Annotated in this window: 43 protein-coding genes; 19 read left to right on the top strand and 24 right to left on the bottom strand. The window is 73.3% G+C overall.

All coding sequences use genetic code 11. The annotated features are described in order from the left end of the window. Positions 1-341: 341 nt before the first annotated feature. Positions 342-2,108, bottom strand: a complete 1,767-nt coding sequence (locus tag WDV86_RS08705) for an ATP-binding protein (RefSeq protein WP_339567227.1) — start codon at positions 2,106-2,108, stop codon at positions 342-344. Between the two features lie 131 nt (positions 2,109-2,239). Continuing rightward, a complete protein-coding gene (locus tag WDV86_RS08700) occupies positions 2,240-8,242 on the bottom strand; it encodes a DUF3320 domain-containing protein (protein WP_339567226.1) in 6,003 nt (2,000 codons plus the stop codon). 162 nt (positions 8,243-8,404) lie between these two features. On the opposite strand from WDV86_RS08700, the gene WDV86_RS08695 reads away from it, so the two are divergent. Next, on the top strand, positions 8,405-9,067 hold the full coding sequence (locus WDV86_RS08695; protein ID WP_339567225.1) for a DUF6308 family protein: 663 nt from the start codon (positions 8,405-8,407) through the stop codon (positions 9,065-9,067). 35 nt (positions 9,068-9,102) lie between these two features. Here WDV86_RS08695 and WDV86_RS08690 read toward each other — a convergent pair whose 3' ends face one another. Continuing rightward, entirely contained in the window at positions 9,103-9,822 is a 720-nt protein-coding gene (locus WDV86_RS08690) for a hypothetical protein (RefSeq protein ID WP_339567224.1), read from the bottom strand. A 390-nt stretch (positions 9,823-10,212) separates the two neighbouring features. Between WDV86_RS08690 and WDV86_RS08685 the strand changes: the two genes are divergently transcribed. The 3 genes from WDV86_RS08685 (at position 10,213) to WDV86_RS08675 (ending at position 14,059) form a co-directional block, all read left to right on the top strand. Continuing rightward, positions 10,213-11,070 carry a nucleotidyl transferase AbiEii/AbiGii toxin family protein gene (locus WDV86_RS08685; protein ID WP_339567223.1) on the top strand — a complete coding sequence of 286 codons (858 nt, stop codon included), beginning with the start codon at positions 10,213-10,215 and terminating at the stop codon, positions 11,068-11,070. 227 nt (positions 11,071-11,297) lie between these two features. Further along, entirely contained in the window at positions 11,298-13,691 is a 2,394-nt protein-coding gene (locus WDV86_RS08680) for an AAA family ATPase (protein ID WP_339567222.1), read from the top strand. Continuing rightward, complete coding sequence (locus WDV86_RS08675; protein WP_339567221.1) at positions 13,688-14,059, top strand: hypothetical protein; 372 nt, start codon at positions 13,688-13,690, stop codon at positions 14,057-14,059. Before WDV86_RS08680 ends, WDV86_RS08675 begins: the two co-directional genes overlap by 4 nt. 24 nt (positions 14,060-14,083) lie before the next feature. Here the strand turns inward: WDV86_RS08675 and WDV86_RS08670 are convergent, their stop codons facing one another. The 4 genes from WDV86_RS08670 to WDV86_RS08655 form a co-directional block, all read right to left on the bottom strand. Next, a complete protein-coding gene (locus WDV86_RS08670) occupies positions 14,084-17,233 on the bottom strand; it encodes a type I restriction endonuclease subunit R (RefSeq protein WP_339567220.1) in 3,150 nt (1,049 codons plus the stop codon). Then, a complete protein-coding gene (locus WDV86_RS08665; protein ID WP_339567219.1) occupies positions 17,233-18,234 on the bottom strand; it encodes a restriction endonuclease subunit S in 1,002 nt (333 codons plus the stop codon). Before WDV86_RS08665 ends, WDV86_RS08670 begins: the two co-directional genes overlap by 1 nt. A 200-nt stretch (positions 18,235-18,434) precedes the next feature. Further along, positions 18,435-20,468, bottom strand: coding sequence for a type I restriction-modification system subunit M (locus WDV86_RS08660; RefSeq protein WP_339567218.1), 2,034 nt, complete (start codon positions 20,466-20,468; stop codon positions 18,435-18,437). Between the two features lie 252 nt (positions 20,469-20,720). Next, the gene (locus WDV86_RS08655) at positions 20,721-21,530 is read right to left on the bottom strand and encodes a DUF3800 domain-containing protein (RefSeq protein ID WP_339567217.1); all 810 of its coding nucleotides are present in this window, start codon (positions 21,528-21,530) and stop codon (positions 20,721-20,723) included. Positions 21,531-21,797: 267 nt separating this feature from the next. On the opposite strand from WDV86_RS08655, the gene WDV86_RS08650 reads away from it, so the two are divergent. Further along, entirely contained in the window at positions 21,798-22,493 is a 696-nt protein-coding gene (locus WDV86_RS08650) for a DUF433 domain-containing protein (protein ID WP_339567216.1), read from the top strand. 4 nt (positions 22,494-22,497) lie between these two features. Beyond that, entirely contained in the window at positions 22,498-22,914 is a 417-nt protein-coding gene (locus WDV86_RS08645; protein WP_339567215.1) for a PIN-like domain-containing protein, read from the top strand. 149 nt (positions 22,915-23,063) lie between these two features. Here the strand turns inward: WDV86_RS08645 and WDV86_RS08640 are convergent, their stop codons facing one another. Then, positions 23,064-24,737, bottom strand: a complete 1,674-nt coding sequence (locus WDV86_RS08640) for a hypothetical protein (RefSeq protein ID WP_339567214.1) — start codon at positions 24,735-24,737, stop codon at positions 23,064-23,066. Positions 24,738-24,996: 259 nt separating this feature from the next. Here WDV86_RS08640 and WDV86_RS08635 point away from each other — a divergent pair, with 259 nt between their 5' ends. Next, a complete protein-coding gene (locus tag WDV86_RS08635; protein WP_339567213.1) occupies positions 24,997-26,175 on the top strand; it encodes a Fic family protein in 1,179 nt (392 codons plus the stop codon). Positions 26,176-26,219: 44 nt separating this feature from the next. On the opposite strand, the gene WDV86_RS08630 is transcribed toward WDV86_RS08635, so the two are convergent. From WDV86_RS08630 to WDV86_RS08615, 4 genes are read right to left on the bottom strand one after another with little or no spacing between them, the layout of a single operon-like run. Then, positions 26,220-26,714 carry a hypothetical protein gene (locus WDV86_RS08630; RefSeq protein WP_339567212.1) on the bottom strand — a complete coding sequence of 165 codons (495 nt, stop codon included), beginning with the start codon at positions 26,712-26,714 and terminating at the stop codon, positions 26,220-26,222. Then, positions 26,711-27,562 (bottom strand): DUF3100 domain-containing protein, encoded by an 852-nt coding sequence (locus WDV86_RS08625; RefSeq protein ID WP_339567211.1) that lies wholly within the window; start codon positions 27,560-27,562, stop codon positions 26,711-26,713. Before WDV86_RS08625 ends, WDV86_RS08630 begins: the two co-directional genes overlap by 4 nt. A gap of 45 nt (positions 27,563-27,607) precedes the next feature. Continuing rightward, entirely contained in the window at positions 27,608-29,203 is a 1,596-nt protein-coding gene (locus tag WDV86_RS08620) for an aldehyde dehydrogenase family protein (protein WP_339567210.1), read from the bottom strand. Further along, positions 29,200-30,183 (bottom strand): NAD(P)-dependent oxidoreductase, encoded by a 984-nt coding sequence (locus tag WDV86_RS08615; protein ID WP_339567209.1) that lies wholly within the window; start codon positions 30,181-30,183, stop codon positions 29,200-29,202. The genes WDV86_RS08620 and WDV86_RS08615 overlap by 4 nt, the downstream gene beginning before the upstream one ends. A 231-nt stretch (positions 30,184-30,414) precedes the next feature. On the opposite strand from WDV86_RS08615, the gene WDV86_RS08610 reads away from it, so the two are divergent. Continuing rightward, on the top strand, positions 30,415-31,284 hold the full coding sequence (locus tag WDV86_RS08610; RefSeq protein ID WP_339567208.1) for a MurR/RpiR family transcriptional regulator: 870 nt from the start codon (positions 30,415-30,417) through the stop codon (positions 31,282-31,284). 204 nt (positions 31,285-31,488) lie between these two features. Here the strand turns inward: WDV86_RS08610 and WDV86_RS08605 are convergent, their stop codons facing one another. Together WDV86_RS08605 and WDV86_RS08600 are read right to left on the bottom strand one after the other, a co-directional pair. Beyond that, entirely contained in the window at positions 31,489-32,109 is a 621-nt protein-coding gene (locus tag WDV86_RS08605) for a DUF7002 family protein (RefSeq protein ID WP_339567207.1), read from the bottom strand. A gap of 275 nt (positions 32,110-32,384) precedes the next feature. Continuing rightward, a complete protein-coding gene (locus WDV86_RS08600) occupies positions 32,385-32,732 on the bottom strand; it encodes a hypothetical protein (RefSeq protein ID WP_339567206.1) in 348 nt (115 codons plus the stop codon). Between the two features lie 162 nt (positions 32,733-32,894). On the opposite strand from WDV86_RS08600, the gene WDV86_RS08595 reads away from it, so the two are divergent. Beyond that, positions 32,895-33,713 carry a hypothetical protein gene (locus tag WDV86_RS08595; protein WP_339567205.1) on the top strand — a complete coding sequence of 273 codons (819 nt, stop codon included), beginning with the start codon at positions 32,895-32,897 and terminating at the stop codon, positions 33,711-33,713. 224 nt (positions 33,714-33,937) lie between these two features. Beyond that, positions 33,938-35,620 carry a GGDEF domain-containing protein gene (locus WDV86_RS08590; protein ID WP_339567204.1) on the top strand — a complete coding sequence of 561 codons (1,683 nt, stop codon included), beginning with the start codon at positions 33,938-33,940 and terminating at the stop codon, positions 35,618-35,620. A gap of 34 nt (positions 35,621-35,654) precedes the next feature. Here the strand turns inward: WDV86_RS08590 and WDV86_RS08585 are convergent, their stop codons facing one another. Then, the gene (locus tag WDV86_RS08585) at positions 35,655-35,921 is read right to left on the bottom strand and encodes a hypothetical protein (protein WP_339567203.1); all 267 of its coding nucleotides are present in this window, start codon (positions 35,919-35,921) and stop codon (positions 35,655-35,657) included. Between the two features lie 26 nt (positions 35,922-35,947). Here WDV86_RS08585 and WDV86_RS08580 point away from each other — a divergent pair, with 26 nt between their 5' ends. From WDV86_RS08580 to WDV86_RS08550, 7 genes are all read left to right on the top strand, one after another. Beyond that, positions 35,948-36,484 carry a CGNR zinc finger domain-containing protein gene (locus WDV86_RS08580; RefSeq protein ID WP_339567202.1) on the top strand — a complete coding sequence of 179 codons (537 nt, stop codon included), beginning with the start codon at positions 35,948-35,950 and terminating at the stop codon, positions 36,482-36,484. A 161-nt stretch (positions 36,485-36,645) separates the two neighbouring features. Continuing rightward, entirely contained in the window at positions 36,646-37,404 is a 759-nt protein-coding gene (locus tag WDV86_RS08575) for a response regulator transcription factor (protein ID WP_339567201.1), read from the top strand. Then, positions 37,398-38,582, top strand: a complete 1,185-nt coding sequence (locus tag WDV86_RS08570; RefSeq protein ID WP_339567200.1) for an ATP-binding protein — start codon at positions 37,398-37,400, stop codon at positions 38,580-38,582. The genes WDV86_RS08575 and WDV86_RS08570 overlap by 7 nt, the downstream gene beginning before the upstream one ends. Continuing rightward, positions 38,564-39,709: a hypothetical protein gene (locus WDV86_RS08565; protein WP_339567199.1), complete on the top strand. Its 1,146-nt coding sequence runs from the start codon at positions 38,564-38,566 to the stop codon at positions 39,707-39,709. The genes WDV86_RS08570 and WDV86_RS08565 overlap by 19 nt, the downstream gene beginning before the upstream one ends. A 466-nt stretch (positions 39,710-40,175) precedes the next feature. Continuing rightward, positions 40,176-42,032 carry a glycosyltransferase family 2 protein gene (locus tag WDV86_RS08560; RefSeq protein WP_339567198.1) on the top strand — a complete coding sequence of 619 codons (1,857 nt, stop codon included), beginning with the start codon at positions 40,176-40,178 and terminating at the stop codon, positions 42,030-42,032. Positions 42,033-42,208: 176 nt separating this feature from the next. Next, complete coding sequence (locus tag WDV86_RS08555) at positions 42,209-44,812, top strand: galactose oxidase early set domain-containing protein (RefSeq protein ID WP_339567197.1); 2,604 nt, start codon at positions 42,209-42,211, stop codon at positions 44,810-44,812. A gap of 165 nt (positions 44,813-44,977) precedes the next feature. Then, a complete protein-coding gene (locus WDV86_RS08550) occupies positions 44,978-46,249 on the top strand; it encodes a glycoside hydrolase family 26 protein (protein WP_339567196.1) in 1,272 nt (423 codons plus the stop codon). A gap of 10 nt (positions 46,250-46,259) precedes the next feature. Here WDV86_RS08550 and WDV86_RS08545 read toward each other — a convergent pair whose 3' ends face one another. From WDV86_RS08545 to WDV86_RS08535, 3 genes are all read right to left on the bottom strand, one after another. Then, the gene (locus tag WDV86_RS08545; protein ID WP_339567195.1) at positions 46,260-47,270 is read right to left on the bottom strand and encodes an ArsA family ATPase; all 1,011 of its coding nucleotides are present in this window, start codon (positions 47,268-47,270) and stop codon (positions 46,260-46,262) included. Next, the gene (locus WDV86_RS08540; protein ID WP_445263000.1) at positions 47,261-47,488 is read right to left on the bottom strand and encodes a cory-CC-star protein; all 228 of its coding nucleotides are present in this window, start codon (positions 47,486-47,488) and stop codon (positions 47,261-47,263) included. Before WDV86_RS08540 ends, WDV86_RS08545 begins: the two co-directional genes overlap by 10 nt. 68 nt (positions 47,489-47,556) lie before the next feature. Then, positions 47,557-49,296: a carbon starvation CstA family protein gene (locus WDV86_RS08535; RefSeq protein WP_339567193.1), complete on the bottom strand. Its 1,740-nt coding sequence runs from the start codon at positions 49,294-49,296 to the stop codon at positions 47,557-47,559. A 251-nt stretch (positions 49,297-49,547) separates the two neighbouring features. Here WDV86_RS08535 and WDV86_RS08530 point away from each other — a divergent pair, with 251 nt between their 5' ends. Further along, on the top strand, positions 49,548-50,462 hold the full coding sequence (locus WDV86_RS08530) for a hypothetical protein (RefSeq protein ID WP_339567192.1): 915 nt from the start codon (positions 49,548-49,550) through the stop codon (positions 50,460-50,462). Positions 50,463-50,484: 22 nt separating this feature from the next. Here the strand turns inward: WDV86_RS08530 and WDV86_RS08525 are convergent, their stop codons facing one another. Together WDV86_RS08525 and WDV86_RS08520 are read right to left on the bottom strand one after the other, a co-directional pair. Then, positions 50,485-51,321, bottom strand: coding sequence for a bacteriorhodopsin (locus tag WDV86_RS08525; protein WP_339567191.1), 837 nt, complete (start codon positions 51,319-51,321; stop codon positions 50,485-50,487). A gap of 161 nt (positions 51,322-51,482) precedes the next feature. Then, complete coding sequence (locus tag WDV86_RS08520) at positions 51,483-52,718, bottom strand: hypothetical protein (protein ID WP_339567190.1); 1,236 nt, start codon at positions 52,716-52,718, stop codon at positions 51,483-51,485. Positions 52,719-53,066: 348 nt separating this feature from the next. On the opposite strand from WDV86_RS08520, the gene WDV86_RS08515 reads away from it, so the two are divergent. After that, positions 53,067-53,453: a DUF4190 domain-containing protein gene (locus WDV86_RS08515; RefSeq protein ID WP_339567189.1), complete on the top strand. Its 387-nt coding sequence runs from the start codon at positions 53,067-53,069 to the stop codon at positions 53,451-53,453. 11 nt (positions 53,454-53,464) lie between these two features. Here the strand turns inward: WDV86_RS08515 and WDV86_RS08510 are convergent, their stop codons facing one another. From WDV86_RS08510 to WDV86_RS08495, 4 genes are all read right to left on the bottom strand, one after another. Next, positions 53,465-54,382 (bottom strand): sugar phosphate isomerase/epimerase family protein, encoded by a 918-nt coding sequence (locus tag WDV86_RS08510; RefSeq protein WP_445262999.1) that lies wholly within the window; start codon positions 54,380-54,382, stop codon positions 53,465-53,467. A gap of 124 nt (positions 54,383-54,506) precedes the next feature. Then, on the bottom strand, positions 54,507-56,015 hold the full coding sequence (locus WDV86_RS08505; protein ID WP_339567187.1) for a tripartite tricarboxylate transporter permease: 1,509 nt from the start codon (positions 56,013-56,015) through the stop codon (positions 54,507-54,509). A 9-nt stretch (positions 56,016-56,024) separates the two neighbouring features. After that, positions 56,025-56,651: a tripartite tricarboxylate transporter TctB family protein gene (locus WDV86_RS08500; protein ID WP_339567186.1), complete on the bottom strand. Its 627-nt coding sequence runs from the start codon at positions 56,649-56,651 to the stop codon at positions 56,025-56,027. Continuing rightward, the gene (locus WDV86_RS08495) at positions 56,648-57,622 is read right to left on the bottom strand and encodes a tripartite tricarboxylate transporter substrate binding protein (RefSeq protein ID WP_339567185.1); all 975 of its coding nucleotides are present in this window, start codon (positions 57,620-57,622) and stop codon (positions 56,648-56,650) included. Before WDV86_RS08495 ends, WDV86_RS08500 begins: the two co-directional genes overlap by 4 nt. Between the last annotated feature and the right edge of the window lie 49 nt (positions 57,623-57,671).

Genomic DNA, 57,671 nt, shown 5'->3' with positions numbered 1-57,671 from the left:
CAGGAAGGCTCCCTCGACCAAACCTCATCGACAGCATGCAGTACCGGCGGCGGCCGATCACGGAAGCGCTCCGGCTGGCTCGAGCGTGGCGGGCGTGACGCCGGCCACGAGCCGACTGTGGCGATGTGGCCGGGGCTGCTGCGTCATCGGCCGGTCGTCCTCCAGCGGCGTGACTGGATGACCCCGAGCCGTGCGCTCGGGGTCATCCAAAGCACTGACCGCCTGCCGGACGGTCTCAAGCCTCGCCCGACGGATGGAAGGGGGTAGCCGGCCGGGGGCGCCCCCGCCATCGACGCGTCGCGGCGCGCAGCCCGATGGACCGGTCGACGTCGCTCGGACGGTCACTCGGGTTGAGCCAGCAGCTGCTCGGTCGGGCGGTAGAAGAAGCCACGTCCAGTCCCGGACGACCGGCTCGGCTCGAGCAGGCGGTCGTCTCGGAGGCCTTGGAGCAGGCGGTTCATCGCCGGAGGACTGACGCCCAGGATGCTGGCGAGCTCGGTCGAGCTGATCCGCCCGCGCCTCCTGGCCCAGGTCGACGCGACGGCCGTGCGGTCGACCGCAGGGCGAGGGCGTCCCACGGCGGAGTCCTCGGAGTGCAGTGCGGCCAGCGCGGTGGACGTCAGGGTCCATGCGGGTGCCTGGGCCTGCGGGACCCCGGCCACGGGCTCGACCAGCGGGGCCCCGTCCACGGTCACCCGCGCGAAGGCGTGGATCGTCTCGGCCGTCTCCGCCGCGTTCAGCTGGAGCACAGGCGCGGCAGTGGTGACGTCGAACCACGACGACGACAGGACCTCGCGCAGCAGGAGCAGCACCGTGAGGCTCCCGCGCATCTCGTCCGGCTGGAGGCGGCTGACGAAGCGGATCCACGCCTCGTCCAAGCTGTCACCGAGGAGGGCCGTGCGGACGTGCGGGCCCGGTAGCTCCTCGATCGACGGTGGGCGGTAGCCGATGGCGATCATGTCCCGGACCATCCGGTCGACCCCGACGCCCTCGCGCTCGGCGATCCGCAGTGCGGCGAAGAGCTCCGCCAACGCTCTGTTCCGCGGCTGGGACGGGTGGGTGATGATGTTGGCAGGGCTCACGCCGCCGATGAAGCCGCCCGGCGAGGTTACGGTGAGGCTTCGGCCGACGTGCTCGACGGTCGTCGGCCCCGGGCTGGCCCACTCGCGGTGCACCACGCCGTTGACGACAGCCTCGCGAATGACGGCGACCGGCAGCTCCTGGAGCCGGCCGATGACGAAGCCCCGGCGGACGTGCCGCTCCTCGTTGAAGGCGTCGACCGCCGACTCGACGGAGTCGATCTCCTCGAGCAGAGACAGCCCCTGCTGCCGGACGCGACGCCGGCTGTCACCCGCGGGCACGGTCCGACGGACGTAGTCGAGCGCCGGATCGCCACGACCGACGAAGGCGAGCGCACCCGCGTTCGAGAGGTAGCCCTCGCCATCGACGACGTTGAGACGGCGCAGCATCTCCGGGTCGGTGGCCCGGGCGAGGTCAGCGGCCGCGTCCTCACCCGATGCCCGGAGATGGCGGCGGGCGATCTCGAGGGCCTGGGGGTGGGCTTCCCCGGCGTCGACGTGGGAGGACAGCGACGACCAGTCGTAACTCTCGCGGACCATCCGGCGCGCGTGCCACGTCGTCGCGTCGATCTCGACGCACCGGTCGTCGACACGCCACCTGAGGCGTCGCTTCCAGGGGATCGGCTCGAGTGACTGCGGTGAGCGCACGACGAGGAGACGTTCCCCGGCGACGCGGACGTCGCGGACGTCCGCCGTCAGCTTCCTGTCCGTGAGGTCGTAGATCCGGGAGCGGAGCCACTGCGCGTCGAGCGACGTGCCGAGCAGGGCGCCGTCGTCCGCGACCCCGACGACGAGCACACCGCCTCCGTCGGAGTTGGCCATGCACGCCGCCTCGCCGGCGAGGGCATCGGCCGCTGCCTCGTTGCGCTCGGTGGCGGGCTGGAGGTTGCCCCTCCGGTCGCGGCGCCCGGCCTCTTCCTTGAGGTCGATGAAGGAGGTCTCGCGGATGGCTTCGCGTCCCTGCCCGGCCTCCAGCGCCGCCAGCACGCGCGCGAGCTCGTCGCCGACGGGGTCGCTCGCCCAAACCATGCAGGTCCTCCTCCGACGGGCCGAGGTGTGTAGTTTCCCTAGCAGAAACTACACACATGACGTGTCCCGCCTGGCGCGCGACGGGTTTGAGCGGCGCAGGGATCCATGCGCCCCGGCCCTCCGCCCCTCGGTCAGTCCGCCGTCAGCACTCCTCCCACCGCGCGCAGGCGGTCCGCGCTCAGCGCGACCTCCAGCGCCTGCGCCATCCGCTCCCGCAGCCCCGCGGTGAGCCGCCGTCCGCCGAAGACGGCGAGCGCCTCGCGCAGCAGCTCCTCCTCGGCCATGCCGCCGGCCGACCGGCACACGGCGGCCATCGCGTTGGCGACCTCGCGCAGGGGCACCTGCTCGACGGGGCGGTCGACGCCGGCGGGCGTCGGGCGGTAGCCGGTCCACGTCGCCGGGTCGAGCGTCGCGGGCCAGACGACCGGCTCGAGGTCGTCGACGACCAGCTCTGCCGGCAGGCACGTCAGCACGGCGGCCTTGCGGCTCTCGCTGACCCGGCCGAGGCCGAAGGCGCCGGCCACGAGCCGCGCGAGCCGCTCGGACGGCACCGGCCCCTCGGCGTCGACGACCTCCTGCAGGGCGAAGCGGACCTGCGCGGCGGCCTTCCGCCGGGGCAGGGCGTCGAGGGTGGGGACGTCCCCCAGCGACCGCGCGGCCCACGGGCGGAAGGCCGGCGCACCACTCGCGGAGCCGGTGTCGGCCGGCAGGTGCCGCGGGTCGTCGAAGAGGCTGCCCGTCGCGTCCGCGAAGACGTCGCCCCACGCGTGCCCGAGGCTGCTGGTCGGTGCCGCGGAGCGCACCGAGAGGCCACGCGCGTCGTCGGCTCCCGCCACCGCTTGGGGCGCAGGCACGTCGGGGCTCGTCCCGTCCGCGTCGACGGACCCAGGCGCCTCGGCCGGCTCGCCGACCGCGGCCCGGCCCCCTCCGACCGACGCCGGGCGCGCCTCGTCGACCGCCGCGGCCAGCCGGTCGAGCACTGCGCCCGCGTCCTCGAGCCAGGCGGGCAGCCAGACCCGCTCGACCGCAGGCCACCTCAGCAGCCGCCCGAGCACGTCCCGCGGAAGGCCGTCCCGGTCGCCGGTCGTGCGGCGTGCGGCCCACCCGGTGCCGTCGAGCAGAACTGCCATGAGCGGGACGTCGGGGGCGGCGGCACGGGCGACGCTGAGGTCCACCGTGAAGCTGGAGAGGCCGACGTCGGTGCGCACGACGTAGCCGCGCTCCCGCAGCCCGGCCGCGACCTCCTCGCGGTGCCGGTCCACGACCGCGCGGCGACCGACGTCGGTCGGCAGCGCGCCGGTGCCCTGCTCGGCGAGGTCGAGGTAGGCCCGCAGGTCCTTGAGACCGCGCGACGTCGTGTCCTCCGCGCGCAGCTCGGACGGGGCGAAGCTGGAGAAGACGACGACCTGCCGCCGGGCCCGGGTCACGGCCACGTTGAGGCGGCGCTCACCGCCGGCACGGTTGAGCGGGCCGAAGTGGAGCGGCAGCACGCCCCGGTCGTTCTTGGCGAAGCCGGTCGAGAAGAAGACGACGTCGCGCTCGTCACCCTGGACGTTCTCGAGGTTCTTGACGAAGAGGCCCTCCGGGGCGTCGAGCGCCTCCCCGAGCCGCGGGTCGCCGGAGTCCCGCAGCAGCGTCTCGACGAGGGCCCGCTGCGGCTGGTTGAAGGTGACGACGCCGATCGACGGCGCGACGTCCGGCGAGGCGTCGAAGCGCCGACCGATCTCCGCCACGAGAGCCTCGGCCTCGACGGGGTTGGTGCGCAGTAATTTTCCGGCGCCGGTGCGGTGGAAGGTTCCGTCCACCCGCACGAGCGAGACGCCGCGGCCGCCGTCGCCCGGGTCGGCGGGGCCGTGCACGGGGGCGGGAAACGAGGAGAGCCGGTCCTCGTAGTACTGCCGGTTGCTGAAGGCGATGAGCGACTCGTCCTGGCTGCGGTAGTGCCAGGACAGCCACTGCTGCGGCACGCCGGCCTGCACGCACTCGGAGAGGATCGACTCCTCGTCCTCGACGACGTCCTCGGTGGGCGCGAGGTCGTCGTCGGTCTGGCTCGTCTCGGCGAAGGACGTCGGCGGCATCTGCTTGCTGTCCCCGACGACGACCACCGAGCGCCCCCGGCCCATGGCGCCGACGGCGTCGGCGACCCGCACCTGCGAGGCCTCGTCGAAGACGACGACGTCGAAGAGGTCCTGCTCGGCCGGGAAGAAGCGGGCCACCGAGTCGGGGCTGACGAGCACGCACGGCATGAGCTGGGTGATGAGGTCGTAGTACTCGCGCATCAGCTCGCGCACGGTCATGCCGCCGCGCTGGCGCGACAGCTGCCGCTTGAGCAGGCCGAGGCGTCCGGCCGACGCCGACGGGTCGAGCGTGCGGGAGGTGAGCACCTGGTGCGGCAGCACGGTCGTCAGGTGCTCGCGGACGGCCCCGGAGGTCCGGAGGAAGCGGTCCACCGAGCGCTCGTGCAGGCGGCTGTCGAAGGCGTCGAGACCGGTGCTGGTGCGGCGCTCGTCGAGCGAGGCCTCGGCGAGGCCCCGGTCGAAGGCGCGGGCGGCCTCGTCGGCGTCAGCGCTCCCGCCCAGCAGCGCGGCGCGCGCCTCGCCGAGCCCTGCGGCCCGCAGCGGCTCGAGTTGCTCGAGGAGGGCGAGCCACCGCCGCAGCGACGGCAGCCCGGTGGCGCCCGCCGAGCGGGCGCCGGCCGTCGCCGTCCAGCGGGGGAGGAGCCCGCCCTCGCCCGCCCAGGAGCTCAGCGCCTCGGGGCTGGCCCCGGTGGCGGTGGCGAGGGCGGTGACCGCGGCGGCGAGGCGCTGGACGGCCGCAGCATGCGCGTCGTCGACCGGGGCGCCCTCGGCGACGCAGCGCCGGAGGGCGCCGACGAAGCCGCCGCTCGTCCGACCGGTGTCGACGACGGCGCCGGCCCACCGCAGCCACTCCACCTGCCGGTCGACGAGGGTGCGCCCTTCGTCCGTCAGCGGGTTCCACGTCGCGGGCAGGGCGAGCCCGGGGATGGTGCCGGCGCGCCCGGCGAGCCCGCGGACGACGCCCTGCACCTGCAGCAGCGCCCCGGTGAGCTCGGGGACGGCCTTCGGGGCGACGTCGGCGTCCGGGCGCAGCGCCGGGGCGAGCTGCTCGAGCACGGCGCGCAGGCGCTTCTTGCGCCCGAAGAAGCCGGAGCCGGCGGCGGCCTGCGCCGCGGCGTGGAGGTCGGCGAGGGGCAGGTCGAGCGCTGCGGGCGTGGCGGCGTCGAGGCCCGGGTGGCTGGCGGCGGTGAAGGCGGCGACGTCCGCCGCGAGCCGCCCGGTCGCCTCGTGCCAGCGACCGGTCCGCGACTCGTCGAGGACGTCGAGACGGGGCAGCGGGCCGAGCACGCCGACGACGGCCACGAGGTCGGCCGGGGTGCGTGCGGCCCGCACCGCCTCGCCGAGCGGTCCCTCGGCCGGGGCACCGGCGGCGGCCGCGTCCACCTCCTGCGCGGCCGCCTGCGCCGCGGCGACGTCGAAAGACGCCGGCGTGGCGGGGTCCACGAAGGCCCACGGGTGGTCGGGCGAGGGCTGCGCGAGGTCCGCGACGTCGGGCAGGTCGGCCAGGGCTCGCCGCACCCGTGTGACGGCGTCCGCCGCCGCCCCGCCGGCGAAGACGGGCGGCACCGGCAGCGGCTCGACGTCGTCGCCGAGGGCCAGCCGGGCGTCGCGCGCGCCGTAGAAGGACAGGCCCGCGCCGTTGGGCTCATGCAGCCGCCGGGCGTAACGCACGAGGGCCCGGCGGGCCGAGCGCAGGTCCTCAAGCTCGGCGGTGAAGCCCGTCGCGTCCGTCTCGACGGCGAGGTCGAGCGCTCGGCGGACCTGCTCGCGCACCTGCTTCGGCCGGCTCGCCTTGTCGTGCAGGTCGAGGCAGAAGTCGGCCATGCCGACGTCGTGCAGGCGGCGGCTGACGACGTCGAGCGCCGCGCGCTTCTCCGCGACGAAGAGCACGCGCCTACCGTCGGCGACGGCCCGCGTGAGCAGGTTGGTGATGGTCTGCGACTTGCCCGTCCCGGGCGGGCCCTCGAGGACGAAGGTGCGCCCGGCCACGGCGTCGGCGACGGCGAGCAGCTGGGAGGAGTCCGCGGGTACGGGGCAGCGGGCGGCCAGCTCGTCGAGGTCGACCTCGCCCGTCTCGGGCGCCGGGTCGGTGAAGGGCTCGGTGGGCGTGCTGACGAGGTGCCGGACGAGCGGGTTGCCGGTCAGCGTCTCCCAGTTCTCGTCGAGGTCCTTCCACAGCCGGAACTTGGCGAACTGGAGGACGGCCAGGTCGGCGGTCGGCTCCACGCGGAAGGGCAGGCCCTTCGTGGCGACGGCCACGCGCACCGCCGTGAGGGCGGCGTCCAGGTCGATGCCAGCCCCGTCCGTGGCTGGCTCGGCAAGGTCGGGGATGTCGAGGCCGTGGACCTGCCGCAGCTTCTCGAGGAGGCAGAAGTTGGGCGTGGACATGCCCGACTCGTCGAGGGTGACCCGGTAGGTGCCTCCGCGGCCAGAGGCCTTGAGCGTGACCGGGACCAGCACGAGCGGTGAGCGCAGGTCGTGGCCGTCGAAGGACCAGACGAGCGTCCCGAGGGCGAGGTACAGGTTGTTGGCCCCGGTCTCCTCGGTGATGGTCCGCGCCTTGTGCGCCAGGCCGCGGAAGACGGCGTCGTACCGCTGCTCCGTGGCGTCGGCGAAGACGGCGTGCTTGTCGAGCAGGATCTCGGCCAGCTGCTCCTGCGGCAGGTCGCGGCCGAAGGCGATGCCGCGCTCGGCCTGGATCGCGGCGACGGCGTCCGAGGCCAGCAGCGCGATGGGCGTGCCGTCGTGGACGAGGTCCTCGAGGGTGCCGAGGTGGGCGTCGGGGACGGCCAGCGGCATCCGGGCGCGGTCGGTGAAGTTGATGAGGCGGTTGCGCCGGCTCAGGTCGAGCAGGGCGTTCTTCCACTGGGCCACGCGCGGCGGGACCTGCCGGCCCTGCCGGTCGGCGACCTCCGCCTCGCCGCGCTCGTGGGGCGCCGTCGGGGCCGTCGAGTGGGCCGCCGGGCTGTACGTGGTGACGGTGACGGTGCCGTCGTCCGCGCGCGTCCGCGCCGGCAGGGGGAGGATGCCGTCGCGCCGGGCCTGGTGGACGTCGGTGACGCCGAGCACGGAGGTCATGGCCCCGGTCAGGTACCGGGCGTAGGGGCTGCGGTGGCTGCCCGCGAAGGGCACGGGCTCCTCGCGCTCGGTGAGCACCGTCGTCTCGACGAGGACGACGAGCCCGAGGTCGACGAGGTTGACGACGTCCACCACCTCGGTGCGTGCGGCGCTGCCGAGCGAGCCCCGCTCGTCCCGCCAGTAGCCGAGGAAGATGTGCCCTTCGACGAGGAAGAGGAGTGGCCTGATGCCGGCGTGCTCGAGCGCGGCGGCCATGGTGACGACGGTGTCGAGGCAAGTGCCCACCCGGCCGTCGAGGACATCCCCGGGCGTGCGCACCTTCTGCCCGACGTCCGACCAGCTGGGCGGCGGCTCGCTGTAGCGGATGCGGCGCGCCTGCATCGCCTCGTAGACGCAGCGGACGATCTCGTCGGCCCGCTCGGTGCCGTCCTGGTAGCCCTGCACCGACGGGCTGCCCGTGGACACGCGCAGGAGGTCCGCCGTCTCGTCGAGGAGCGCGGAGACGGCCGGGTGGTTGGGCATGACGTGCGCGGCGAGCATCTCGAGGCTGAGGACGTCGACGCCGTCGGCCGTGCCGCGCGCCAGCCACTGCTGGGCCGCCAGCACGCGCACGGGCGCCTCGGTGCGGGCGACCTCCACCCCGTCGAGGACGACCGTGGCCCGCACCACGCCGGGGCGCTGCTCCTCGACCTGCAGCATGGCCGCCGGGTCGAGCCGCATCGTCACGTCGCGGTAGACGGCACGCTGGCCGGCGGCGACGTCGACGGTCATCTCGTGGGGGGCGCCGACGGGCCCGGTGGCGTCCCGGAGCTCGAGCCGGACGGTCGCGCCGCGCAGCTCGACGTCGCCGGCCTCGACCTCCAGCGTGTCGACGACGCGGACGCCGTTGTGCGCCATGGCGTAGCTGAGCAGCGGCCGGGCCTGCAACTGCAGGCCGACCGTCGTCGTCGGCGCGCCGGTGGTGCTCGTCTCGGTCACAGCGTCCCCCGTCGTCATCTCCTGCAGTGGAGCGGGGCCGACGCTAGGTGAGAGGTCCGACAGCGGGAAGGGCCCGGAGTCCAGGTCCGGGAGGTCACCCGGTCGAGTGGCCTTCCTGGCCCAGAAGGCCTGTCTCGCGGAGCATCACGCTATGGGGACGCGATGAGGCTGCCTGCGGCGCTGTCGACGCCGGACGACTCCGCGGCGCTGGCGCTGCTGCGGGAGTACTACGCCGAGGACGATGACGGACGTCCTCACTACACCGGGGCCGCCTTCGACAGGTGGGACCCGTCGAGGACGAGAGCCGCCTCCGTCGACGTCTTCACGGCCGACGACGTCCTGGCGCTGCCGCTGCTGTCGGTACAGCTCAACGGCAGGGCGGTCCTCGACCTGCTCGTCCGCCGCGCCGACGAGCTCAACGCGCTCCTGGCCGAGGTGCCTGCCGACCTCGACCTGGTCGACGTCGAGACGCCGATCACCCGCGACTGGCCGGCGTCCCGGCTGCTCGCGGCGCTGAGGACGCTCGACAGGGTCGGCACCACGACGGCCACCAAGCTCATCGCCAGGAAGCGCCCGCGCCTGCGCCCCGTCTGGGACACGGTGGTGGCCACGCACCTGGGAGTGTGGTCGAGCTACATCGAGCCCTTCCGGAAGGAGCTGCAGAAGGACGACCGGGCCCTGCACGTGCGGCTCGTGCGTCTCGGGCAGAAGGCAGAGGTGGAGGGTGTGTCACCGCTGCGGGTCTTCGACGTCGTCACGTGGCTGGAGGCCACGAAGGCCGGCCGCCGGGCGACGGGCGACGAGCTGGTGGAGGCAGAGAAGTAGGGGCCGTCTCGCTACTGCGTTTGTCGCGTGGAGCGTTACCGCCGCAGCATGCCTTCGGCTGCGGCGACCGCCGTCGCGCACCTCGCGGCCGCGCAGCGCGGTGTCCTGACGGCGGCGCAGGCACGGGAGCAAGGCGTCTCGAGGGTCCAGCTGGCAGGGCTGGCGGAGAGGGCCTCCTCGAGCGCCTCGGGCAAGGGGTCTACGCCGCGACCTTCGCCGTGAACAACGAGCAGCTCGAGCTCCGCGCCGCCTGGCTGAGCCTCGTGCCATCCGTGACGGCAGAGCAGCGCCTCGCCGACCTGACGACGGGGGTGGTCAGCCCTGCCTCCGCCGCGGGCCTGCACCGCCTCGGCGACCTGGTCGACGACGTGCACGACATCACCGTCCCGGGCAGGCACCAGACCCGACGTGAGGGTGTCCGCATCCATCGAGCCGCGCTGGCCGAGGCAGACGTGACCCTGGTCGAGGGCCCCCCGGTGACGACGGCTGCCCGGACCGTCGTCGACCTCCTGCGCGTCGGTACCGACCGCGCCCTGGTGGCCGAGATGGTCGCCGACGGACTGGGGCGAGGCATCCTCGAGGAGGTCGACCTGGCTTCCCGGCTCGACCCGCTGGCTCCTCGCCACGCTGAGCGCGATGGGCGCTCGCTGCTCGACACCCTCCTCGACGTCGCCGGGGTCAGCCCGGAGGCTCTGGCGACAGCCCTGGCCCGCACTGAGGTCGGCAGGCGCATCGCGGCCGACGTGCTGGGACAAGTCGGCGACGAGGTCGCTAGCTCGGTCGGCACCGTGCTTGAGCTCGGCCGTCTCGGCGTGACGCCCCCTTCGCTCGACCCAGTGACCTGGTCCCGCCTCCAGCAGGCCCTGCGCCCAGCGACGGCAGCGGCGTCGGCCCGGGCTGCTGGCTTGGTGGACTGCTCACGGCTGCAGGCGCCCTCGCGGGCGGCGATGCGCCGGGTCGTCGAGGCGTCGACAGGTGTGTCGCCGGGTCGTCGCGGTACCGACGCCGCCTCCGACGCGCCAGCGCCCGAGCGCGAGCAGCAGACAGGCACAGCCCCTACGGAGGGGAGGACGTGAGCGACGACGGGTACGCGAAGGGCGCAGACCAGTGGCGGGCGATCAAGGCCAGGGCCAAGGCGTCTGGCGGTGGCGCGGGCGTCTGCGCTCAGTCGTCAGCTGGGGCACAGCCGCTTCCTCGCTCGCGTCTTCGACGACACTGACTCGCCCTGGGTCCTCAAGGGTGGCTCCGCGGTGCTGATGCGGGTCGACGACGGGCGCACAACGAAGGACGTCGACCTCCTGCACGAGGACGGCGACCTCGACGCCGCGCTCGCAGCACTCCGCGCCGCGGCGGCCCGCGATCTCGGCGACTACTTCCGCTTCGTCCTCCAGGCGCGGAAGGCCGGTCAAGGAGCGGCCCAGCCGGACGTCGCGGGATACCGCCTCACCGTCGAGGCCTTCTGCGGCACGGTCAAGGCCGCGACCTTCCCCGTCGACCTCGTCACCGGCTCGCTCATGACCTCGGCTCCCGACGCCGTGGTCCCTGTGCTTCTAGATGTGCCGGGTCTCGCGCCGCCCATCGTGCGCCTGTACCCCGTGGTCGACCACGTCGCCCACAAGATCTGCGCCGTCCAGGCCCGGTACGGGCACGCAGCGGACCAAGACTCCAGTCGTGTGCGTGACCTCGTCGACCTGGTCGTCTTCGCCCTGTCCGTAGACGTCGACGGTGCTGCGCTCACCACGGCCCTCCACGAGGAGTGGTCCCATCGACGCCTCGACGGCACCCCTCATCTCGAGCCGCCGGAGTCGTGGCAGAGGTCCTACCCACCGGTGGCCCGCGGTGTCCCGCGATGCGTGGGCTACACCGACTTCGCGACCGCGCGTGAGTTCGTCGCCCGTTTCCTCGGGCCGCCGCTCGCGCGGCGGGCAGACGGACTGCGGTGGTCCGCGGCGGAACGGGAGTGGACGTCGGTCTCCGGGGGGAGACGTGACACAGGTGGGTGACGAGCCACTAGGGCTCTGGACAGGGTGACGGCCTACGACACAGGGTGACGACACGGGCATGGGCGTCAGCTCCGTCCGAGTGCGGCCGGGCGGACGGAACGACGCGGTGGCACAGGGGGACGTGCGCCACGTCGTCCAGCGGCCCGACACGGGGGGACGACATGACGGCCACGGCCGAAGAGACGCTCGTCGGCGCGGTGCTTGCGCGCCTAGAGGCTGACGCCACCGTGCCCGACGACGTCCAGCACGTCGTCCTCGGCGCGCTGTTCGGCGACGACGGGCTGGCGCAGGCGCTGGACGCGCCTGCCGACGAAGGCGCCGCCCGCGGCGTCAAGGCCGCCGCCGAGCCGGTCGGCGCCTACCTCAGCCGCATCACAGCCCGCGCCTTCCGCGGTGTCGGCGAGCGGCGAAGCCTCAAGCTCAAGCCGGGGCCCGGACTCACCGTCGTCGCCGGCCGCAACGGCTCTGGCAAGTCCAGCTTCGCCGAGGCCGTCGAGGTTGCCCTCACGGGCGCGAACCTGCGGTGGAGCGGCCGCGCGGTCCAGGGTGCGAAGTGGCAGGAGGGATTGCGCAACCTCCACTGCGCCGACGACCCGCAGGTCGAGGTCGAGCTGCTCGTCGAGGGTGAGGCCCGCGGCACGACCGTCGTCCAGCGCACCTGGGCTGAGGGCGCGGGCGCCGAGGAGGGTGTCGCCGTCGTCCGACACGCAGGGCAGCCGACGCAAGAGCTGTCGTGCCTCGGCTGGGACGACGCCCTGCGGACCTTCCGGCCGTTTCTCTCCTACAACGAGCTCGGCGACCTGCTCACCGGCAGGCCGAGCGAGCTGCACGACGCCCTCGCGTCCATCCTCGGCCTCGAGGTCATCACCGATGCGCGCACGCGCCTCGCCGACGCCAGGAAGGCCATGGGTGCTCGTGCCAGGGACGTCCGGTCCGCCGCCGTAGACCTGCGGCGCCGTGCGCTGGGCGTGCAGGACGAGCGGGCGTCCAGCGCCGCCGCGCTGCTGCAACCGAAATCTCCTGACCTGGCTGCGGTGCGGGCGCTGATCGCCGGTACCGAGCAGTCGGACGAGAGCGTGCAGCGTCGGCTCGAGGTGCTCTGTCACCTCGCCCCGCCCGACCTCGGGAAGGTCGACGGGGTGGCGACGGAGCTGCGTGCCGCGGACGCCGCGGTCGAGTCGCTGGCCGGGACGGACGCCGCCCGCTCGGCCGCGCTGGCCGACCTGCTGACGACGGCGCTGGCGCATGTCGCCGAGCACGGTGACGAGCGCTGCCCAGTCTGCGGCCAGGCGTCGCTCGACGACGCCTGGCGGACCGATACCGAGGCGGCGGTCAGCCGCCTGACGGGCGAGGCCGAGGCCGTCCGCAAGGCACAGCGACGTCGTCAGATTGCGCTGCGGGAGGCCAGGTCGCTCGTCGTCGACCCTCCTGCCGTTCTACGCCAGGCGCCCGACCTCGGCCTCGAGCACCTCCACGCCGCGCTAGCGGCGTGGACGGCCCTGGTCCTGGCGCCGCACGACGCCGTCGGGCTGGCCGACCACCTCGAGGCGACAGCCGTCGACCTCGGGGACGCCGTCGGGACGCTGACGGCCGAAGCGGCCGACCTCCTCGCCCGCCGCGAGGACGTCTGGCGCCCGCTCGCGCTGGCGCTCGCGGCCTGGCTGCCGGGCGCCGAGGACGTGGCTGCCGAGGCCGAGCACCTACGGCTCGTGACGGCCGCCGAGACCTGGCTCAAGAAGAGCGAGGCCGCTCTCCGGGAGGAGCGTCTAGCCCCGTTGGCGCAGGAAGCGGCGCAGATCTGGGAGGCGCTGCGGCAGGAGAGCAACGTCCAGCTGGGTGCCGTGGCGTTGACCGGGTCAGCGTCGATGCGCCGGGTCCGCCTGGGCGTCGAGGTGGACGGCGCGGAGGCGTCGTCCGCGCTCGCCGTGATGAGCCAGGGCGAGCTCCACGCCCTCGCGCTGAGCCTCTTCCTCCCACGGGCGACGGTGCCGGGGAGCCCGTTCCGCTTCATCGTCATCGACGACCCGGTGCAGGCGATGGACCCGGCGAAGGTCGACGGGCTGGCTCGGGTGCTCGCCAGGGTGGCTGGGCAGCGCCAGGTCGTCGTCTTCACCCATGACGACCGGCTGCCCGAGGCGCTGCGACGCCTGCAGCTGCCGGCGGAGGTGCTGCAGGTGGAGCGCCGCGCGGGCTCGGCCGTCACCGTGCGCCGCGTGGACGACCACGCCGACCGCTACCTCTCCGACGCGCAGTGCCTCATGCGCGAGGCGCGGGTGGTCACCGAGGTGCGACGTCGCGTCGTCCCGGGGCTCTGCCGGCTCGCGATTGACGCTGCGTGCGTCGATGCGGTGCGGCGCACTCGATTGGCGGCCGGCGCGCGGCATGTCGACGTCGAGGCGCTGCTCGCCGAGCAACCGAAGCTGTACCCGCGGCTGGCGTTGGCCCTCTTCGACGATGTCGACCGCACGGGCGACGTCCGGAGCCGCGCCAACGGCCTCGTCCGGGGCGGTGCCGACGCGGTGACGCTCTCCAACAAGGGCGCGCATGACGGCATCGGCGACGGTGCGCTCGAGAACCTCGTCCGGGCGTCGACCGGCCTCGTCGAGGCGCTGCGCCGGTGACGACGGCCACCGACCTCCTCGGTCACGCCCGCGGCCTCGTCAGCGAGGTCACGCCGGGGACGAACGCCGTCTGGTCGCGGGCCGCGGCGCTGCTGGGGCGGATGGCGCTCGAAGAGGCCGTCCGCGCGCACGTCGCCACGCTCGACGACTCCCTGACCGAAGCGTCGATGCGCGCCCAGCTGCTCTGTCTGCCGCACTGTGTCGAGCCAGCGCTCGCGGCTCGGGCGTCCGTGGCGTGGGTCGGGCTGTCGCGAGCGTGCCACGCACACCCGTACGAGCTCGCCCCGACGGGGGCGGAGTTGCGGTGGTGGCTGGAGGTCGTGGACTTGCTTCAGCAGGCCGGACGACGTGGTGCCTCAGGGCGCTGACGCGGGCGTTGTCTACCGCTCTCGCTAGCTGGCCTGCGCCGACTGCTCCTCCACTGCGGCGTGGAAGGCCTTGGCAAAAGCGCCGATGAGCACCTCGACCTGGGGGCTGTCACTAAAGAAGAAGTCAACGAGCTTGGTATGCACGCCCTGGTTGTCAGCGATGGTGCCGAGGAATTCGTCCTTGAGGTCCGGGCTTTCCGCGAACTGGGTGACGCTGTTGGCCTCGGCCTGGGTGCGCAAAGTCTCGTTCTCGAGCAGGACGGTCATCGAGCCCTCGACGAAGGACTGCTTCTGGCCGTCGGTGAAGTCCTCGTCGCCGAAGAGGGTATTGAGCCGCTCGATGATCTCGGCCAACGCGACGAGCTTGGGGTCCTGGGCCGCGGCGGAGCCGGCCGCCGTCAGCCCGGATAGCCCGGTCCGCTCGCCGAGCCCGAGGTCGTGGGTGCCGGTGGCGACCTGCTTGACGTGGACGAGTGCGACGTCGCCGAGGTCGACCTCGGCGCTCCAAGAGTCGTCGCGGAGCAGCGGGGCGAGGCACCGGCACAGCAGCGCCCGCTTCTCGAGGCCGGCGTCGCTGTAGTCGACGACCTGGCTGAGGAAGTCGTACACCCGAACGAAGGTGCCGAGGTCCTTACGAAAGACCTCGAGCGCGTCGAGAGCCTCGCGGTCCCCCTGCCCTCCGTTAGCGGTCATCGCCGACGTCCGGCGGGAGACGTAGCGCTGCTTAGCCGGCGAGACCGCAGACGTTAGGACGTTGTTGCCCTTGCCCTCCAGCACGGCGCGGGCGACGGCCTCGAGGTCGTCCTCGGTGTAGATCGCGGCCTCGTCGAGCTTGCTGGCGATGTCGTGGACGAGGTTCGGGTCGGTGCGGGTCTCGAGATGGGCGTCGGTGTAGTACGGCTCGAAGGAGAGGCGGATCTCCTCGGGCTCGTTGACGAAGTCGAGCACCATCGGTGTGCCCTTCACGGTCCCACTCGGCGTGCGGTAGACCCGGTTGAGGCGGGAGAGCGTCTGCACCGCGGTGACCCCGGACAGCCGCCGGTCGACATACATGGCGCACAGCAGCGGTTGGTCGAACCCGGTTTGGAACTTGTTGGCCACGAGCATCACGCGGTACTCGTCGCGCTGGAACGCCCGGCGCAGGTCCGCGCTGGCGCCGGGGTTCATCGACGCCTCGCTGAAGGCGTCGGGGCCGGATTCGAGGTCCTCGACCGTTCCGGAGAAGGCGACGAGCGCCCGCATGTCGTAGCCGCGCTTGGCGATGTAGGCGTCGATCGCCAGCTTGTAGCGGACCGCGGCCTTGCGGGAGTCGGTGACGACCATCGCCTTGGCGTGCCCGTCGAGCAGCCCGGCGACGTTCTCGCGGAAGTGCTCCACGATGATTGCGACCTTCTGGGCGATGTTCGTCGGGTGCAGCCGCACCCAACGCATCAGGCCTTTGGTCGCGGCGGCCTCGTCGACGAGCTCGTCGGCGTCGACCGTCGTCAGGGTGCCGTCGGTGGCTTGCTGAGCGACCCGGAAGGCGGTGGCGTAGGTCTGGTAGCCGGGCAGCACGTCGAGGATGTACTGCTCCTCGATTGCCTGCTTCATCGTGTACACGTGGTACGGCACGGGCGTGCCGGTCGGGTCGTCCACCGGCGGTCGGCCGAAGAGCTCCAACGTCTTCCCCTTGGGCGTCGCGGTGAAGGCGACGTAGGAGACGGTGTCGCCGCTGGCACGGGCGCCGGCCTGGGCGGCGAGCAGCGCCTCGACGTCGACCTCACCGCCGTCGGCGAGCTCGGCGGCCTCCTCGGTGGTCAGGACGGCCTTGAGCTGGTTGGCGGTCTGGCCCGTCTGCGAGGAGTGCGCCTCGTCGGCGATGACGGCGAACCGCTTGTCGGCCAGTCCCTTCGTCTCGGCGATGGCCGCCATGGCGTACGGGAAGGTCTGCAGGGTCACGACGATGATGAGCCGGCCCGCGAGCAGCGACTGGGCCAGCAGCCCCGACTTCGACGTCGCCGACGACTTCGCGACGCTGTCGACGTCGATGGTCATGGCGACGTCGCCCGCCCCGTCGATCTGCCGGATCGCCTCCTGCAGCTGGGAGTCCAGGACGGTCCGGTCGGTGACGACGATGACCGAGTCGAAGACCTTCTGGTCCTGATCGTCGTGCAGCCGCGCGAGTCGGTGCGCCGTCCACGCGATGGAGTTGGTCTTGCCCGACCCCGCGGAGTGCTGCACGAGGTAGCGGTGGCCCGGCCCCTCGGCGCGGGCGGCCTCGGCGAGGCAGGTGACGACGTCCCACTGGTGGTAGCGCGGGAACAGCAGGGTGGTGCGCTTCTCCGGCGCGCCGGTGATCGGGTCGTAACGGGTCGTCGTCTCGTGGTGGAGGAACTTGCCGAGGATGGTGAGCAGCGCGTCCCGCTGCAGCACCTGCTTCCACAGGTACGCCGTCGCCGACGCCCCCGCCGTCGCGGGCGGGTTGCCCGCTCCGCCGGCGTAGCCGGTGTTGAAGGGCAGGAAGTGGGTCTTGTCGCCGCGGAGCTGCGTGGTCATCCAGACCTCACTGTTGGAGACAGCAAAGTGCACCAACGCCCCCCGGCCGGGCGTCAGGAGCGGCTGCGCGTGCCCGGTCTTCGGGTCCTTCGGTTGACGCTTCTTCCGGTACTGCTGGATAGCCTCGGTGACCGACTGCGTGAAGTCGGTCTTCAACTCGAGCGTCGCCACCGGCAGCCCGTTGACGAAGAGCACGAGATCCACCGACCGCGTGTCCGCGGTCGAGAAGTGCACCTGCCGGACGACGCGGACCCGGACCTTGCCGTACCGCTCGGTGGTCGTCGGGTTCAGCGATGTCTCGGGCTTCCACTCGCACAGGTCGAACGTCGCCGAGACGTGCTTGAAGCCGCGGCGCAGCGCGTTCAGCGTCCCGCCGCCGGCCTCGACCGGCGTAGCCAGGACCTTCACGAGCCGGTCGAGCAGCTGCGCCCGCTGCTGCGACTCGCTCGACGACCCTGCCGTCATGACCTTAGCGACCTGGGCGGGCTGCGTGTCCTGCAACCACCCGAACACATCCTCCGGGAAGAGCGCCCGCTCCTTGTCGTACCCCTGGCTGGTCTCCGAGTACCACCACCCGTGCGCGGCGAGATGCGCGCACAGCTCGTCCTCGAAGGACTTCTCCGTGTGCTGGCCCGGCATCAGGCAGACACCCGCACGTCGATCTGGCCCGTCACCGCAGCAGTGATGAGGGCCGCGCGGCGCTCTCGCGCGAGAGCGATGAAACTATCGGCCTTAGCGATAAGATCATCCGTCCTGGCTGTGTGGTCATCGATCTCGGCGATGAGACGGCGCTGCTTGGCTACATCAGGCAGGGGAATCGGCGTCGTCGCCAGTGTGCCAAGATTTAAGCGCACGAAAGTCGCACCGGCGATTTGCCTCCGCCAGAAGTGCTTCACTTGAAGCGACCCCAGGACGTGCACCAGGTACTCGGGCACCAGCCGTTCCGTTCGGCACGCCACCCGAACTGTGTCCTGCGTCAGATTGGCGCCTGTATGCGCTGAAGTGAGCACGGCCACCTTTCCGAAGGCCGGTCCGATGGAGACAACAACGTCTCTGTCCGACAGTACCGAGCGCTGATACTGGGCTGCGATCTCAGGTGTCGTCCTGCGCAGCGTGTGGACCTGCGGCGCGGCTCCTTCGCCAGGCATATCTGATGGACCGATGTAGGGAACGCCTTCAGTCTGGGGCTCTCCCGCTTGAAGGATGCCGTAGGACATCGGTCGAGCCGGGTCAACAAGCCTGCGCAACTTCCAAGCAGCGTGACCCCCTCGGTCAATCACCTCCGACAACTTGACGACCCGCCGCTCGCGCAGCGTCTCGATGAGCCGCTCCTGCTTACCGATCAGCGCGTCGATCTGGGCGGTCTCGCGGTCAAGGTAGTCGACAATGCGCTGCTGTTGGGTGATCGCGGGCTGCGGCACCATCATGGATCGGTAGCGCCCTGCGCTGAAGTTCTCGATGGTGGACCTCACGGCACCCGTTGCTAATTGATCCCAGTAGGGCTTCGACTGGCACCAGTAGGTCAAGAATCTGCCGTGCAGATCGGAGGGCGGGCGGACGCGCACGAGAAAGCCTGCGAAGCACGCTGGTGCGTCATAGTCATACCGCACGCTTTTACCAACGCTGCCGGCAGCGGTCATGAGAATGTCCCCACGTTGGACCATGGCCGCAGCGGCCACCTCGGGGGGTTGCGAGGCGAATATGTCTGAGCGCAACGTCGTGGGAGTCGCGATGTCTGTCGTGCGGATGTATCGCGGCCACGACGGGTCGTCAAAGGAGCCCGGCAAACCGAGTCCATTGATGATGGGCGCCGTGCTGAGGTAACGGAGAGGCACGTAATTCACGCCTCCACCCCCCGCAGCAGTTGCATGATCTCCTTGACCAGCACCTCGAGGTCGGCGTCGATCTCCTCGAGCGGTCGCGGCGGCACGTACCGGTAGAAGTGCCGGGTGAAGGGGATCTCGTAGCCGACGCGGGTCCGGGCGTGGTCGATCCAGGCGTCGGGGACGTGGGGCTTGACCTCGTGCGCGAAGTAGTCAGCGACCACCTCGTCGCGGCGCCCTTCCCCGGAGCGGCTGTCGCCCGTCCCGCCGGGTGGGGCCCAGCCGTAGGGGACGTTCTCCGTGTCGCGCAGGCTGACGTCGGGCTCGGGGGCGCCCTTGGTGTCGCGGCAGATCTCGGCGTCCTCGTCGCGCTCGGACAGTCCCTGCCACACCGCCTTCAAGGCCGGCGTCGGCAGGGCGGCCCCTTCGCGCTTGAGGTGCGTGCGCAGGTCGGGCAGGAAGACAGCGCGGTCCGTCCACCGGACGCCGGGGTGGGCGTCGGCGAAGGTCTGCAGCACTCCGCGCATCCGCTGCGGGTCGACGTCCTTGAGCGGGCCTTTGGCCCCCTTGGCCCCGCCGCCGCACGCCTCGGCCAGTGCGTCGATGCGCTCGGGCGTCACCTCAAAGGCCAACCGCAGCGGTCGCTCGACGGTGATGGTCCAGTAGCCGAAGTCCGTCGTCGCAAACACGCGGCTGTGGTCGGCGTCCTCGTCCGCCTGGGCGTCGAAGGCGCCGTAGATGCGCACCAGCCGGTCCCGGTCGGCCGCGGAAATCTCCCGCGACTTGTCACCGAGGTTCTTGCGCATCTTGGTGAAGAAGGACGTGCCGTCGATGAGCTGGACCTTGCCGACGCGCTCCGCGGGCTTCGTGTTGTCGAGCACCCACACGTACGTGCTGATGCCGGTGTTGTAGAACATGTTGGTCGGGAGCGCGACGATGGCGTCCACCTGGTCGCTCTCGAGCAGGTGCCGGCGAATCTGCGACTCCCCGGACTCCGCCGCCCCGTTGAACAGCGGCGAGCCGTTGAGGACGATGCCGGCGCGGCCCCCGCCCTCCGCGACGGGCCGCATCTTCACGGCGAGGTGGGTGAGGAAGAGCATCTGCCCATCTCCCATCTTGGGCAGGCCCGCCCCGAAGCGCCCGTGCGGCGCGGCCGCGCGCTCGGCCTTCACCGCCTCCTCGGAGGCGCGCCAGTCCACGCCGTACGGCGGGTTGGACAGGCAGTAGTCGAACGTCCGGTCGGCGAACCGGTCCTCGGCGAGCGTGTCGCCGAGCTGGATGTTCGTGACCGCCTGCCCCTTGGCGATGAGGTCGGACTTGCAGATGGCGTACGACTGGTCGTTGATCTCCTGCCCGAACAGCGTCAGCCGCGCCGAGGGGTTCATGGCCTGCAGGTGCTCCTCGGCGATCGAGAGCATGCCGCCCGTGCCCGCCGTGGGGTCGTAGACGGTGCGCACCACGCCCGGCGTCGTCAGCGCCTCGGCGTCCTCGGCCAGCAGGAGGTCGACGATCAGCCGGATGGCGTCGCGCGGGGTGAAGTGCTCGCCGGCCTCTTCGTTCGACGCCTCGGCGAACTTGCGGATGAGCTCCTCGAAGAGGTCGCCCATCGCCGCGTTCGGCACTCGGTCGGGATGCAGGTCCACCTCGGAGAATTGCCGGACGACGAGCAACAGCCGGTTCTTCTCGGCCAGGGTGGCGATCTCCCCGCCGAACTTGAAGCGGTCGAAGACGTCGATGTTGGCCGAGAAGCGCGCGAGGTAGTCGACGAGATTGGCCTGCAAACCGTCGGGGTCGGAGACCAGGCGCTTGAGGTCGTACTGCGAGGTGTTGTAGAAATCAAGCCCGCATTCTTTGCGCACCTTGGCCGTAAGCATGGTCGCGTTCGGGTACTGCGCCGCGAGAGTTCGCATCTGCTTGCGCTTGCCGTCCATCAGGCAGTCCAGCCGACGCAGCACGGTCATGGGCAGGATCACGTTGCCGTACTGGTGCGGCTTGTAGACCCCCCGCAGCTGGTCGGCGATCCCCCACACGAAGCTACCGAGCTGGCTCATGTCTCTCCCTCGTCGTAGGGCCGACGCTGGCCCGAACAGGCCGGCGGCTTCATGGCCCAGCTGCACCCTCAATTGCGATGAGCTCCATTACACGATGCAGGCGGTTTGCAGCGAGAGCTTCGATCGTCGAGCAGCCAACGCCCGCAAGACTGGTGGCAAGGGCAGTCGCGGCGGCGTCTGACCCGTTGCACCCGATAGTAGCCTCGACCACCGTGCCGGCTACATCCCCGTCGTGTCCGGGGCTGCCTTGCGTTAGGTGAGGGCCTTGAGCGACAGCGGCGCCACGTCGACGTACCACTGCATGCATGGGTTGCTCGGGCGTTTCGCCCAGCGATTCGCGGTGGCCAGGAGCGACGGCGTGAGGATGTCGACGTACTCGCCGATGTGACGGGCCTCGTCGGTGTAGTGCTCACTGGCGCCATGGTCCTGCAGGTCGGCGTAGCGCCGGAAGATGCCGGCGTAGAGGTCGGCTATCTGCACGAGCCCGACGTGATGGCTAGCGACGGTGAGCGGTGTATCAATAATCTGGTCCATCGCCGCCTGCTTCTTGCCGCGTTCGTAGTAGGCGTCAGTCCACGGGGCCGGGTTGATCATCGACTCGGCGAAGTTGTCGGCCTGCTTCTTGTTGTCATCGAAGATGAGAAGCGACCGGCCCTTGTTCTTCGGCTTGCCTTGGTGAGCCCGCTGGACCTGCAGTGCGATGTGCCAGGCGGCTGCGCGCCAAGCGTTGTCCCAGCCCGGAGCCGGCGCCGGACCCCCTTTGACGGTCGCAGTCGTCACCGCGGCCAGCGCCAGGCGGTGGTGACGGGTGGCCACCCACCCGCAGAGGCGCTTGACAAGCTCCACTCGGTCGGCGTTGTTCATGTGCTTCCACTTGCCGGTCCCGCGCATGAGTTCGGAGCTCTTCACCTCCCGCAGCGCACCCGCGTACTTTCGCAGCTCGTCGAAGAGGTCGCCGAACTCGTCCTGCGACCTGGCGATGTGGTGCACGTCGGCGACGATGCCCACCATGACGGCGACAGGCGCGTTCTGGTCGATGCCGGTCTCGTCCACGTAGGTCATGTACACCTCGGTACCTTGCCACGAGGGCAGCCGCACAAGAGGCGGAGTCGGACAACGTGAGGGCCCTCGCGGCCTACGCGCCTTCGGCTACCCCCAGCGGACGGGCCCCCTCATGACGACCCACGAGCAGCACGCGCACCACCACGTACACCACCCCGACAGACTTGACCAAAGGACCGCCCTGCCTGATACCCGGGTGTCCGTCGTCCTCCAGCGCTACCGTGGCGCAGTCCGTGGACCGTGCGACGACAACGGGAGGGAGCAGGCGTGTCTATCAGCTATCTCGAGCGCCCGGTCTACGCCTTCGCGCAGGTCGACGACCTCCTCCGTCTCGGTCCCGGAACGGCGCGTCGGTGGGTCGACGGCTATCGCCGGGGAGGGCGTACGTACCCACCGGTGGTCCGCGAGACCTCGACGGGCAGCGACGTGGTCACGTGGGGGGAGTTCGTGGAGACCCGACTGCTGGCGACCTACCGCGACTCTGGTGTGCCGATGCAGCGGTTGCGGCCGGTTGTGGAAGGTCTCCGTCAGACGCTCGGCGTCCGTTACCCACTGGCGACCGTCCGACCGTACGTCGACGAGTCCCGACGCCTGGTCCACGACCTGCAGGAGGAGGCGCAGCTGGAGGACAGCATGCGCCTCGTTGTGGAGGCCGGCGGCGGGCAGCTCGTCTTCTCGACGCAGGTGCGTCATGTCGAACGCTCGACGGTGTTCGCGACGCAGGACAGCAGTGACGCCGGGATCGCGTTGCGCGTCGCGCCGCTCGGACGGGAGCGTGCGGTCGCGCTCGACCCGCGCTTCAAGTCCGGGCAGCCCGCGGTGCGTAGCGTCCCGACCGATGTGCTCACTGAGCTGGTGCACGCCGGTGAGCCGGTCGAATGGGTCGCCCAGCAGTACGACCTGACGCTGGAACAGGTGCTGGACGCCTTGGAGTACGAGCGTCGGGGCCAGCAGGCCGCCTGACGTCATGCCGTCGTCCGCCGGGGCTGGTCACGGGTTCCGCTTCTACGCCGACGAGAGCGTCCTTGGCCTCGGCAAGGGACTGGCTGGGCTGCGCCGCGACGTCGTCCATCCCGGTCATCCGGCCGTCCCGCAGCTGCACCTCGGGATGGCGGACGAGGCGTGGATCCCGGTCGTCGCCGGGCTCGGTCTCGTGGCCATCGCCCGGGACAAGAAGATGCGCACCCGTCCCGGCGAGCGGGCGGCGATGCTCGACCACGGACTGCGGTGCCTGTGGATCGGCGGCAAGCGCGACCAGAGCACCTGGGACTGGGCCGTGCTGCTCGTGCGGCACTGGGAGCGGCTGGAGGCATCGGTCGAGGAGCTCGGGGCGGGTCCGTGGTTCCTGGTGCTCACCGCTCGCGGGCTGCGTCGGATCGACTGACCGCTGGTCCTACGCGCGCGAGATCGGCGACCGCGACGCGCGAACGTCGTCCACGGCCAGCAGCCTTGGTCGTGGCGCCGGTGGCTACGGCGTCGGAGTCGGATTGACCCGGGGGCTCGGCGGCCGGTGATGGACCCCTTGCCGACGCCTCACCCTGCGGGTGTCGGCCCGGTGAGCGCTGTCGTCTGGCCAGCGTGGACAGCCGCGCCGCGTTGCACTAGCGCCCCGCGCTCCGCGTCGGGAATCGTCATCGACGCGGCTAGCAGCGCGGCCAGCGCGCCCACGTGCTCGTCCGCCGTCTCGGGGTGGAACGTCCACCGCACGTTCTCGTCGCGCGTGATGACGTCGACGCGAGCCCTGCCCCCGGCCTCGTCGCGGGTGGCGGCGCGGACGTAGCGCACGAGGTCGAGCGGGACGCTGCTGGCGACCTTGCCGTGCTCGCGCAGGTCTCCCGGCTTGGCCGTGATGATCCGCCGGTCCGTCACGGCGACGACCGCCGCCCACTTCTCGGGGTCGAGACGCCCGAGCAGGGCGGCGCCCTTGGCGAGGTCGTCGAGGCGGAAGGGGAAGGCGAGGCAGCGGACGCTCTCGCCGTCCTCGAGGAGCCACCGCAGCACGCGCAGATACGGCTCGTGGTCGAGGTCGGCCGGTGCGCAGATGACGTCCGGCTCCTGCGGCTCGGGCGCCTGCGGGCGCAGGACGTCGGCGAGCGGTCGGACCGCCTCGAGCAGCTGGCCGCACGTCAGCCGGACCGCCTTGGCGTCGCGGCGCTTCTGCGTCAGCGGCGCGCCCGCACGTCCGGGCAGCTCGGCGATGATCTGCAGCTCGCGCGTCAGGGCGTCGACGAGCGTCGTCGTCGTCGCGAGCCCCGCGGCGAGCTCCTCCTGGGCGTCCCGGGTGATGACCTCGACGAGACGGGCCTCGGCCGGGTCGTCGGCGCCGGCGGTGCGCGCGCGACCGGCCCGCAGCGCCTGGTAGCCGGTCCACCCCTTCAGTGAGGACAGCAGCGCGTTGGCGTCGAAGACGATCGCCTCGGCGTTCGTCTCCAGGTACTGCCGGCGGTCCTGGGCGTCGCGCCGGTCGAGCTGACGGACGTGCCCGACGACGTTCTCGCGGTAGAGGCCGAGCTGCTTGCGCAGGGGCGCCTCGTTACCGGCGATGCTGTCCCAGAGCGACTCCGGGACGGCACCGACCTCCCTCGCCTGCGCGACGACGCCGTCGACAGCCGCGATGAGACCCAGCAGCTCGGCCCACTGCTCGCGGCGGATGGTGGTGAGCACGTGCGTCGTCAGGGCGATGTTCGTGCTGACGAGGCCGCTGATCTCGCTGAGCTTCATCTGCAGGGCGACCATCGCGACGGCGGGTCCGATGACAGCAGCGGCGGTAACCGGGTTCAGCGCGGCCACAGGGATGAGTCGAGCTTGGGCAATGATCTTGCCGCCCTTCATGACGGCGCCGATGTTCGCGCCGTCCTTCACCGCCAGCGACGCACCGGCCTTAACCAGTGACTGCGTCTCGGCGCCGAGCCGGAAGAGTCCCTGCGCACCGGCGACGGCGTTGCCAACGCCACCCCCCGCCGTCGTCAGCACCCCTGCCGAGGCGAGGGCCGTCGAGATCTGCGCTCGGTCGCCGGTCGGCACGAGACCGAAGTCGACGAGGTCGAGACCCGCGGGCACGTCACCGAACACGACGGCGATGCCCGGGAGGATCTCAGCGAGGACGGTCGACGATTCCGCCGTGACGTCATCGCCCTCTGTCGTGGCGTTGGCGTCCGGCTCGGCGGCGTCCTCGCCCGGGTCGGTCATCGATGTCTCCCCTGTCATCTGACGACGCTGGTGGCTTCGCGGCCTGACCTTACGGACGAGAATTCTCATCCGGGCCATGTCGAGAGGCCGTCACCCACTCGCGCCGCTACGCGGGCAGCTGCCCAGCAGCGCCGTCCCCTAGGAGTGCCTGGCAGCGGGATGAGGGGGCGGCCGGCAATCTCCCCCTCCGGCAGGACCGTGGAGCGCCGCGGGCGGTGCAAGCGCGCTTGACACTCAGGCGGCGAACTTCAAGCCTAAGCCGCCTAGGCTTACATCTGTGGACGTCGAGCGCTTCCGTGACAGCCCCGTCGGCCACGTCGTCCGGCTCGCCGGGATCGACGGTCGGACGCAGCGTTCCTACGACCACTGGGCCTACGTCGCCGACCAGCTCGCCGCGGAGCCGTCGCTGCAGGGAGCGACGTGGCGGGTGGTGGCGCGTGCGGGTCATGCTCTCGGGCGGCTGCAGCAGGCGGGCCGTCAGGTACCTCAGCCTGCGCTCCTGCGGCGACCGACTCTGCGACGCGAGGCGCAGAGCACGTCGGCGCTCGAGGGCACCTATGCGCCGCTCGAGGACGTGCTTGAGGCGGAGGCGTCCGCCGACGACCGGTCGGCCGAGCTGTCAGAGGTGCTCAACTATGTCGACGCCGCCGAGCTCGGCTTCGCCTGGGTCGCCGACGGGCGCCCGCTCACCGTCGGACTGCTCGCCGAGCTCCACGCGACGCTGGTCGCGGGGACGACGGCCGACACGGAGGACAGCGGACGCCTCCGCCGGATCCCCGTCGCGATCGGTGGACGCGGAGACGGGCTGGAGACCTCACGCTTCGTGCCGATGCCCCCAGGGCCCGCGCTGACGGCGGCGGTGACGGACCTGGTCGACTGGGTCGAGCGACCTCCCGGCGACCGTGACCCCGTCGTCGCGGCGGCGATGGCGCACTACCAGTTCGAGACGCTGCATCCTTTCAACGACGGCAACGGGCGCCTGGGGCGCCTCCTGGTCGTCCTACAGCTTCTCCGTCAGGGCGTGATCGACGAGCCTCTCCTCAGCGTCTCGCCGTGGTTCGAGCAGCGAAGACCCAAGTACCAGGAGCACCTCGCCGAGGTCAGCGCCACCGGCGACTGGGACGCCTGGGTCAGCTTCTTCGCCACCGGCCTCGAGGCCTCGGCGACCGACACCGCCCAGCGGGTGCACGACCTGCTCGCCGTGGAGCAGGAGTACCTGCACCGGGTGGCGGACGCTGGGCTGAGTGGCGCCGTCGAGACGATCGTTCGGGGCCTGATCGCCGCGCCGTATGTCCGGGTGGCACGGCTCAGCGAGGCCATCGGCCGGACCTATCAGGCCACCAACACCGCCGTCGCCCGGCTGGTGGAGCTCGACGTGCTGCGGGAGACGCCCCGGGGCGGCCGCGGCCGGGTCTTCGTGGCGACGGCGGTCGTCGAGGTGCTGCTCCGCAGGTAGGGGCAGGTGGGGGGCGTTCCCCGCGACGCCGGAGCTCCCGCACCTCACTCCAGCAACGGCAGCGTCACGTCCGCGATGAGCGCCGAGCCGATGAAGGTGCCGACCAGCACGAGCACCCCGACGACGAGCAGCTTCCACCCCGACGTCCTGGCGATGGCGACCTCCCGCCGCGAGATCGCGAGCCCGGCGAAGGCGAGGCACGGCACGGACAGGGCGAGGAAGTCGATGTCGCCGACGACGCCGACCACGGCCTCGCCCCAGGGGAGCATCGGCAGGCTGGCGACGATGCCGACGAGCGAGACCCACGCCACGCTTGGCAGCCGCAGGAACGGCAGGGCGCGGGTGAGCAGGATGCCGACGACGGCGATGAGCCCGAGGGCCAGCACCCCGGCGGCCGCGCGCAGGGCGGACAGGTCCGTGGCGATGAGCTGCGCGGCCCAGCCGAGGGGCAGGACGGCGAGCAGCGCCGTCATCTCGCTCGGCAGGGACAGCCGCTCGTCCTGGGTGTCGTCGACGTCGTCGACCGGCATGGCGCTCATCGGGCGCCCTCCTCGTCGCTCGTGGCCGCTGGCTTCGCCGCGGCGCGGGTGTCCTCGGGGTGGGCCTTGCGGTACATCCACTCGACGAGCGGCAGGGCGACGAAGAGCGTCACGTACATGCCCGTCGCGTAGGTGAGGAGGTTGCTCGTGCCGGCGAAGGCCAGGATGGTGTCCTCCATCTCCGGCAGCGTGGCCGCGAGCGCGCCGCTGCAGGCCGCCATCATCGAGCCGCTGCCGACGCCGCAGGCCATGGCGAGCGCCCGGGGGTCGAGGACGTCGAGCGAGGCGACGAAGGACGCCATCACCGAGAAGACGATGGTGCCGACGAGCGTGCCGACGACGTAGACGGCGAGGACGCCGGCGCCCTCGGGGCCGCGCAGGCCGTAGCGGTCGGCGATGATCGCGAGGCTCGGCTCGCGGGCGACGGAGAACGTCGCCCCGATGGCCTCCCGCCGCAGCCTCAGCAGGTACACGGCGACGGGGAAGGCCAGGACGATCGTCCCGAGGTTGCCGAGCTCCTGCAGCAGCAGCGCCGGCCCGGCCGCGATGACCGCCTCGATGTCGGGGCCGATCGTCGTCCCGAAGCGGGCGATGAAGGGCAGGATCGCCACGATGATGAGCGGCGACGCGAGCCGCACCTCACGGCGCCCCAGCACCTTCCCGACCCGGCCGGTGATGCTCGGGTTGAGCACCAGCCCCGCGAGGAAGGCGTAGAGCAGGGGCAGCAGCAGGATGGTGCCGATCCCCACCTCGATGCGGCGGATGCCGAGGAGCTGGGAGAGGACCACGACGACGAGCGCGACGGCCAGGAGCCGCCACGCCGCCACGAGGTCTGCGGGCCTGTCCATGCGGTTCCTCCGGGGGTGTGGGCGGGGTGCGGCGATGGGGACGGGTCAGTAGCCGAGCGAGGGGAACGGGGCGCCGACGGGCTGCACCGGCACCCAGACGGCCTTGAGCTGGGTGTACTCGTCGAGGACGCCGGGCCCGGACGAGCGCCCGTGGCCGGAGTCGCCGAAGCCGCCGAAGGGCACGGCGACGTGGATGGTCTTGCAGGCGTTGACCCAGAAGGTCCCCGCCCGCACGCCCGCGGCGACGCGGTGCGCCCGCGAGACGTCGTTGGTCCACACCGAGCCGGCCAGGCCGAAGCCGGTGGCGTTGGCCCGGGCGACGGCCTCCTCCTCGGAGTCGACGGCGTCGACGCCGAGGACGGGTCCGAAGACCTCGGTGGTCTCCAGCGCGTTGGCCGGCGTGACGCCGTCGAGTACGGTCGGCGCGACCCAGTGGCCGCCGGCGAGGTCGCCCGACGGGGTCTCGACGAAGGGGGTCGCGCGGGTCGCGCCGTCGGCGAGCCCGGTCTCGAGCAGCGCGCGGACGCGGGCGTGCTGGCCGGCCGTGACGATGGGCCCGACCTCGGTCGCGGGGTCGAGCGGGTCCCCGAGGCGCAGGCGCCCGGCGCGCTCGACGACCTTCTCCAGCAGCGCGGCGTGCACCGAGCGCTCGACGAGCAGGCGCGAGCCCGCGACGCACGACTGGCCGGCGGCCGCGAAGATCGCGGCGACGGCGCCGTCGGCGGCCCGGTCGAGGTCGGCGTCGGCGAACACGATGGTGGCGCTCTTGCCGCCCAGCTCGAGCACGGTGGGGATGCCGGCGGCGGCGCACGCCGTCCCGACGGCGCGGCCCGTGGGCACCGAGCCGACGAAGCTCACCTTGCCGACGCGCGGGTCCGTCGTCACGGCCGCGCCCGTGGTGGCGCCGAGGCCGACGGCGACGTTGAGCACCCCGGCCGGCAGTCCGGCCCCGTAGGCCAGCTGGGCCAGGCGCACCGTGGTGGCCGGCGTGAACTCGCTCGGCTTGAGCACGACGGCGTTGCCCGCCGCCAGCGGCGCGGAGGAGTTCCAGCCGGCGGTGAAGACGGGCGCGTTCCACGGCGTCACCGCGGTGACGACGCCCCACGGCACCCGGCGGGTGTAGGTGAGCCAGTCGCCGGGGACGGGCAGGGTGTCGCCGGAGACCTTGTCGGCCCACCCCGCGTAGTAGCCGAACATCTCGGCGACGCGGCCGGCCTCGGCGCGGGCGTCGCGCAGCGGCTTGCCCGTGGTGGCCGACTCCAGGACGGCGAGCTCCTCGGCGTGCGCGGCGAGCACGCGGGAGACCTCGCGCAGTGTCGCGGCCCGCGCGAAGGGGTCGGTGGCCCCCCACGTGCGCGCGCCCTCGGTGGAGGAGGAGAGCAGCCGGTCGAGGACGTCGGGCCCGGCGTCGCGGTAGGAGGTGAAGACCTCGCCGGTCGAGGGGGTGACGAGCTCGACGACGTCGCCCGTGCCGGGGACGACGCGCCCGTCGACGAATGAGCCGAGGCCCGTGGGCAGCGACTCGGCGAGCACGGCGGACGCCGTCGCGGCGCCGCTGCGGCGGTGGGAGTCCGGACCGGCCGGGGGCGTGGGGGGCGCGCCCGGGGTGGGCGCGTCGGACTGCTGGGTGGTCGTCGTCATCGGTCGTCCTCGGTGCTGGTCGTGGAGCTCGCGCCGGGGTCCGCCGGCGCGAGGGCGGTGGTCGCGGTCGCGGCGGTGGCGGGGGCCTCGGTGAAGTCGGCGGCGGGGCCGCGCTCGGCGAGGGCGCGCTGCCAGGCGTCGTGCGTCGCGGCGAGCAGCGAGGGCTTGGCCCCGCGGGCGGCCGCGACGTCGAGGGCCAGGCCCACGTCGCGGGCCATGAGGCCGAGCGCGAAGCCGGAGTCGAAGGTGCCCGAGAGCACCCACCGCGGGAGGACGTTCGCCGTCACGGCGCTGCCGCCCGACGCCCCGCTGACGGCCTGCGCGACGGTGGCGAGGTCGAGGCCGTGGGCGGCGGCGACGTCCATCGCCTCGCCGACGGCGATGAGGTTGGTCGCGCACAGCACGTTGTTGAGGAGCTTGACGACGTTGCCGGCCCCCGTCCCGCCGACGACGGCGTACTGACCGCCGGTCAGCGCGGCCAGCAGCGGCTCGGCGGCGCGGACGTCCTCGGCGGTACCGCCGACGAAGGCACTCAGCGCCCCGGTGGCCGCGCCGCTCGCGCCGCCGGAGACGGGTGCGTCGACGAAGACGGCGCCGCGCTCGCGGGCGGCGGCGGCCATGGCCTCGCTCGTGGCGGGTTCCGACGTCGTGGTGTCGAGGACGACGCGGGTGCCCTCGCGCTCCAGCAGCACGGGGACCGCCTGCTCGACGACGCGCGCCGACGGCAGGGAGAGGACGACCGACGGGGTGCCCGCGACGTCCTCGAGCCGGTCGGCCGTCGCGAGGCCGGCGTCGGCCGCGCGTGCCCGGGCCTCGGGCGACGGGTCGACGCCGGTGACCGCCCAGCCGGCCCGGTGCAGGGTCGCCGCCATGGCGCCGCCCATCGCACCGAGGCCGATGACGGCGACGCGCCGCTCGGCGCCCGAGCCGTCGCCGGGGAGGTCCGCCGGGGCTGCCCCGTCGGGAGAGGTGGTGTCCACGTGTCCTGCTCTCGCGTCGTCCGTCGGTGCGGGCCGGAGCCGTGCTGCGCCCGGCCGTGATGGTCCGCAAACGTAGGTGCGTGTCGGGGGTCTGGCAATGGCCGTTGCGAGACTGCGTCCATGATTTTTTGCCCGGTCGGCCCGGCCCGGACGTGCGGACCGACGGTTCCCGCTGCGGCTCCTACAGTTCGGGTCGACGTCGTCCGCCGGGGCGAGAGGGGCGGTGACGGCGTGATCAGCACGTGGCTCGACGGCCTGCGCCCGTCGGCGGGGCTCTCGCCGGCGCAGGAGCGCGTCTTCGAGACGGTGAAGCGCAACCAGCAGCTGGCGTCCTACTCCGACGTCGCGGCCATCGCCGGGCGTGCCGGGGTCGACAAGAGCACGGTCGTCCGCTGCGCCCAGCGCCTCGGCTTCCGCGGGTGGCCGACGCTGCAGCACGAGCTGCGGGCGCGCTACCTGCTGGAGATTTCCACGGAGCAGACGCTCGAGCAGCACCACCGGGAGACCGACGGGGTCGTCCACGACGCCGTCCGCCACGACATGGAGAACCTGCGGCTCGCGCTCGAGACGGTCGACCGCGACGATGCCGAGCGCGCGGTCGCCGCGCTGGGTGAGGCCGCGCACCTGCTCGTGCTCGGGCAGGGCTCCTTCGCCGGGCCCGCGACGGTCTTCGCCCACCTCGCCGCGACGATGGGCTACCGGGCGCAGCTCGAGTCACGGGGCGGGCCGCACCTGGCGACCGCCGTCTCGGCGCTGGGGCCGGGCGACGTCGTCCTCCTCGTCAACCCGTGGCGCCCCATGCGCGAGCTGCTCGCCGCCGCGCGCACCGCCCGGACGGCCGGTGCGCGTGTGGTGTCGATCAGCGACCTCGAGCGCGGCCCGGTCGCACAGGTCTCCGACGTGCCGCTCATCGTGCCGAGCGAGGGCGTGTCCTTCTTCCAGTCGGTGACGGCCATCACCGCCGTGGTCTACGGCCTGCTCGCCGGGATGCAGGCGAGCCGACCCGAGCAGACGCGCGGGGCCCTCCAGGGCGTGCAGCGCGCGTGGCGGACGATGGACACCTACGACGACGGGCCGCGGGGCGGGGCGCCGGGCGGGTGAGGGCCCCGCTCCGCGGGCGCGGGGCGGCGTCACCGACGTGTGCTGGACCGCCCTGGGCGTCTCGTCACCGTCGGCCGGCACCACGACCGCTCGCTGGCCTTGACGCTCGTCCCCGGCACCCGACCCGGAGCATCTCTTCCTCGTCGACAACTGGTGGAGCGCCTTTAAGCTGCAGGACTGCCCGCTGCGGTGACCACGCGGCGGTCAGATCGTCCGGACGTCCTCGACGAGGTCGGCGATGTCTCGGACGGCGTACGGGACCGTCAGCTCGACGACCGGCTCGCGCCGGGCGATGCGCCGGCGTTCCTCCCACGGGTAGTCCGCGAGACGCCGGAAGGTGCCGGCGCCCCGGGTGACGACGGCGCCGGCGTGCACGGCTCCGCTGTTGAGCGGGCAGAGCTCGACCACACCGCCATGAGCCGCGAGCATCCTGGCGGTGCTGACGACGAGCAGGTCGTGCTGGCGTCCGCGGTAGGCGGCGTGCAGCTTGCTGAGCCGCTCCTCGCTGAGCCAGAAGAAGACGCGGCTGTTGAGGGTGCGGTACCACGTCTCCTCGTCCATCCCGACGAGCGTGCGGCGCAGCACGGTCTCGTTGATGGGCTTGTTGTCGCGCACCCACGCCGTCCCGTGCTCGGGGTGGGGCAGTTGCACGGGCTGCGGGCGCTTGCGCGCGAGGAGGTCGTCGCGCTGCGGCTGCCGGACGTCGTAGAGGTCGCAGAGCGCCTGAGTCGAGAGCAGTCCGTGTCGCCGGATCGAGGGCCACGAGCCCGCCTCGGCCATGTGGAAGAGGCGGGGCCAGCGGTCGGCGATCTCGTCGGCGAGCACGGGCTCACCTCACCACGCGCCGATCACCTCCGGCGGAGAGGGCAGCGGTGGGACGAGCGTCGCCATCGCCCGGCCGGCGAGCCCTCCTGAGGACGGCGAAACCGACGACGACGGGGCGGTGAGCCAGTCACGGCCTGCACGGACCAGATGCCGTGGACGACGGCTGCCATCGCGTCGCCCACGAAGCGCGCCGGCGCTGATCAGGTTCGGTCTGGTGATCATCTCCTCAGATGCTCCCTCGATCGCCGTGGTCGAGGAGGACATCTCCGGTGCACCTACAGGCCGACCTCCTCCAGCACGTAGGCCAGGTCCCTGAGGGCGAAGGCGACCAGGAACACCCCTGCGGCCGCGTTGAGGAGCAGCGCCGTCAGCGGGCCGAGCGATGCGCGCCCTCGTCCACCGGTCCTGACGAGGACGAGGACGGCCGCCGCTGCTCCTGCCGCCACGAGCATCAGGCCGACGGACCTCAGCAGGGGCGAGGGCGACAGGACGACGGCCAGGACCGGCGTGGCAAGAGAGGTCCAGGTCAGGGTGCTGGACCGCACCGGTTCTGCCGGTAGCCCGGGGCGACGCGGCGGCGTCGGCGGCCGGCGGGGGCGGACGTCGGCGGCGTCGTGGTCCATGGCTCTCCTCATGACGGGGTCCACCTCGCAGCAGCTCCCGAACGGGAGGCCTCGGGTGGCCGCGCCCGACCGTAAGAGGGTCGCGTCAGCCCTCCGCGCGTCGTCCACAGGTCTGTGGACGACGCCGGCGGCGTCGCCCGCGCCGACCTCACACTCCGGCGCATGACCAGACCACGCATGACCAGACCACGCGTGACAGCCGTCGCCCTCCTCGCCGTGCTGGGGCTCACCGGGTGCGCCGCCCTCCCTCTGCCCGGGACCGCTGAGACCACGCCATCAGCCGACGCGAGCCCCACACCGCCCCCGGTGCCACCGCTCGACATCACCCTCAACGGCGAGCAGGTCCCCGTCGCCGACGACGGGACGCCGGAGTACTGCGCGACGCTCACCGTCCCCGACGGGACGGCGAAGGACCGCTTCGGCGAGGAGCCGCTGCGCACCGGGCTCTGCGACGTCGTCACGCTCCTGCTGGCGCAGGGCGCGACGTCGAGCTTCGAGCGGCTCGACGAGGACGTCACGGCCGAGGAGGTCGTCGAGTCCGCGAGCTTCGTCAAGGGTCTGCTGACGCCGGAGGCGGGTGAGTGGTGGGACGAGCGCGTCGCGGGTGCCGTCGCGGACGAGCCAGGCTCCTTCACGCCGGTCGCGCTGCTCGCCCTCGCCCGTTACGACGACGGGGAGTACCGGCCCGCCACCCGCACCGGTCGCGGCTACAGCCACTCCGACCTCGTCGTCTCGCGGGTGTGGCTGAGCCACCCGGGGTCCGACACCGTCCACCTCCAGGTGCTGCAGAGCATCGACCTCGACCTCGTGCGGGTCGAGGACGACACCGACGCGTGGGTCACCGTCGAGCGCGACTTCCGGGTCGACCTCGTCCCGAGCGGTGACCCCGAGACGCCGTTCCTCGTCGAGGACTGGTGGGGCGTGGTCCGCTACGACGACCTGCGGGACGTCGACGGGAGACCGGTCGGGGAGGACGCCTGAGACGAGGCCGCCGCGACTCGACGGCCTGGCGCGCGCCCCGTCCTCGGTGACCCCCAGTGACCGACCTCACATCACCCGTGTGCACCTGAGCCGCGCGAAGATCTCCACGGTCGTCGGGGCCTGCCGATACTCGGTCCACGGAGCGCCCGTCGCGCCGTCGCCCCGCCGCGGTGCTGCCTCCACGCGCGCAGAGGTGGGCGTTCCTGCGCGGACAAGGACCCCCCGTGAGACGTCGCCTCCTGGGCATGACCACCGCTCTTCTCGTGCTCGCCGTCGGCGGGGGGACGACGACGGCAGCGCTGCTCGGCCGCCAGGCCGCGACCACCGAGAAGCACCACGTCGAGGAGGTCGTCGCCGCCTACGACCTGAGCGGGCTGCGGGTCCAGCTCAGCGCCGCCGCGAGCGACCTCGCCGTCGCCCGGCTGCTCGCCGGCCAGCGCGGCGGGGAGGAGATCGACGAGAGCATGGCCCGGGCGCGGTGGGAGAGCACCTACCGCTCCGTCATGGGCGAGCTCGACGCCCTGGAGGACGGGCCGGTGGGCGCGGACGCCGCACGGCTGCGCACGGTGCTGACCGAGCTCGGCATGGAGGGCCCCACCGACCTCACCGACTACCTCACCCAGTACACGATGACGGTCTTCACCGAGACGCAGGAGACGACCGACGGCGGCCGTCAGGTACCGCCGCTGGAGGCAGGCGTCCTCGTCGTCCAGGACATGCTGACCTCCTTCACCATGGCCCAGAACGACTTCGCGGGCGCCGAGCGTGTCGTCGGGCTCGACGCCGAGCACTCCGCCGCTCTGCGCGAGCACCTGACCTGGCAGTCCTACGTCGCGCTTCCCGCGGCCGCCGGCACGTCGCCGGAGCTCGCATCGCTCTCCGAGGGGGCGCCGTCGCCTCGCCTGGAGCAGATGGAGGAGGCGCTCGTCGGGCTCGCCGACGTCGACGCCGACCTGGTGGCCGACGTCCGCGCCGTCCTCACCGGCCCTGACGCGCAGCTCGCGCTCGCCGCAGCCGACTGGAGCGACGGCGTCCTTTTCGACGACGCGTACGTGCCCCAGCCGGCTTCGGCGGTGGACGCCGCGACGGCGGCGGTACGGACGACCCAGGGCCTCGCCGCGGCCGTCGACGACGTCCTCGGGGCGCGGACGACCGTGCTGGACGAGCGGGCCGACGCCCTGCAGGGCCGGGCCGACCTCCTGCTCGCCGCCACCCTGCTCGTGGCGCCGGCGACGCTCGGCGGCCTCGGGCTGCTGCTGCACCGCCGCCGCCACCAGGAGCGGCTCCTGCGGGCGGCCGCCGACACCGACCCGTTGACGGGCCTCGCGAACCGCCGAGCGCTCGACACCGTCGACGCGGAGCACTTCGGGCGCGGTAGCACCGCGACGCACGTCGTCATCACCCTCGACCTCGACGGCTTCAAGCCGGTGAACGACACCTACGGGCACGCCATCGGCGACACCGTCCTGCGGCAGGTGGCGCAGCGGTGCCGCGACGTCACCGGCGGCGGGGACGTGGTGGCCCGCATCGGCGGGGACGAGTTCGTCGTCGTCCTGCTCGACGTCGACGCCCGGGACGCCGAGAGCATCGGGGCCAGCACCGCCCAGCGGCTGGTCTCCTCCGTCCGCCGGCCCATCGTGCTGGGAACTCTGGAGCTCAGCGTGGGCGTCAGCGCCGGCGTGGCCGTCCGGGCGGGCACCGAGGACCTCGCCGCGACGACGGCGACCGCCGACGTGCGCCTCTACGAGGTCAAGCGCTCGCGCCCGGACCGTCGCGGACGGCCCGCCGACCCCTCGCCCGTCGACTCCTCGCCCGCCGACCCCAGGCCCGCCGGCCCGCCCGTGCTGCCGGCGCAGCCGCGGGCCAGCGAGGTGGACCGGCCGCAGGAGGCGTCGGCCGGCGAGTGACCGGGCTCCCGGCCGGCCGCTCGTCCTGCGCCCGTCAGCCGCCCGACGTCTTGCTGACCGGTGCGTCCACCACCCGGCTGACGGCGCTGGGCGTGCTCTCGACCGTCACCAGCTCGACGCACCTCGCGCGGCAGCGGTCGCACCGCCAGTAGCGCACCACGCCGTCACCGGTCAGGTGTCGCGACTCGAGCACCCAGCGGTGCGCCTGCTGCCCGCTCTCGCCGTCGTCGCCGGGGGCGGGGGCTGGGAGCGGGGGCGCCGCTGGGCGTGCCGCCGCGGAGCGGGGGGTCTGCGTCGTCATGCAGGAGAGCCTGGTGTAATGCCCTTGTGCATCTCAACCCTTACGGTGAGTACGCCGTCCTGCTGGCGGCGGAGCTGGCCGGCGACTTCCCGGCCTCGCGCGAGGGCGTCGTCGCGTGCACCCGGGCGCACGGCATGACGGTGGACTTCCCGCCGGCCGAGGACGACCTCGTGCGGGTGCGGGAGGTCGTGGACACCTGGCTCGCGGTCGTCGACGCCCCCGGTGCGGCCGAGCGGGCGGCCCTGCTCAACGAGCTGATGGCCGCGGCCGCCGCCTACCCGCGCCTGGTCGACCACGACGACGAGGGGTGGCACCTGCACTACCGCGACCCCGGCCAGCGCCTGCCTCAGGTCCTGGCGTCGGTCATCGGCGTCGGCACGGCGCTGCACCTGACGACCCGGGGCATGCACCGGCTCCACCGGTGCGCCGCAGGGCCCGCGGTGGGCGACGGGTGCACGCGCGTCGTCGTCGACGTCACCCGCGGGGGACGCCAGCGCTACTGCTCCACCCGGTGCGCCAGCCGGGCGGGCGTACGGCGGCACCGCGCACGCCAGGGCTCGTGACGCCGCCGAGCCACCGGGGGGTGAGGAGCGCCACACCACCCCTTCGGGTGGCGCGCCTGGCGGTCGTCGGTCGCCGCTGCCACTCTCCTGCCTGCCGGCGGGCAGCGTCGGCACCGCAGGACCGCTCCGACCGCGGCCTCGACCACTGCGACGGAGGGCCAGTGACGGCTGATGCTCGGACGGCCGACTCCCCGACGGCCGACTCCCTGACGGGAGACGCGGCCGGGCCGCCGGTCGAGCGGTCACCGGTCGTGCGGGTGGCGGCGGTCGACGACCACCCGACGTTGCTGCTGGGCATCGAGGCGCTGCTCGAGCAGGAACGGATGGACTACCTCGGTGGCGCCGGGACCGTCGCCGAGCTGCTGTCCAGAGGGCAGCGTCCGGACGTCGTGCTCCTCGACCTCCGCCTGGCCGACCGCTCGCGGCCGGAGGCCAACGTGGGCGCGCTCCTCGCGGCCGGCGCGGAGGTCGTCGTCTACACCGAGGGCCAGCAGCCGGCGCGGGCCCGCGAGGCCCTGCGGGCGGGGGCGCGGACGGTCGTCCTCAAGCGTCACCCGCCCGAGACGCTGCTGGCGGCCGTGCTCGACGCCGCCTCCGGCTCGACGCACCCCACGCACGAGCTGGCGGGCCTCCTGGTCGACGAGCCGTGGCTCGACCCCCAGCTCAGCCCGCGCGAGCGGCAGGTGCTGCACCTGTACGCCAGCAACATGCCGAGCAAGTCGGTGGCGCGACGCCTGGGCCTGAAGGACGACACGATCAAGACCCACCTTCGGCGCATCAAGGCGAAGTACACGGCCATCGGCCGCGAGTGCGGCACCAAGCTGGACCTGCGCGACCGGGCCGTCGAGGACGGTGTCTACGACCCCGACGACCAGGACCAGCCGCTGCCGGAAGGCCCCGCGCCGCTGCGCCCGTGGTAGCCCTCGCGGTCGACGACCGGGCGGCGACGCCGCGACCACCCCTCGCGCGGCTGCTCTCGCTCGTCCTGCTCGCAGCGATCGCGCTCGGGCTCCCCACGCTCGTGGTCGACCTCGCCGGGCCGCAGGCGCGTGCCCTCTGGTGGCGTCTGCCCGTGTCGCTGGCCCAGGTGGTCGCCGCGCTGATGCTGGTGCGTGACGTCGTGCGAGGGACGTCGCCGACACCGGCGGCGGCCCTGGTCTGGGGCAGCTGGTTTGTCTCGGCCGTCGTCGCGCTGGCGCTGGGGCTCGCCGGCCTGCCCGGCGACGTCCCCGAGAGCGACCGCCTTCCTGCAGCCGCCGTCGCGGCCGTCGTCCTCTGCCGCGGTGTGCGCGTGCTGCTCCCGGTCCTCGTCCTGGCGGGCGTCCAGGCCTGGGCGCGCGTCGTCACCGAGGCGCGCTCACCCGGGGATGCCACGGACGACGTCGTCTTCGCCGTCGCCAACGTCGTCGTGCTGGCCGTGGCTCTGCGGTCGTTGGAGGTGCCGGCCGGTCGGCTCGCCGCCCGACGACGCGTGGCCGAGCAGACGGTCGGCTCGGCCGAGCAGCGGCTCTCCGCGGCGGCTGAGCGTGTCCGCTGGCAGGCGCAGGTGCACGACGGCGTTCTCGCCGTCCTGAGGCTGGCCCAGGAGGGGCATCGGCTCGACCCGCCGGCCGCGCTCCAGGCCCGCCGGGCGCTGGCGGCCCTCGTCGCCACCAACCCGGCCGCCACCTCCGAGGCCGCGACGACGACCCAGGACCTCGCGGAGGAGGTTCGGGAAAGCGCCGAGGCCGCGGCGAGCGGGGCGGTGGTCGACGCCCAGGTCGTGCCGGGAGGGCTGCCGCGACCGGTGGCCAACGCCATGGTCTCGGCCACGTCGGAGTGCGTGCGCAACGTCGTGCGCCACGCCGGCACCCAGGGGCGGTGCCGGGTCGTCGTGCGGGCGAGCCCGGTCCTCGTGGTCGTGACGATCGCCGACGAGGGCGTCGGGATGCCTCGCCGCCCTCGTCGCGGCGACGTCACCCTGGGGCTGCGGGTCGCCGTGGAGCAGCGCCTGGAGGTCGTCGGGGGCCAGGTGGCCTACGAGAGCGCCTTCGGTCGAGGGACGACGGTGCACCTCTCGTGGCGGTCGGAGGGGAGCGCGTGGAACGGCGCCCGTTGATCCTCGCGACCTCCCTGTGGGTGGGGCTGAACCTGCTCTACCTCGGGCTGACCCTGGGGGCGACGTCTGCCCCGGGGCTGTCGGTCCTGGCTGGTGGGCTCGTCGCCGCCGCGACCGTGGTGGTCGCGGCTCCTCTGCTGCTGCGGTGCCCGAAGCCGCTGACGCGGTCGACGGCGACGGTGCTGGCCGGGGTGGTGCCCGTGGCCGCGCTCCTGGTGATGCCCTTCCTCGACGGCATGGCGCGCTTCGGTTACTCGAACTGGTGGGTGGGCGCCACCGGGCCCCTGCTCGCTGGCCTGGTGCTGCGCCGGCGCGGAGGGGCCGCGGCCGCGGCGGTCGCCCTCGCCGCGGTCGTGCTGCTCCTCTGGGCGCCGCCGAGCCTCGAAGGTGCTGCGCTCCTGGAGTTCTGGTTCTCCCGCTCCAGCCACGTCGCCGTCTGGCCGTTGGGGGCGCTCGGCGTCCGGCTGGCCCTAGAGCGGGTGCAGGACCGCACGCTCCTGCTGCAGCGCGGTGAGGACGCCGCGCTCGCGCGGGCCGAGCGGGTCCGGTCCCTCGACGAGGAGTCCACCCGCGTCGTCGCCGCGGCGGCGCCGCTGCTGCGGCGTCTCGCGGCTGGGGAGGTCGTGGACGCGGAGCTGGCCGCAGCGGCCCGCAGCGCCGAGGCGACCATCCGGGACGAGCTGCACGGCGGTCGCCTGCTCACCCCCGAGGTGCGGGCCGGGGTCGCCGCGCTGCGGCGGCGCGGCTGGCGCGTGCACCTCTCCGACCGGGTCTCGCCGCTGGCGCTCGAGAGCCCCGGGCAGCAGCTCGCTGGCAGCGTCGTCGCCGACCTGGTCGAGGCCTGCCTGGCCGCCGAGACGCCCGGGGAGCTCGTCCTCCTTCGGCCGGGCGACCCCTCGACGGTGCTCACGGCGCGCGTCGACGCGCCGACGTCGACCCTGGACGTCGTCGCCGTGGCCATCGGGGTGCTGGCCGAGGCGCCCGGGACGGCGGGCGAGGTCGGCCCACCTCGTCGGGCGCTCGGCTGGGACACCGAGCGGGCGCCCGACAGCCTGTGGCTGGCCGTGCGCACAGAACCCGTCGAGAGCCCGCCGGGAGGTCTCCGGCCCCTGCCGGCCGACCTCTGAGCAGCCAGGGTCGCCGAGCCGTCCGTCGTCCCTCGACGTGAAGCCCGACGGAGCCGGCTCGCTCGGCGACCGAGCGGTGGACGCCGCGCGGAGGTCATGCCGTCACTCAGAAGATGAACGCCGTTCACCTTCCAGACGTCCTCACGGCTGGCTGGCCCAGCCGCGGGCAAATGTGATGCAGATCACAGAAGACCCGGGCGAGCTAGTCCCTCGGTGCTATCACCAAGGACGCAAATCGGGCACACGCACCCAGTGGACGTCACGGTGCAACTTGCCGGTAACACCACGGACGGTCATGAGACGAGGTCTGACCTCGCCACTCGGCCGCGTTATCGCGACGCACGGCTACCTTCTGCGCCGGGCCACGGGGGACGGGCTCGGCGCCATGACGGAGCGTCACCAGAGGTGACGACCTCCACGGTCAGCTCGGTCACGGCGCCACTCTTCGACGAACTGGGGATTCGCGATGACCGCTGTCGACTACACCGGAGCCTCGACCCTCACGGGTCCGCTCGAGGCCGGCGGGGACGCCGTCCGCTGGCGCCGCGTCCTGAGCCGGCGCCAGCGGGTCGCCGTCTCGGGCATCGCGGCGCTGCACGCGGCGCTCGTGACCGGCTTCATCGCCTTCCTGCTGTGGCCGGGCAACCTTCCCGCCCTCGGCAGCCTGCCGCTGCTCGAGGCCGCCGTCGCCGTCTGCGGGCTGGCCATGGTCGTCGGCCTGCAGGTGCTGCAGCTGCTGGGGACCGCCAGCGGCCTCAACTTCGCCTTCCGCGGCGTCGACCCGGTGCCGATGGCTCCCGAGCCGGGCCTGCGGGTGGCCATGCTGACGACCATCGTCCCCAGCAAGGAGCCGTGGGAGGTGGCCGAGGCGACGCTCCTGCGCTTCAAGGAGCAGCACTACGAGGGCGTCGTGGACGCCTGGATCCTCGACGAGGGCGACGACCCGTACATCCGGGCCCGCTGCGCCGAGCTCGGCATCCGGCACTTCTCCCGCAAGGGCGTGCCGGCGTGGAACACCGCCACGGGACCCTTCCGGGCCAAGACCAAGCACGGCAACCACAACGCCTGGCGCGCGGCGCACGAGTCCGAGTACGACGTCGTCACGCAGATGGACCCCGACCACGTGCCGCTGGAGACCGGTGACGTCCTGACCCGGCTGCTCGGCTACTTCCGCGACCCCGACGTCGCCTACGTCGTCGCCCCGCAGGTCTACGGCAACCAGGCCGACAGCTTCGTCGCCCGCGGGGCGGCGCAGCTCGCCTACCTCTTCCACGGGGTCATCCAGCGCGGCGCCAACGCCCTCGGCGCCCCGCTGCTCATCGGCACCAACCACGCCTTCCGGCCGGCCGCGTGGCGCCAGGTCGACGGCTACCAGGACTGCATCATCGAGGACCACCTCACCGCGATGGTCGTGCCCGCCGCCGTCAACCCCGCCACCGGGCGCACGTGGAAGGGCGTCTACACGCCCGACGTCCTCACCGTCGGCGAGGGCCCGACGTCCTGGACCGACTTCTTCTCCCAGCAGCGCCGGTGGGCCTACGGCATCGTCGAGATCGTCAAGCACCACAGCCCTCGGCTGCTGAAGAAGCTCACCTGGGGGCAGCGGCTCTCCTTCGCCTCGCTGCAGTTCTTCTACCCCTCCGTCGGCATGGTCTGGGTGCTCGGCAACGCCATCTCGGCGCTCTACCTCGTCCTCGGCATCACGATCTCCGAGCTGGCCTGGCAGCCGTGGCTCGCCCTCCTGCTGGCGACCTCGGGCGTGAGCCTTGCCGCGTTCTTCTACCTGCGCCGCTTCAACCTCGTGACGCACGAGCGGCGCTCGTGGGGCATGGCCGGCCTGCTGCTCAACCTCGTCACCACACCGGTCTACCTCTCCGCGGCCCTGGCTGCCGCCAGCGGCAAGGCCCTGGCCTACAAGGTCACCGCGAAGGGTCGGCTGACCTCCGGCGACTCGCTGCAGACCTTCCGCCTGCACCTCGGGTGGGCCACCTTCGCCGTCGCCTGCATGACCCTCGGCGCCGTGCAGCTGCACAGCTACCCGGCCCTCTACGTCTGGATGGGCATCACCCTCCTGACGGCCCTGACGCCCGTCGCCATCTGGGCCCGAGGTCGCAGCGCCACGGTGTCGGCCCCCGCCGCAGCCGACGCGCAGGCCCTCGCCGCCGCCAGCGCGGCGGCCAACCCGGCGCTGCCGGCCCCGTCCCGGACGGTCGCGGGCATCCCGGCGCAGGCCCAGGCGGTCGCCGCCTCGGCGCTCCTGGCCGCGGCCCTGCAGCACCACGAGCCCACCACCGAGGTGGAGGCCGAGCCCACCGGCTCCTGATCGACGCCTCGCGTCGCTGAGAGCGGCGGCACCACCGGCGGCCGTCCGCCGGTGGTGCCGCCCCCGTCCCGGGCCCCGCACCTCGCGACCCGCGCCACCACCCACGCGCCCACGCCGCCGACGTCGACGTCGCCGGCCGGACGCGCCGACCCGTCACACCCAGGGGGAGCACCACCATGAGCCCACGCGTACAGCACCGCCGGAGCCGGGCCGTCACGGTCGCGCAGGTCGGTCTCGGCAGCGTCGCGGTCGCCCTGCTCGCCGGCGTCGGCGTCTCGGCCGTCGCCGCTCCGGCCGCGCCGCCGGACGAGCACGCCCACCACCACGAGGAGGGCGCCGTCACGACCTCCGGGGAGACCGTCGAGGACGCCGCCCAGCAGGCCGTGGCGGCGGGTGGCACCCGTGACGGGGACACCTCGGAGAACAGCCTCGACCTCAGCTCGGAGGAGATCGCGGCCGCCGTCGACGAGCAGCTGCCCACCGGCCCGCCGCCCGTCGTCCAGGGCCCGACGGACCTGGACCCGCTCCGGCACGGCGAGTGGGACCACGACGCCGTCCGCATGCCCGAGGCGGCGACGGCCCCGGGGGCGGCGTCGGCGCCGGGCGCCATCCACACGGTGCTGCTGGCGACGGGGAAGGTCCTCGTCGTCGCCGGCTCCGGCAACCAGTGGATGAACCTGCAGGGCAGCTCCTTCACCACCTGGCTGTGGGCCCCCTCGGTCGAGGGGCGGGCGGCCTGGACGCAGGTGCCCACCCCCTGGGACGTCTTCTGCGCCGGGCACACGACGCTGCCGAACGGCGACGTCCTCGTCAACGGCGGGACGACCGCCTACCCCGTCTACGACGACGCGACGGGTGAGCTGCTCCACGACTGGGACGGCTCCAAGGAGTCCTACGTCTTCGACATCTCCGAGGAGAGGTACGTGCGGGCCGCCGACATGGCCGCCGCCCGCTGGTACCCGACGACGCTCACCCTCGGGGACGGCTCGGCGCTCACCGTCGGCGGCCTCTCCGACGAGGCGCGAGACCTCGGCGTCGTCTCCCACAACACCGACCTCGTGGAGCACTTCGACCCGGGCTCGCGCACGTGGTCGCAGGCGCCGCGGATGAACTTCACGACCGCGGACCCCTCCGTGCCGACGCAGGCGGCCGGCCCGAACGAGACCCGCACCTTCCCGTACTACCCGGGCCTGACGCTGCTGGAGGACGGCACGATCTTCTACTCCGGCGCCTCCAACGGCGCCAACGGGATCATGCCCGGCATCTGGGACTGGAGGACCGGCGACTTCCGCAACGTCGACCGCATCCCCCTGCCCTACCAGCGCAACTCGGCCGCCACCGTGCTGCTGCCGCCGGCGCAGGACCAGAAGGTCATGGTCATGGGCGGCGGGGACTGGTCGGAGCCGACGACCGCCGACACCCAGGTCATCGACCTCAAGGGCGGGACCGCCGGTCCCTGGGTGCAGGGCCCGCCGCTCACGGCGCCGAAGATGTACGTCGGCGCCGTGATCCTGCCCGACTCGACCGTCTTCGAGACCAACGGCGCCGCCCGCTTCCGCGAGGGCGGGGTCCGCACGGCCGGCCTGTACGACCCCGAGGCCGGGACGATGACGGAGATGAACTCCCCGGTCGTCGACCGGCTCTACCACTCCGAGGCCTTCCTGCTGCCGGACGGCCGGGTAGCCGCGCTGGGCTCCCAGCCGCTCGACGGCACGATGGACCTCGACATCTCCCTCTTCTCGCCGACGTACCTGACCAGCGGCGCCGAACGGCCCGTCGTCACGGGTCCCGGGACCGTCTTCGGCGCCGAGGCCCTGCCCTTCGACGTCGCCCTGCCCGAGGGCACCTCGCTCGAGGGGGCCGCGCTGCTGCGCCCGAGCGCGACGACGCACTCCACCGACCCCGACCAGCGCCTGGTCGACCTCGTCGTCCAGCGCACCGGCGAGGGCACCTACCGCTTCAGCGCGCCGACCAACCGCAACCTGCTGCCGCCGGGGCAGTACATGCTCGTCGTCACCGACTCGGCAGGGACGCCCTCGGAGGCGGTGTGGGTCAGCGTCGACGTCCCGACCGTCAACCCAGCCCCGGCTCCTGACGCGCCCGACCCCGACGCGCCCGACCCCGACGCGCCTGACCCCGACGCGCCTGACCCCGACGCCCCCGACCCCGACGCCCCTGACCCTGGCACCCCTGACGAGGGGACCGAGGCGCCGGCCGAGGGGCTGGGCGCCACGTGGACGATGCAGGGCTGGGAGGCCCGCATCACGACGGACGCGGGGGCGGCCGGCCGCGACGTCCACCTCGAGGAGCGCGTCGGGCAGGAGTGGGAGTACCGCACCAACGACGTCACCGGCTCCGACGGGTCGGTGACGATGACCTGGGGCGGCGGCGGTGCCAAGACCTTCCGGCTCCGGGTCGTCGGGACCGACGAGCTCTCCGCCCCCTTCCGGGTCGTCTACGGCACCGGCCCGACGTCCGGCAGCACGCAGGCCGGCGCGCCGGTCGGCCGGACGTTGGCGCTGGACGTCACGACGGGCGGCTGGGAGGCCCGCTTCACGGCGCGCTCCTCGACCGCCCGCGCCGGCCAGGACGTCGTCCTGGAGCAGCTGGTCGACGGGCAGTGGTCGCGGGCTACCAACGCCCCCACGGGAGAGCACGGCGTCACCCCGCCGATGGTCTGGGGCGGCGGCGGGACCCACCAGTTCCGCGCCGTCCTGCCCGACGACGGTGACCTCGACGCCGCGACGAGCCCTGTCGTGACCGTCACCTACGGGCCTTGAGGTCACGCTGGGGGCCGCCCGGCCCGCACCAGGGCCGTCCGGCGGACGACCGAGCAAGCAGGGGGTGAGGCCGTGCCTGGGCTGAGGAGGGGGACGGGCGCGGGCCCGCGACGGCCCGCGCCCGCGGTGGGCCGGTGGCTCGGCCGCGCGGGGTCGCTCGTCGTGGTGGCGTCGCTGGTGGGCGCGGCCCCGGCCCCGGCGCCGGCCTCGGCCCCGCTCGCCGAGCGCGCGCTGCTGGGCGCGTTCGTGCACCAGCCCGGGCTCGTGGAGGGCGACCCGGCCGGGGTCGCCGCGCTGGAGGCGCTCCTCGGCCGGCGCCTCGACGTCGTCCACGACTTCCTGCCCTGGGGCGTCCCGCTGGCCCGGGTCGCCGACCGGGCGCCCGAGCGGCCGCTCCTCGTCTCCTGGGCGCCGAGCGCGCAGGCGGTGCGCGACCTCGCGGCCGGCCGGCCCGACGCCTACGTCGACGGGGTCGTCGCCGACCTCGCGGCCCGGGAGGCGGCGACCTTCCTGCGCTTCGGCTACGAGATGAACGGCTCGTGGAACGCCTACTCCGCGGCGGCCGACGGCGGCCCGTCGGCGGCGCAGTTCCGGCAGGCCTGGCGCGAGCTGGCCCGGCGCCTGGACGCCGCCGGCGCCGACGTGCCCCTGGTGTGGTGCCCCAACGAGCGTGACTGGCCGGCCGTCGACGGCAACCGGCTGGAGGACTACTGGCCCGGGGCCGACGTCGTCGACGTCCTCGGCGTCGACGCCTACGACTGGGGCTCCCAGCGGCCCCGCCGCGGCGACGGGCGCCACCGCAGCTTCGAGCAGGTGCTCGCCCGGCCCTACGAGCGCGTGACCGCGCTGCCGCGCACCGCGCACCTGCCCGTGTGGCTCTGCGAGACCGGCACCACGGAGGTCGAGGGCCGCCCGCAGGCCAAGGGCGACTGGTACCGCGACCTGTACGCCTCGACGCGCTTCCCCCGCCTCGCCGCCGTCGTGCACTTCTCCCAGGACGACCAGCGCGACGTCCAGCGCGACTGGCGCCTCGACACCTCCCCGGAGAGCGTCGCCGGCCTCCGCGAGGCCCTCGTTGGCAGCGGGAGCACGGCGACGGCCTCGGAGCGGGCGCCCGCGGCGGCCGGGCCTGCGGACGAGGCCACGTGGGCCGGGCCCCCGCACGTCACCTGGGTCATGCAGGACTGGGAGGCACGGCTCACCGTGCGCACCGGCGTCCCGGGCGGTGACGTCCACCTCGAGGAGCTGCTGGCCGGCGAGTGGGTGGCTCGCACCAACGACCTCGCCGGCCCGGGCGGCGAGGTGACGCTGACCTGGGGCGCGGGTGCCCCGAGCACCTTGCGGGTGCGTGTCCTCGACGACGAGCAGACCTCACCGCCCTTCACCGTCGTCTTCGGGCCGGGGCGCTGGACGGGCACCTCCTCGACGCCCGTCTAGCCGACCCGCGTCAGGTCGTCTGCTCCAGGCAGCCGGCGACGAGCGCGAGCCCGTCGGCACCGACGACGTCCCCTGCCAGCAGCGGGAGCTCGCAGCGCGGCACGTCCGGCAGGCCGCGGCGCAGGACGTCGAGGTGGCGCTCCTCCTCGACGCGGCGGCGCTCGAGCAGCTCCCCGGCGCCCGCGGGCGAGCGGCGGTTGACGACGAGCGCGCCGACGTCCAGGCCCGCCCGCCCCAGCTGGGCGTGCACCTCGAGCGTCTCCGCGACGGGTAGCCGCTCGGCGGTCAGGACGAGGGCCACCGACGTGCGGTCGGCGTCGGTGAGCAGGTCCCGCAGGTGCACGAGGCGGGCGCGACGACGCTCCAGCACCCGGCGGATCTCCTCGTCCCGCTCGGGACGTCCCGCCGGACGCCGGTCCCGCCGACGGCTCGGCCCGAAGACCCCGTCGGAGACGTCGCCGTCCGGCGCTCCGCCGACGGTCCGCAGCGCCGCGCCGAAGCGGGCCGAGCGCTCCCGCCGGCGCAGCAGGCCGTCGGTCCAGGCCGACATGGTCTCGGGCAGCTGCACGAGCCGGACGGTGTGCCCCGACGGCGCGGTGTCGAGGACGACGAGGTCGTGCGGGGAGTCCTCCAGCACCTGCGCGAGCCGCTCCAGCACGGCGGCCTCGTGCGTGCCGGGTGCGTCCCGGGCCAGGTCGAGGTGCTTGTCGACCTCGCCGGCGAGGTGCTCGGGCATGAGCCGGCGCAGCGTCGCACCGACCGCGCGCAGGTGCTCCTCGGTCGTGCGACGGGCGTCGACCTCCAGGCCGTCGAGGCCTTCGGCGAGCGGGACCGCGGTGTCCCCGACACGCCGCTGCCACAGGTGGCCGAGGTTGTGCGCCGGGTCTGTCGAGACGACGAGCACCCGCCGTCCCGCCCGGGCCTGGTGCAGCGCCGCCGCCGACGCGACGGTCGTCTTGCCCACCCCGCCCTTGCCCCCGACGAGGAGGACCCGGCGCCGGGCGGCGAGGTCTAGCAGCACCCGACGTCGTCCAGCGGCGAGCGCTCCAGGCCCATCCGGCGGTGCCAGTCGTGGACGCGGTCGTAGACGGCGGGCAGCAGCTCGACCGTGTAGGCGCTCGCGGGGTTCGGCACCCCCAGCGCCTCGCCGACGACGACCATGAGGAAGAGGTCGTCCTCGTCACGCTGGGCCCGCGCGAAGGTGCGCCGGTACGGCCCGGCGTAGGCCGCCTGCAACAGCGCCGCGGCGCGGGCCCACCGCCCGACCGGCGGTGCGCCGGACGTCCGGGCGGGGGCAGGGTCGGCGGTCACCGCTCGGTGGTGGGCTCGGGTGCGCTGGGGCCGGCGTTCTCCGCGGCGGGCGCGGTGAGGTCCGGCGTCTCCTCGTCCTCCTCCGGCGGGGTGCGCCGGGCCCGCGACATCGCCACTGCCGCCTCGAAGACGACCCACAGCGCGGCCACGATGATGACGACGTCGAGCCCGAGCAGCAGCCAGTTGCCGGCCTCGTAGAAGGTCCGCAGCTGGGCGAGGGCGGCGAGCATCGCCATCGTCAGGACGAAGGCGAGCGGCACCAGCACCGGGAGCACCGGGCGGCGCTTGCGCAGCAGGATCACCGCGACGACCGAGAGGGTCAGCCCGGCGAGCAGCTGGTTGGTCGTGCCGAACAGCGGCCAGATGACCATGCCGCCCGTGCCGTCGGCGCCGGCGCCGAAGGCCAGCCCCGCACCCACGAGGACGACGACGCCGGTGGCGAGGTACCGGTTGGTGCGGACCCCGAGGATGTCCCCGGCCTCCTGCACGACGAAGCGCTGCAGGCGCACGCCGGTGTCCATCGTCGTCGCGGCGAACAGCACGGCCATGGTCGCGAGCACCGTGCCGCTGAGGGAGGCGGGCAGGCCGAGCCCCTGGTTCATGATCGTGCTGCCGCCCTCGACGAAGGCCGCGACGCCGCCCTCGTTGAACGCGGAGTAGACCGACTCCCAGTCGGCGAGCGTGGCGTAGCCGGCGGTCGTCGCGATGATCGCGCCGAGGGCGAGCAGCCCCTCGCCGACGGCGCCGAAGTACCCGACGAAGCGGGCGTCGGTCTCGGAGTCGAGCTGCTTGGAGCTCGTCCCCGAGGCCACGATGCCGTGGAAGCCGGAGATCGCGCCGCACGCGATGGTGACGAAGAGGAGCGGCACGAGGCTCGGCGTCCCCTCCGGCACGGCGGTGTTGACCGCAGGCGCGACGATGGTCGGCGAGGCGACGGCGACGGCTCCGTAGAGGATGCCGAGGCCGATGAAGAGCTGCAGGCCGTTGATGTAGTCGCGCGGCTGCAGCAGCACCCACACCGGCAGCAGCGACGCGACGCCGGCGTAGAGGAAGAGCACGAGCACCCAGAAGGCCGCCGGGGAGAGGCCGAGCACCTGCTCGGGCAGTGCCACCGGGACGGCGTCGCCGAGCAGGATGAGGCCGTACAGCGCCGTGACGCCGACGACCGACATCGGCACGAGCTTGAGGCCGAACCGGTAGAGCCCCTGCCCCAGCAGCACCGCGACGACCAGCGCGCCCCACACGGGGATCACCGACGACGGCGTCGAGACGAGCAGCGTGGAGATCACGACGGCGAAGGCCGCGTTGACCATGAGCAGCAGCAGGAAGATGACGACGAGGAAGAGATTGCGTCCGCGCGCCCCGACGTAGCGGCCTGAGAGGGCGCCGATCGACTGGCCGCGGTTCTTCGCCGAGGCCCACAGCGCCCCGAGGTCGTGCATGCCGGCGAAGAAGACGGTGCCGATGGTCACCCAGAGGAAGGCGGGCAGCCAGCCCCAGATGACGGCGACCGCCGGGCCCACGATGGGTGCGGCGCCGGCCACGGACGTGAAGTGGTGGCCCCACAGCACGAACTTGTTGGTGGGGACGTAGTCGACGCCGTCGCGCAGGGCGTGCGCCGGCGTGCTCGCCCGCGCGTCGAGCCGGTAGACGCTGCGCGCGAGGTACCTCGAGTAGAAGACGTACCCCGCCAGCACCATGGCGATGCCGACGACCGCCAGGACAAGGGAGTTCATGGAGCTCCGATCTCGTCGTCGCTGACGACCGGACGCGGCGCAACGGACGCTGCTCGCGAGTGCCTCACGGTAGCCGCCGGCCGCGGGGACGACGCGCTCGCGCAGCGTGGGCTCCGTCACCCGACCGGCGCCCCCCGTCCTCCGCCGGCTCCCCCCGTCGGCGCAGCCCGGTCGGACCCTTCAGGGTCCAGATGACGTCCGCGGGCCTGCGAGCGGTCAGCCCGGCCCTGCGGCACCCGATAGCAGGCGTCATGGAGACCGCGGTCATGCACCCCACCTACCTGCCGTTCCGCGAGGAGCAGCTGCTCGCCCGCTTCGCCGCAGCCAGCGGCGGGGGCGACCCGGCGGCGCGGCTGGAGCACTACCGCGGACCCCTGGAGCAGCTGGCGGCCGCCGAGGCCGTCGCCCGTGTGCCGCACCAGCGCAGCGCCGGCTCGGCGGCAGGGGACACCTCGCTCGACCGGGACGAGCGCTTCTGGACGGCCTCGGCCCTGCTGAGCCTCGTCGAGGGCCCGAGCCCCGCGGCGGACCTGGCGGCACTGCTCCGCCTCACCTACGGCGAGGCGCCGCCGTTCGCCGGCTTCGCCACCTGGGCCGACGCCCTGGGCCCGGCGCCTGAGCTGTACCTCGAGGTCAGCCTCCCCTCCCCGCCGAGCTACCAGCACCACCTGCGCTCGCAGCTGCGCCGCCACGTGCTCACCTACCAGCAGTACCGGCAGGGCACGGAGACGACCAAGCTGGAGGGCGCCTCGCTCGTCGACGCCGTCGTCGTGAGCCCGACGACCGGCATGGCCGTCGTCGTCGTCGCCGAGGTGCTGGCCGACATCGCCTCCTCGGTGACCTACGACGTCGTCCGCAACGAGCTGGCGCGCCTGGTCGACGTCACCCTGGACGCGCACAAGGGCCACCCCCAGCCCGCGCTGCGCACCCGCCGCCCTGACCGCACCTGCGTGCTGCTGCTGACCCCCGAGGTCTTCCGGGACGACCGCACCTCACGCCTGTACGGGCACCTGCACACCGCCTACACCACGCACCCGGACAGCCTGGAGAAGCACCTGCCGCACCGGCCGGGCCCCGTCGTCCGGTCGGCGGCGGGTCGCCTCGGCTGGGCCACGTGGGAGGACGTCGAGCGCGTGCGCCCGGGCAGCCTGCCCTGGCGGCGGTGACGGGCGGTCCCGGCGTGCGGCGTCAGACCCTGCCGGGGGCGTCCACCTCGGTGACCCCGCCGCGCAGGGCGGTGGCCTGGGCGTCGCGAGCGGGCTCGTAGCCCTCGATCCGGCTGATGCGCTGGGCGATGATCCCGAGCAGGACGCCGTAGATCACCTTGGAGACCACGTCGGCGATCGTGTAGCTCATCTGCCGGGCGACGACGCCGTCCGCCGAGTCCCAGATGGCCGGCATGAGGTAGGCGCCGGGGTAGAGCATCCACGTGATCGTCAGCAGCCAGAAGACGCCCTTGACCATCGGGCGGACCTCGAGCGGGAGCCGGTCGACGTTGCCGTAGGTGGTGCGCCAGACGACCGCGATGATGATGGCGAAGAAGACGGTGCTGATGGCGCCCCACACCCAGAAGGGCGCCTCGCGGCCGACCTCGTAGAACTGCCCGACGTAGCCGGTGTAGACCATCGCGAGCCCGGAGACCACGAAGATGACGACGCCGCGGCGGAAGGCGACGCCCGTCACCCCGACGACGACCAGCAGCTGCACGAGCAGCGCCGGCACGTCGATGGACCAGTTCATGTACCGGAAGCCGTTGCTGAACAGCTGGTCGCCGACCACGTACTGCGCGCCGTCCCACACGAAGGTGCGCTGCCACTGCAGCGAGAGCACGAGCAGCTCGAGGAAGGCCGAGACCATGACGACGGCCGACAGCGCCGAGGCGAGCCGGTACCGCGGCAGGGCCTGCTTGCTCGTCACCAGGAAGTAGACGAGGCCGGCCGCCATCGCCGCGTAGCCGATGGTGAAGACGTGGTCGACGATCGAGTACTGCCAGTAGTTGTAGGTGAACTCGTTCTCGATGTTCACGGCGGCTCCGTCCACGAGCAGGCGGCGTCGAGGTGTGCCCCCCCGTGAGGGCCGACGAGCAGAGCATGGGTGGAGCGGCCGGCGTCCGCACGTGCAGCGGAGGTCGCGGCCCGCAGTCGTGACCGCACTGTGACGTGGCCACGGGACCGGCGGCCGCGCGCTCAGCTGGTCTGCGTGTTCGGCAGGTGCCGCCCCACGTACCCGACGTACACGTGCCCCGAACGGCGCGTGTCGTCGAGGTAGTGCAGCCGCGGGCTGGTCTGCCCGAAGGTGAGCAGCTTGAGGTGCGCGCCCATGAAGGTCCGGCCCGTCGGGTCGACCTCCGGCGGCACGGGCAGCACCCGCGGCGCCCGCAGCCGCGGGTCGGTCTGCACGGTGCTGCTCTCGCAGCGCGCGTGGCGGCTCGCGGGGAAGGTGCACAGCCCCTCGGGGGTGCGCTCGAGGTAGCCCTGCACGTCGCCGTCCCAGCGTCCGTCGGCCTTGGCCGCGGCGTAGTCGCGCAGCGCGAGCAGCCCCTCCCACGTGCGCTGCAGGTGCAGGCCCGTGTGGACGACGTCGTCGAGCTCCAGGGCGGCGGCGTCGTCGGCGGTGAGGACGACCCGCTCCAGCTGCGGCTGGCGCAGGCGGGCGAGCAGCTCGGCCATCGACGTCGGCACGTCCTCGGCGCTGTCCTGCGGTGCGTCGGACCACACGTCGAGACTGACTCCGCTGCGCTGCACGAGGCGCTGCAGGTCCCGCAGACGACGCTCGGCGTCCCCGCGGGCCTGCTCGGCGAGGGTGCGCTCCAGCTGCTCGTCGGCGTGGGCGCGCTCGGCCTCGGCGAGGCGCTGCTGCGCGGTGGCGAGGTCACGGCCCAGGTCGTCGAGCAGCGCGGCCGCGGCGACGGCGTCCCGGTCCGGGGTGTCGAGCGCCGCGGACCGGTCGACGACGGCGCGCAGCAGCTGCACGGCCTGCCGGGTGAGCACCTCCGAGCCGGTGAGGTCCACGAGCAGCTCGCCGAAGGCGCGGCGCAGCTCCGGGTCACGGCGCTGGTCCCGGCGTTGGTCCCGGCGCTGGTCGGGAAGGGACGAGGGGCCGGACGCGGGGGTGGCCGGGGAGCCGTCCTCGACCGGCGTGCGCGGGGAGGGGACGTCGTCGGCGTCCGAGGGCCGGCCGGCCGGCGCCGAGGCCTGCTCCGGCGCCGTCGTGGCCTGCTCAGGCGCTGTCGTGGCAGGCGCGGGCGGGACAGGGAGAGGAGCCGCGTCCTCGACGGCCGGGGCGTCGACCGCCGCGAGGACGTCGGGGGGCAGCTCGGCGGGGGCGTCCGCCGGCCACCCCGGCGCGGGGGCGGGCGGGGCCACGAGCAGCGGGGAGTAGGAGCACGGCTCATGTCGGTGACCGGGCTTCCCGCCGGCCACGGCACCAAGGGCGTGGCACGCGCCCGAGAGGGGCGCACGAGGAAGCGCGGAAGTGGTCACGAGACGTGCATCGGCACGACCCGCCGTTCACCTGAGTGGGTGACGGTCGGCGCGTCGTCCTGCGCCGTGGCCACGCCACGTGCGAGCCCGGCCGGGCGAGAGGTGACGACGTCCGCCGTGGGGGCCCCTGGAGGGATGGAGGGCCACGAGGCGCGCGACGGGCGTCGGGTGGGTGACGCGGTCGGGCGGCCTCGGCGCGGGACGGGCGTGGCGCCGGCCCGGGCGCTAGCGTCCCGCGGTGCGCCGGGGTGCCCGCCCCGGACGACGGCGCCGGACGAGGAGCGAGCAGTGAGCGACGACACCCCTTCCCCGCGGTACGGCCAGCCCGGGTGGCAGGACCCGTACGCGACGTCGTCGAGCCAGCCGGGCCACGGCCAGCCGTCGCCGGTCACCGGCTACGGCGGCACGTCGGGGGCGACGACCGTCCCTGCGACGTCGATGCTGGCGACCAACAGCAAGGCGGTCGTCGCCATCTCGAGCTGCTGGGCCTTCCCCCTCCTCGGGCTGGTCTTCGGCATCATGGCCCGCCGGGAGATCGCCAGGACGGGTGAGGGCGGCAGCGGCTTCGCCATGACCGGGATCGTCGTCGGCGCCGTCTTCACGGGCATCATCGCCCTCTACGTCGTCGGGGTCATCGCCGTCGTCGGCCTGGGGATCGCCGGCTCGGGCTTCTGACCCGAGCGGCCTCAGCCGGCCAGCATCCGCCCGACCCGCCGGGTCCCCAGGAGGCCGCGGAGGTAGTCGCGGTTGCGGGCGCTGACGGACAGGCCGTCACCGCCGTAGTGCTCGCAGGTGATGGGGCCGCGGAAGCCGAGCTCCACGGCGTCGGCCAGCATCTGCCGGTAGCTCATGACGCCCGTCTCCAGCGGCGCCGGCGCCGTCGTGATGGCGCCGGTGGTCTCGTCCTCGGTGCGCAGGTAGTTCTTGGTGTGCCAGTAGTTGGTGTACGGCAGCACCTTCGCGGCCATCTCGTCCCAGCGCTCCACGGGCCGGTGGAGGCGCTGCAGGTTGCCGAGGTCGGGGTTGAGGCCCACCTCGGGCAGGTCGACGTCGGTGACGAAGCGCACGGCGCCGTCGGCGGTGCCGAGGTAGGTGTCCTCGTACATCTCCAGGGAGAGGACGAGCCCGTTCTCGGCCGCGTGGCGTCCCAGCTCGCGGGTGCGCTCGACGGCGAGCCGGTAGGTGCCGGGGTCGACGTCGGGGTCGGGGTCCTGCGCCCCCGGGGCCGTCCAGAACCACAGCGCCCGCTTCTGCGCCGGGGCGAGGGCGCGGAAGAAGCCGACGTTGAAGACCTCGGCGCCGACCGTCGTCGCCGCGTCGATGCCGCGGTGCAGCAGCGCGAGGTTGGCCTCGCCGTGCTCGGGGTCGACGGGGCTCTCGCGCGCCGTCGAGACGACGGGGACGCGCAGCCCCAGGTCGGCGACGACGTCCTGGAACTCTCGCAGGCGCTCGGGGGAGAGGTCACCCAGCCGCAGCCAGGAGTCGGTCGGGTCGACGCAGTCGAAGCCCGCGTCGACGACGTCCTCGAGCGTCCGCGCCCACTCCTGCGCGCTCTGGTCCTGCACCGACGAGCCGTCGGGCAGCACGCCGGGGTACTGGATCATCGCGGCGGCGATGGGCCAGTCCTGCGGTCCGGTGGGTGTCGTCCGGGCTTGCTTCACCTGCGTCTGGGCCGTGGCCACGATGTCTCTCCAAGGGGGTCGGTGCGGCGGGTGGGGCCTGGCCGCCTCAGCGGGTCGGCGCCGGCTGCCGGTCCCGCCGGGCCCTGCGCCGGCGCACGAGCGCCACGACGAGCGGGGCGACCAGGGCGAGGATGGCAGCGGCCATGAAGGCCGCCGAGATGGGGCGCTCGAAGACGATGAGCAGGTTGCCGCGCCCGAGCGAGGACGTCTGCACGAGCGAGCGCTCCAGCAGCGGCCCCAGCACGAGACCCAGCACGAGCGGCGCGGCCGGGAAGTCGAAGCGCTTCATGAAGTAGCCGAGGACGCCGGCGGCGAAGGCCACCCACAGCGAGAACGTGTTGTTCCCGATGGCGAAGGCGCCGAGCAGGCTGATGAAGAGGATGAACGGGTACAGGTAGCTGTAGGGCACGCGGAGCGCCTGCGCGAAGACGGGCGCCAGCGGGAGGTTGAGCACCAGCAGGAAGAAGTTGCCGATGACGAAGGAGACGAGCAGGCCCCAGACCAGCGCCGGCTGCTGCTCGAACAGGAGCGGGCCCGGCTGCAGCCCGAAGATGACGAAGGCGCCCAGCAGCACCGCGGTGGTGCCGCTGCCGGGGATGCCGAGCGACAGGGTGGGGATGAAGCTCGCGTTGGCGGCCGCGTTGTTGGACGCCTCGGGGGCGGCGACCCCCTCGATCGCCCCCTTGCCGAGCTCGCCCTTGTGCTTGCTGACCTGCCCCTCCAGCCCGTAGGACATGAAGGTCGCGAGCGTGGCCCCGGCGCCGGGGAGCACGCCGAGGGCGAAGCCGAGCCCTGTGCCCCGCAGCGACGAGGGGATCATCCGGCGGATGTCCTCGCGCGTGATGAGCAGGTCCTTGAACCGGGCCCGGATCGGCTTCTCCCCGCCCCGGTGGATCTGGTGGAGCACCTCGCCGAGGGCGAAGAGCCCGATGAGCACGGCGATGAAGTCGAGCCCGCCCAGCAGGTTGACGCTGTCGAAGGTGAAGCGCGCCGTGGTGAAGCCCGAGGCGATGCCGACCGTGGACAGCAGCAGCCCGACGGCGGCCATCGTGATGCCCCGGAGCAGGTTGTCGCCGGCGAAGGAGACGATGGTCGAGAGGCCGAGCAGGATGACGGCGAGCGTCTCGGGCGGCCCGAACTGCAGGGCCAGGTCGGCGATCGGGGCGGCCAGCAGCATCAGCCCGACGATCGTGATGATCGCGGCGATGAAGGAGGAGATCGCCGAGACGGCCAGCGCCGCCCCGGCTCTGCCGTTGCGGGCCATGGCGTAGCCGTCGAGGGTCAAGACGACGCTCGAGGAGTCGCCGGGCGTGGAGATGAGGATCGAGCTGATCGAGGCCCCGTACTGGCAGCCGTAGTAGATGCCCGCGAGCATGATGATCGCGGTGACCGGCTCCAGGGCCAGGGTCACGGGCAGCAGGATGGCGACGCCCGTGGCCGAGCCGAGGCCCGGCAGCATGCCGATGACGGTGCCGAGGGCCACGCCGATGAAGCACCACAGCAGGTTCTCGGGCGTGACCGCGGTCGCGACGCCCAGGGCGAGGTTGTCGAGCACGGCGCCTCCTCAGACCAGCCCGAGCGCGCCGCTGGGCAGCGGGACGCCGAGCACCCGTTCGAAGACCAGGTAGCCGAAGCCGAAGCAGGCGAGGGCCCCGAGGCCGGCCTGCAGCGGCGGCTTGCGCTCGACGAGCAGCAGCAGCACGAGGACGGCCAGGCTGAGGGAGAGCAGCAGGCCCACCAGCGGGACCAGCAGCAGGGCGGCGAAGAGCAGCCCGAAGACGACGGCGATGGCCCGGCTGCGCTGGGCCGAGGTCCGCCCGAAGACGTCGAGCTCCTCGTCCTCGCCCCCTCCTGCGTCCGCGGGCACGGCGGCGGCCTGCTCGTCCCCGACCGGCGCGTCGACGTGGCCGTCGGCGCGAGCGGCTCGGCGCTGCAGACTCATCCGGGCCAGCTCCGCGAGGGAGGCCAGGAGGATGAAGGCCCCTGTGCTCACTGGGAGGAAGCCGGGGCCCACCTCGCCGTCGACGAGGAAGCCGTACTGCCACCCGAGCGCGGCAGCGACGAGCCCGAGCGCGGCGAGGGCGCCGGTGCCTACGAGGTCGGAGCGACGGACGGCGCCCGTGGCCACCCCGGTGGCGGTCACCTCGACCGGCCGGTCCTGGCGCTGGCCGGCGTCCCCGCCGCCGCTCACGGCTGCAGGGCCGACCGGACGTCGGCGTCGTACTGCACGAGGTACTCGCCGAACTCCTCGCCGAAGAGCGTCTGCGGCTGCAGGTAGTTGCTGTCGATGTACTCGTCGTAGCTCGCCGTCTCGGCCCAGTCCTCGCTCGCCTGGACCCAGAAGTCCACGGCCTCCTGCGGCATCTCGGGCGGGCCGACCATGCCGCGCCACTGGGCGAAGGTGACGTCGACGCCCTGCTCGGAGCCGGTGGGGATGTCCGCGAGCAGCTCGTTCTCGTACCGCTCGGGCGCCAGGGCGCACAGCCCCTTGATGTCGCCCGCCTCCAGCTGGCCGATGACCTCGCCGGGGTTGGTGGCGGCGACGTCGATCTGGCCCCCGAGGAGCGCGGCGATGACCTCCGCGCTGGACTCGAAGGTGACGCGCTGCAGCTCGACGCCCTCCTGCTGCTCGATGAGGGTCCACGCGATGTTGTCCGGTCCGGTCGACCCGGAGACCGCGGCCGTGAGGGACGCCGCCTGCGCCGCCTCGATCATGTCGGAGCACGTCTCCCAGGGGGAGTCGGCGGGGACGACGACGATGTTGTAGTCCTCGCCCACCTTCACGATGGGGGTGAAGCTGTCGTAGGAGAAGGGGACGTCCTGGACGACGGGCAGCGTCACGAGCGCCGTCTCGCTGGCCAGCAGGGTGTTCTCGTCCCCCGCCGAGGCGAGCAGGTCGCCGTAGCCGACGGCACCCGAGCCGCCGGTGATGTTCTGCACGGTGATGGTGAGGTCGGTCACCTCCTCCAGGCCGGAGGCGATGGCTCGACCGGCGAGGTCGGAGCCGCCGCCGGCGGAGAAGGGCACGATCATCGTGACCGGGCCGCTGGGCGCGCCCGCGTCGTCGCCGCCGCTGCTCGTGCCGCCGTCGCCGCAGGCGGTGAGGGCGAGCCCGGCGGCGGCGGCCAGGGCGAGCGTCGTGGTGGTGGGTGTCCTGCGCATGGGGTCTCCTCGTCGAGATCAGGTGCTGCGGGAACGCGGTCGTACGGGT

It is taken from the genome of Pseudokineococcus sp. 1T1Z-3 (assembly GCF_037482365.1).
Classification (GTDB): domain Bacteria; phylum Actinomycetota; class Actinomycetes; order Actinomycetales; family Quadrisphaeraceae; genus Pseudokineococcus.
Note: the sequence above shows the minus strand (reverse complement) of the source record. Positions and strands in the feature narration are given on the sequence as shown.

What these genes read in the sequence shown, in the direction of transcription:
- WDV86_RS08655 (WP_339567217.1), bottom strand. Translation starts at nt 21,530, where the DNA reads ATGACCTACGTGGACGAGACCGGCATCGACCAGAACGCGCCTGTCGCC.
- WDV86_RS08660 (WP_339567218.1), bottom strand. Translation starts at nt 20,468, where the DNA reads ATGAGCCAGCTCGGTAGCTTCGTGTGGGGGATCGCCGACCAGCTGCGG.
- WDV86_RS08670 (WP_339567220.1), bottom strand. Translation starts at nt 17,233, where the DNA reads ATGCCGGGCCAGCACACGGAGAAGTCCTTCGAGGACGAGCTGTGCGCG.
- WDV86_RS08585 (WP_339567203.1), bottom strand. Translation starts at nt 35,921, where the DNA reads ATGACGACGCAGACCCCCCGCTCCGCGGCGGCACGCCCAGCGGCGCCC.
- WDV86_RS08555 (WP_339567197.1), top strand. Translation starts at nt 42,209, where the DNA reads ATGAGCCCACGCGTACAGCACCGCCGGAGCCGGGCCGTCACGGTCGCG.
- WDV86_RS08530 (WP_339567192.1), top strand. Translation starts at nt 49,548, where the DNA reads ATGGAGACCGCGGTCATGCACCCCACCTACCTGCCGTTCCGCGAGGAG.
- WDV86_RS08560 (WP_339567198.1), top strand. Translation starts at nt 40,176, where the DNA reads ATGACCGCTGTCGACTACACCGGAGCCTCGACCCTCACGGGTCCGCTC.
- WDV86_RS08595 (WP_339567205.1), top strand. Translation starts at nt 32,895, where the DNA reads ATGACCAGACCACGCATGACCAGACCACGCGTGACAGCCGTCGCCCTC.
- WDV86_RS08535 (WP_339567193.1), bottom strand. Translation starts at nt 49,296, where the DNA reads ATGAACTCCCTTGTCCTGGCGGTCGTCGGCATCGCCATGGTGCTGGCG.
- WDV86_RS08495 (WP_339567185.1), bottom strand. Translation starts at nt 57,622, where the DNA reads ATGCGCAGGACACCCACCACCACGACGCTCGCCCTGGCCGCCGCCGCC.
- WDV86_RS08705 (WP_339567227.1), bottom strand. Translation starts at nt 2,108, where the DNA reads ATGGTTTGGGCGAGCGACCCCGTCGGCGACGAGCTCGCGCGCGTGCTG.
- WDV86_RS08645 (WP_339567215.1), top strand. Translation starts at nt 22,498, where the DNA reads ATGCCGTCGTCCGCCGGGGCTGGTCACGGGTTCCGCTTCTACGCCGAC.
- WDV86_RS08665 (WP_339567219.1), bottom strand. Translation starts at nt 18,234, where the DNA reads ATGACCGCTGCCGGCAGCGTTGGTAAAAGCGTGCGGTATGACTATGAC.
- WDV86_RS08620 (WP_339567210.1), bottom strand. Translation starts at nt 29,203, where the DNA reads ATGACGACGACCACCCAGCAGTCCGACGCGCCCACCCCGGGCGCGCCC.
- WDV86_RS08630 (WP_339567212.1), bottom strand. Translation starts at nt 26,714, where the DNA reads ATGAGCGCCATGCCGGTCGACGACGTCGACGACACCCAGGACGAGCGG.
- WDV86_RS08625 (WP_339567211.1), bottom strand. Translation starts at nt 27,562, where the DNA reads ATGGACAGGCCCGCAGACCTCGTGGCGGCGTGGCGGCTCCTGGCCGTC.
- WDV86_RS08640 (WP_339567214.1), bottom strand. Translation starts at nt 24,737, where the DNA reads ATGACAGGGGAGACATCGATGACCGACCCGGGCGAGGACGCCGCCGAG.
- WDV86_RS08600 (WP_339567206.1), bottom strand. Translation starts at nt 32,732, where the DNA reads ATGGACCACGACGCCGCCGACGTCCGCCCCCGCCGGCCGCCGACGCCG.
- WDV86_RS08510 (WP_445262999.1), bottom strand. Translation starts at nt 54,382, where the DNA reads ATGATCCAGTACCCCGGCGTGCTGCCCGACGGCTCGTCGGTGCAGGAC.
- WDV86_RS08695 (WP_339567225.1), top strand. Translation starts at nt 8,405, where the DNA reads ATGAGGCTGCCTGCGGCGCTGTCGACGCCGGACGACTCCGCGGCGCTG.